The following is a 57671-nucleotide window of genomic DNA, read 5'->3' as shown; positions in this document are numbered from 1 at the left end:
AAGTTGTACCTTTTGCTCTTGAAAAAGCTCACCTTTTAAAAAAATTGACAATTTAAGGTTTATTTTGATGGCCTTTTGGCGCGCATCAATTGACCTTTTTAAAACTACAACATGATCAATATCTTGAACAGCAACTTTGATTTGTTTTGACAAATGAGTTTTTAACAGCGACTCACTTGCTGCGGTTTCGGGAGAGACTTGTAATAAGAGTTCTTGCGGCATTTTTTTAACGTATTGGATTCTTTAAATTCCTAAATAGTATTTTTCAACACGGAATTAGTGTGCAAAAGTACTATTTTGAACCGACATCTAGTAGCGCTCCAATAAAGGCTCTTGAAAATAAGGAAAGACTCCCTTTTTAAAATAGTCTTTGTACCTTTGGCACTCGAATAATATCAAGCACCAAAACGATACAAAATGGCAAGAAAAATAAAATTAATTTGGGATTTCCGCGGACCGGCAGCAGCCAAAACAGCTGAACACCACGAAATCCATTTAAAAGAATACATTCAAATCGAAAAGCTCCCCTTATCCATTACCGGATTCACGGTACAAGGCGAAATGCAAGCCCTTGCCTTTATGGTTGTAACCGATGAGCACATGATTGCCGTTCGTGATGCACTAAAACCTCATCGTGGTGAATTGTACTAGGGATAAAATTATCCTAAACTGTTAATCACGTCAACAAATAATTGGCTTAATTTTTCATCGGCCTTGCCAGCTATTGCAATAATTTCGGCTATATCAACAGGTTTTAAATTATCTGGATCGCACTCGTCAGTAATTACACTCACGGCAGCGCACGGTAATTTTAACTGATTGGCTACAATTACTTCTGGCGTAGTACTCATTCCTACCATGTCAGCACCAATTCGACCCAAAAAACGGTATTCCGCACGGGTTTCAAGTTGCGGTCCGTAAACAGAAGCATACACTCCCTTTTTTAATTCAAAAGCTGATTTTTCAGCTATTTGTTGAAACCTCTTATTCAGAAAGCCATCATAAGGCGCGCTCATATCTGGAAAAATTCCTCCGTATTCAAAACTATTTAAACCAGAAAGCGGGCTACCTCCTTGCAAATTGATGTGATCATCTAGTAAAATTAAATCGCCTTTTTTAAAAGCACTATTTATTCCGCCGGCAGCATTGCTTAATAACAAATGCTTTACTCCCAATTGATGCAATACTCGGATAGGGAAAGTAACTTGCTGCAAAGAATATCCCTCGTAAAGATGGAATCGGCCTTGCATGGCAATTACTTTTTTGTCACCTATTGTTCCTATTACTAATTTGCCTTTGTGAAATTCAACAGTTGAAACTGGAAAGTGAGGAATATCAGCATAATCAATGGTCTGCTCAACTACCAGATGGTCTAAAAATTTTCCTAAACCTGTTCCTAAAACCACTGCAATTGATGGACTTGCTATTCCTTTTGAAACTAAAAATTCTGTTGATTCTAAAATCTGTTGTAAATATGTCATATTATAAAACTATTATTGGTAAATCTCGTAAATAATAATAAATTTACGAAAACAATGCTATGAAAAATATAATATTTATCCTTTGTTTTGTTCAAGTCGCATTGGCGCAGCCGAAAAATTATGTGAAAATTTCGCAAGATTTTATTGAAGCTGCTAAATATGGTGACACTACTACTGTTTCTTTAATCGAGGCTATTGCAAAAGCAGATGAAAAAGAATTACTCGCTCAACTGGGTTCAGATGATCTTAAGAAAGCCTTCTTTATCAACCTTTATAATGGGTTTACTAATTATGCTTTAAAAAAAGATTCTGAAAAATACAAAAGTCGCAACTCCTTTTTTAAATCGAAGCAATTTGTAGTTGCTGGAAACAAATTGAGTTTAGACATGATTGAACACGGTTTTTTAAGAAGATCAAGCATTAAATTGAGTTTAGGAAAACTTTCGAAGTTGTTTCCGACCCAATTAGAGAAAAAATACCGTGTAGAAAAGGTGGATTATAGAATTCATTTTAGCCTGAATTGTGGGGCAAAAAGTTGTCCACCAATTTTCTCTTACGATCCCGCTAAAATAAACGAGCAACTTGACATAGCTACTAAAAGTTATTTGAGCAATGACGCGCGCTATGACAAGGATAAAAATACTTTGCACCTACCTATATTAATGAGTTGGTTTCGAGGAGACTTTGGAAACAAAAAAGGCATTTTAAAAATTTGTGAAGATTTAAAAATCATTCCCAAAGGCACAAAACCAAAACTAAAATATAACGATTACGATTGGAGTTTATTTCTAGAAAATTTTAAATACTAAAAACTGAGATGGATAAAAATTATTACAACGCAGATGACCTCAAAAAATTTGGCAACATCGTTGAATTTCAAAAAGAAATGGGCGAAAAATTCTTTGGTTATTACGGAGAAGTTTTTAAAGAAGGTGCTCTTACAGCACGAGAAAAATCATTAATTGCACTTGCAGTTGCCCATGCTGTGCAATGCCCGTATTGCATTGATGCTTACAGCTCTGATGCCTACGAAAAAGGATACAGCGAAAGCCAAATGATGGAAGCCGTACATGTTGCTGCAGCCATTCGTGGGGGAGCTAGTTTGGTTCATGGTGTTCAAATGATGAATAAAGTCAAGAAAATAAGTTTATGAGCGAATTTGTAAAAATTAAATTAAAATCACTTAAAGCTACAGCTAACTCCTTATCAAAAGCAGAGCATCAACTGGCAGTTTTGGAACAAAATCCTACACGATTTACACCATTTCATACCCAACTAAATACAATTGGTTTGCGTCCTCTTCGTCCTACTGCTCTTGAAGTTTTTCAAATCAATTTGGGCAAAATGTGCAATCAAGTTTGTACGCATTGCCATGTCGACGCAGGTCCTGATCGAAAGGAAATCATGACCAAAGAAACAATGGAAACAATCATTGAAGTTCTCAAAGCCAATCCTACTTTTAAAATTGTAGACATGACTGGTGGCGCTCCTGAAATGAATCCGCACTTTAGATGGTTTGTTGAAGAAGTAAGTAAACTAGGTATTCAAATGTACGTTCGCTGCAATTTGACTATCATTACTGCCAACAAAAAATACAACGACCTACCTGAGTTTTTCAAAAAACACAAAATTGAAGTCATTTCATCTTTGCCGTTTTATTCGAAAAATAGAACTGACAAACAACGCGGTGATGGTGTTTTTGAAAGTTCTATCAAAGCTTTGCAAATGCTAAACGAGGTGGGCTATGGCAAAGAAGACTCCGGATTAAAATTAAATTTAGTTTACAATCCTGCTGGAGCCTTTTTACCGCCAGATCAAAGTGCACTTGAAAAAGAATACAAAACGGCTCTTGCTAATGATTTTGGAATTAGTTTTAACAACTTATTTGCCATTACCAATTTGCCTGTAAGTCGCTATCTTGATTATTTGATCACATCTGAAAATTACGAAGATTATATGACCAAATTAATCGATGCCTTTAACCCAACAGCCGCAGAAAATGTAATGTGTAGAAACACCATTTCAATAGGTTGGGACGGCTATATTTACGACTGTGATTTTAATCAAATGTTAGAACTAAAAGTGAGTAATCCAACAACACAGCACATTAGCACTTTTAATGCAAATGCGTTGCAAGATCGCTCTATCATTGTAAACAACCACTGTTACGGTTGTACAGCAGGTTCTGGAAGTAGTTGTGGAGGAGCTGTTGCATAGCGCAACGTTTCTTAAAAGGATTCTTTGAAACGAAAATTAAAACTTAAAATTAATAATAAGAAGAAATACAATCGAATGGAAAATTATTTAGACGCTACCGTCAACCTTTACCGCGATGCCGCCTTAACTCCTGATGTAGGATTGTGCTGCACGACTACACCAATTTGGAAATTCCCTGGTTTGGAAATTCCAAAAATTATGCAAGAAATGAATTACGGCTGCGGAAGCACCATCTCTGCACAAGATTTGATCAACAATCCAAAGATTTTATATGTTGGCGTGGGTGGCGGAATGGAATTACTGCAATTTGCTTATTTTTCTCGTCAAAAAGGTGGTGTAGTTGGTGTAGATGTAGTCGATGAAATGCTAGAAGCTTCTCGTCAGAATTTTATTGTTGCTGAACAAGAAAACGATTGGTTCAAAAGTGAATTTGTCGAACTAAAAAAAGGAGATGCTTTAAACCTACCAATTGAAAATGAAAGTATCGATATTGCTGCACAAAACTGCTTGTTTAATATTTTCAAAACAGATGATTTGAAAAAAGCGCTACAAGAAATGTATCGTGTGCTAAAGCCAGGTGGCCGATTGGTTATGAGCGATCCTACGTGCGAGCAAGAAATGAACGAAACTCTGCGTAATGATGACCACTTAAGAGCTTTATGCCTTAGCGGAAGTATTCCGATTAAAGAATACATCAAAATGTTAACTGATGTAGGTTTTGGAACCATCGAAATTAGGGGAAGAAGACCGTACCGCATTTTAGATCCTGCAAATTATGCGACAGACGAACTAATCTTTATTGAAAGTATCGAAGTTTGCGCCATAAAAGATCCGATGCCAAGTGATGGACCGTGCGTATTTACTGGAAAAGCGGCGATTTATTACGGTACAGAAGCTTATTTTGACGATAAAAAAGGGCATACTTTATTGAAAAATCAGCCTCTTGCGGTATGCGATAAAACAGCTCAAGCACTAACAGACCTCAACAGAAGTGATATTTACATCAGCGAGTCGACCTTTCATTATAACGGAGGCGGTTGTTGTTAACCCAAACAAGCTGCAGTTCTAATCAACTGCAGCTTTTTAATTTAAAATTATGCAGCAAAAAAATGCAATCATTTTATTTACTAAGAATCCTGAATTAGGCAAAGTAAAAACTCGCTTGGCTAAAACAATTGGGAATGAAAAAGCTTTAGAAATTTATAAAAAACTATTGCACCATACTCAGGCAATTGTCAGCCCAGTTCCTGCTGATAAATTCCTTTTTTATTCTGATGCAATTGTACAAAAGGATCAATGGCCGGAGACCGAATTTCATAAGAAAGTGCAACATGGTTCGGATTTAGGAGAGCGAATGAATGCCGCTTTTCAAGAAGTTTTTATCTTGGGTTATACCTCGGTTTGTATCATTGGTAGCGATTGCTATGAACTGACCTCCACAATTATCGAAGAAGCCTTTACTCAACTTGAAACATACGACACAGTGATTGGTCCTACTTTTGACGGTGGCTATTATTTGTTGGGTATGAAAAAGTTGCATGAATTTGTTTTTTTAAATAAAACTTGGAGCACTGAAACGGTATACTCTGACACGATTGCTGACATTCAAGAAAGCAATCTAACTTTTTTTGACCTTCCAAAATTAACAGATATCGACGAGGAGAAAGACTTACCGCTTATTTGGAAATAACTGTCTATGTATTATTTTTTTAAACTAGCAGCTTCTGTGGCTTTGCAATTGTACACCAAAAAAACGATAGCGCGTTTTCACGAGCCTTTTGTAGCCAACCAACCTACCATTTTAGCGAGTAATCATCCAAATTCTTTTTTTGACGCTATCGTAATCGCTGTGCACTACCCGCAACCCATTTATTTTTTAGCAAGAGGCGATGCGTTCAAAAAACCATTAGTAGCACAATTTTTAAAAGCCTTGCATTTAATTCCAATTTACCGATTAAGTGAAGGAAAAGAGAATTTGAGTAAAAACGATGATACGTTTCAAACTTGTATCAATTTACTCCAACAGAATCAAACGATTTTAATTTTCTCCGAAGGAATTTGTAAAAACGAATGGCAACTACGCCTGTTAAAAAAAGGAACTGCTCGACTGGCGCTTATGGCAGCTGAAGCAGGATTAAAAAACCTACGAATTCAACCCACTGCGATCAATTATTCTTCCTTTCGCAAGAACCCGAAAGAAGTTGAGATACATTTTAATCCAACCTTTTCGATTGATAGAAATGTACAAGAGAACGAAGCTGTTTTTTTCAATGAATTCAACAAACAATTAAAAACAGGTATTACCACTAATTTGTTGGTAAAAAGTGACACCAAGGATATTGAAATATTTCCAAAGCAAGTAATCTTACAAGCAAAATTTATAAAGTACATTGTTGCGACACCAGCCTTCGTAGGTTTTTTGGCTAATTATGGAATTTATTACTCGGTTAAAAAAATAGCCTTGCAAAAAACTAAGAATACTGTTTTTTACGACTCCGTGTTGTTTGGTATACTGTTGCTATTTTATCCTATTTTGGTAGCTTTTCTGGCTATTATTACAGGAGTAATTTTTAATTGGACTATAGCGTTGGTGCTTTTTCTATGCATGCCTTTAAGCGCCTGGTTTTACAAAACTTATAAAAGTTTGTAATTACTTTACCTTACTTAAAGCTAGCATTTTAATCATCCATCTCGGTAAAGGTTTTTCTTGATTTCTTTTGCGAAGGTCTAAATACCAACCAATTTTTTTTAGGATAGGAACTTTATGTGTTTCTACCAATTCAATTAAGGTGCCATCTGGATCCTCGATATAACAAAATCTACCCGAGGCATTATCCATCGCAAAGGTATTGTTGCTATCTACTGTAAACTCTAATCCGTGTGTAGCTGCATGATTTTTAAGAGCATCCATAGCAATAACATCAAAACAAAGATGAATAAAACCACAATCGCCCCAAAACCTATTTTCGTAAATTTTAGGTTGTTTTTGATCTAAATTTTGCAGCAATTCAACAGTTACATTTCCTAGCAAGGTATTGAATGCTCCCTTACCTGTTGCCGCTTTAAAAAGTCCTACTTTTCTAAAATTATGACCATTTTCAGTGTAGAAATCATCGTATGTGATAGTATCAAGTCCTAAAATAGTTTGGTAAAATGCAATTGATTTTTCCATATCGCTTACACCAATAACCGCTCCTACAACGCCACCCAAATCAAAATCATTATTTTGAAACCAATCGGTAGAGGGAATTATTTTAAAATGATTTGAGTCTGTATCGGTTACATAAAAATAAGGTTGACTATCAGGTCCTGATGCAATTGCACTCACAACCAAACCTTGTATTGCAGAAAGACGTTGGTGCGATTGTTTTAAATTTCGAGATTTTAAAATAGCCGCATTAATCCCTAATTGACCTAAGACAACTTGAGCACCTTGAGTTGGAGATCTGTCTTTAAATTGCCAAATTTCTAAACCGCCACCGCCTTGCAAATTCATGGTCAAAATAGCACGTCGGCTGTATACAACTCCACCAGTATATTGCGTCATTAAACTAGCTTTAGCCTCATCATCAAAAATCAAAACATCCATTCCGAAAAGATGTTTGTAGGTATGCATGGCTTTTGTCGCTTGACTAACTCCAATTCCTACTTGTTGAATTCCTGATAAATACTGATGCATAGACTGTTTATATATTAATTTTGTAAACCTTTTTTATGAGCAATTTTATAATACAAAGCGGGACAAAACCACCATAGCCACAGCAAAATACGTTCAGCTTTGACAATTACGATTGCTTTTTTACCTTTTTGAATACCTTTAATAATTTTTTGAGCGCAAATTTTTACGTCCATTCCCACTTCGTTATTCGCATCGGTTGTGCCGTACTGTTGTCCGTTGCCTTGCAGGGCATTTTTCGAGATCGGAGTATCAATCCTTCCTGGATATACGATAGAATGCAGTACTTTGGTTTCAAGTAATTCACATTGTACCGTTTCAACATAACCTTTAATAGCATGTTTTGAGGCGGCATACCCAGATCGCAAAGGAAATCCCATTAATCCAGCTACGCTGCTAATTATAACGCTATGGCCCGAGTTTTTCGCAACAAAATGAGGCAGCAAAGCCTGATTGATTGCAACTGGAGCAAAATAATTAATAGCCATTAATTTTTCATAAACTGCCATATCCGTTTCGGTAGCTTGAGCACGCTGACTAATCCCAGCACTTTGAATCACAAAATCAATACGCCCGTAACAAGACAAAGCCTCGTCAACCAATCCCGGAATTCCTTTTATGTCTAATAAATTGTAAACTAGTATTTTTGATTTTTGTAACTGTAGCTGCAATTCACTCAACAAACTTTGATTAGAAGATGTTAAAATCAAAATTGCTCCTAACGCATCCAACTGCAAAGCAAGTTCCTTTCCTATCCCTGAAGATGCGCCGGTAATCCAGACTACTTTGTCTTTAAAATGCATTTTTACGATAGTTTAAAAGATGTTTGTACGTGGTCACCATATCAATTTGAGAGGCTCCTTTTTTATACATGCGTACAATTTTCAAATTAGCCAACTGCACGGTTAACCATGTATTATCAGTATATTTTCGAGCAGAAACCATGGTCGCTTTAGGAATTAATTTGAATTTTCCTTGTTCCCAAATTCGAGCAATGAAGTCGTAATCCTCCATGATAAACATCTCTTCTTTGTAAGAACCGACACGTTCCCAAAGTGCTTTGGTTAAAAAAATTCCCTGATCACCACCTCTAAAAAATAAATAATTGAAGCGTGTAAAAAAGGCATTAACTTTTAACAGAAAACTATCGGAATCAAATTTCGTGCGGAAACTTCCACAATTATACCCTTGAGCAAAGGCTTTCTGTAGTGATAGATAACAATCTGCAGGAGGTAAACTATCGGCATGCAAGAAAAAATACACTTCTCCTGATGCATTTTGCACGCCAAAATTCATTTGCCCAGCGCGTCCTTTTACAGGCGAAAGGACTGCTACTACACCTAATTTTTCAGCAATTTGTAACGTGTCATCCGTGCTACCGCCATCAGAAATAATGATTTCACAATTCGAAGGCGGTATAATTTTTTGCAAATGCAAGATTGTATTTTCTATTATGAGCGCTTCATTGTAAGTTGGAATAATTATGCTGATGACCATACATTTGGGGTAGAAAAAAATTCTTGAACTCGTTATTAATTGGCAACCTCGCTAATAAATTTGATTCGCATAAGTCGCAACTCATCTAAATCGTAATCACCATCAAATTCTTTCAAAGCTTTTTCGATACTATCTGTTTCTGATTCCATGAAATACTCATGAATTTCTTCTTGCTGATCATCATCGAGCATTTCGTCAATCCAATATTTGATATTAAGTTTGGTTCCGGAGTACACAATTTGTTCCATTTCTTTAATCAAAGCATCCATATTCAAACCTTTTGCCGATGCAATATCGTCAAGAGATAGTTTTCTGTCTATGTTTTGAATAATATATAATTTGTTGGCAGAATTTACTCCAGTAGATTTCACCACTAAATCATCCGGTCGGACAATATCGTTGTCTTGTACGTACCTACTAATTAAGGCTACAAATTCATTACCATATTTCTTTGCTTTACCTTCTCCAACACCATGAATATTGATTAATTCAGCTGCTGAAATTGGATATTTGAGAGCCATATCTTCCAGCGAAGGATCTTGAAAAACAACAAATGGAGGAACGCCAATTTTCTTAGCCACTTTTTTACGCAAATCACGAAGCATTCCCATCAAAACCTCATCAGCAACACCTGTTGATTTGGCTGCAGTAACAATAGCCTCATCTACTGATTCATTGTATTCATGATCTTCTGACATGAGGAACGATTCCGGATTAGCTATAAAATCAGCTCCTTTTGGAGTCAGTTTTACAATTCCATATGTTTCAATGTCTTTTGACAAATAGCCTGCAACTAACACTTGACGCAATAAAGCCATCCAGTATTTTTCATCATGAGTTGCTCCACATCCAAAAAAGGATTGCGAATCAGTACGATGCGCTTTGATTACCGCATTGACACGTCCAATTAGTGTAAAAACAATTTCTTTTGATTTGTATAAGTGTTTGGTGTCACGCACTACTTCTAGCAATTGCACCACTTCTTTTTGTGCTTCTACTTTTACTTTTGGGTTGCGAACGTTATCATCCATATCAGCGCCTTCACCAGTTGCTTCGTCAAACTCTTCACCAAAATAATGCAGGATAAACTTTCGTCGAGACATTGATGTTTCAGCATAAGCCACTACTTCTTGCAATAATGCAAATCCTATTTCTTGTTCGGCTACTGGTTTGCCAGACATGAACTTTTCTAACTTCTCAACGTCTTTATAGGAGTAGTAGGCCAAACAATGTCCCTCGCCGCCATCTCTACCTGCTCTACCCGTTTCTTGGTAATAACTTTCGAGTGATTTAGGAATGTCATGGTGAATTACAAATCGCACATCTGGCTTGTCGATTCCCATACCAAAGGCAATGGTAGCAACAACTACCTCAACATCTTCCATCAAAAACATATCTTGATGTTTAGCTCTAGTTTTGGCATCTAAACCAGCGTGGTACGGCACTGCAGAAATTCCGTTTACTTGTAAAACTTCGGCAATAGCTTCCACTTTTTTGCGACTCAAACAGTAGATGATTCCTGATTTACCTTTATTTTGTTTGATAAATCGAATGATATCCGATTCAATATTTTTTGTTTTCGTGCGTACTTCGTAGTACAAATTAGGTCTGTTAAACGATGCCTTGAATGTGGTAGCATCAGACATATCTAAGTTTTTCAAGATATCTTCCTGCACCTTTGGCGTTGCCGTTGCCGTAAGTCCTATAATTGGCACATCGCCCAACTGTTTGATGATGTGCTTTAAATTACGGTATTCCGGTCTAAAATCATGACCCCATTCTGAAATACAATGCGCCTCATCTATGGCTACAAATGAAATAGGCACGCTTCTTAAAAAAGTAACATACTCTTCTTTGGTTAACGATTCTGGCGCTACATACAACAGTTTAGTCAAACCCGAACTAATATCTGCTTTCACCTGTGTAATTTCAGTTTTGGTCAACGAGGAGTTTAAAACATGAGCAATTCCATTTTCTGAAGATAAGCTACGAATAGCATCTACTTGATTTTTCATCAAGGCAATTAAAGGCGAAACTACAATTGCAGTCCCCTCTTGAATCAAAGCGGGTAATTGATAACAAAGTGACTTTCCTCCACCTGTAGGCATAATCACAAAAGTATTATTTTGACTCAAAATACTTTTAATGACTTGTTCCTGCAATCCCTTAAATTGGCTAAAGCCAAAATACTTCTTTAATTCTTTGTGTATGTCAATTTCGTTTGAATTCATTCTTTATTACGTGGTATTTTGTATAAATTTGCAATACCTAAAGGTACAAATTTCTTTTACACATACAAATTTTAATCATTCTGTTTTGATCACTAAAGAAAATATACTGGCCAGCGCCAAAAAAACCATTCTTTCCGAAAGCCAATCAATTGCTAAACTAACTGACTATCTGGACGAAAACTTCAGCAGAGCCGTTACTGCCATTTTCCAATCTAAAGGACGATTGGTTGTTACCGGTATTGGCAAGAGCGCCATAATAGCCCAAAAAATGGTAGCCTCGTTCAACTCAACAGGTACACCATCGTTGTTTTTGCATGCCTCAGAGGCTATTCATGGTGATTTAGGAATGGTTCAAAACGAAGATATAATTATATGTATTTCCAAAAGCGGCAACAGTCCTGAAATTAAAGTTTTGGTTCCGTTATTGAAGCGATTTGGCAATACCTTAATTGCTATCACCGGAAACATGACTTCATTTTTAGCAAAAGGATCCGACTATGTTTTAAACACAACAGTTGATACCGAAGCATGTCCTAATAATTTGGCTCCAACCAACAGTACTACTGCACAACTGGTCATGGGCGATGCTATAGCGGTTTGCCTCATGGAAATGCGCGGTTTCAAAGCAGAAGATTTTGCCATATACCATCCGGGTGGTGCTTTGGGTAAAAAGTTACTCATGCGTGTACAAGACTTGTTGGAGCATAGTTTAAAACCAATGGTTAGCCCAGACGCTCCAATTAAAAAAGTGATATTTGAAATTTCAGAAAAAAGACTTGGCGTAACAGCTGTAGTTGAAAACGAGCAAGTAATTGGAATTATTACTGATGGTGATATCCGTAGAATGCTAAACGAAACCGATACCTTTGCTACGCTTACCGCAAAAGATATCATGACCAAAAACCCCAAAGTCACTAGCTCAGCAAATCGCCTTGAAGACGCACTTAATCTAATGGAGGATTTTTCGATTACGCAGCTCATTGTAGTCGATGAAGGAAAGTACAAAGGTGTATTGCATTTACATGACATATTAAAAGAAGGAATTGTATAATGGCAAAAAAGAATTTAAACGAGATGTCGTTTTTGGATCATCTTGAAGAATTAAGATGGTTGTTAGTGCGCAGTACCATTGCTATTTTAGTATTGGCTACCATCACTTTTTTTATTAGTGATTACATTTTTGACGATGTTATTTTTGGCCCAACAAAACCTAGTTTTGTAACCTATCGCTTTTTCTGTGATTTGTCCTATCAATTGGGTTTTGCTGAAACTATTTGCGTTACTGAGATGCCATTTATCATCCAAAACACCAATATGGAAGGCCAAATCAATGTTTTGATTTGGACGTGTATCACGGCAGGATTCATTCTTGGTTTCCCTTTTATTTTGTGGGAATTATGGAAATTTATTAGCCCTGCTTTGTATGATTCTGAAAAAAAACACGCCAAACTTTTCATTTTTTCTTCGTCTATGTTGTTTTTCTTAGGCGTATTGTTTGGCTATTTTGTAATCGTTCCTATGTCGGTAAATTTCTTTGCCACTTTCACAATAAGTGATGTGGTGAAAAATCAGTTTAGCATTGACTCCTACATCAGTTTAATCAAAACCAGTGTCATCGCTTGTGGGTTATTCTTTGAATTACCAATAATTATATATTTCCTGACCAAGCTTGGTTTAGTAACACCTGTATTTTTACGAAAATATTGGAAATACGCTGTAATTATAATTTTAATTGTAGCGGCAATTGTAACTCCGCCAGATGTGGTTAGTCAAATTATTGTTACCATTCCGATGCTAATCATCTATGAAGCAAGTATCTTAATATCAAAAATAGTAGTAAAAAATCAACAAAAAATCAATGGCTGATATCATTCAAGAATTCAACGACTACCGTTCAAAAATGAACGAAAAATTATTGGCAGACAATAATAAAATTGTAAAACGTATTTTCAATTTAGACACAAACGCTTATGCTGAAGGGGCTTTAGATGTAAAAACTAAGGAGCTCCTTGGATTAGTAGCATCGGCTGTTTTACGTTGTGATGACTGTGTAAAATACCATTTAGAAACAAGCCACAAAGAAGGTGTAACTAAAGAGGAAATGATGGAAGCAATGGGAATTGCAACCCTAGTTGGCGGTACTATTGTGGTGCCACATTTGCGTCGTGCATACGAATTTTGGGAAGCGCTAGAAGAAAACGCAACCAAATAAATTGTTAAAGGAGGCTTTAGTTTTTAGTTTTAGTTGTTCATTTGAACCCTGAAACTAAAAACTAAAGTTTTCAAAACCACTATATCATTAAAATAAAAACAAGAAGTAATGCAATTAAGAGCTGAGAATTTGATCAAAACCTACAAAGGTCGTAGTGTTGTAAAAGGCATTTCGGTAGAGGTAAACCAAGGCGAAATCGTAGGTTTATTGGGACCAAATGGTGCTGGTAAAACTACCTCTTTTTACATGATTGTTGGTTTGGTTAAACCCAATTCTGGCAACATTTTTTTGGATGATTTGAATATTACTGATTATCCAATGTACAAAAGAGCGCAGCAAGGAATTGGTTACTTAGCGCAAGAGGCTTCTGTTTTTAGAAAATTAAGTATCGAAGATAACATTTTGAGTGTGCTGCAATTGACCAACTTAACAAAAGCAGAACAAGTTGCCAAAATGGAAAGTTTGATTGCCGAATTCAGTTTAGAACACATACGTACCAATCGTGGTGATTTGTTGTCGGGTGGAGAGCGTCGTCGTACCGAGATTGCACGCTGCTTAGCTACCGACCCGAAGTTTATTTTATTAGACGAACCTTTTGCGGGAGTAGACCCTGTTGCCGTGGAAGATATTCAACGTATTGTGGCGCAACTTAAAAATAAAAACATCGGTATTTTGATCACTGACCACAACGTTCAAGAAACTCTTGCTATTACGGATAAAACCTATTTGATGTTTGAAGGTGGTATTTTAAAAGCGGGAATACCCGAAGAATTAGTAGAAGACGAAATGGTTCGAAGAGTATACTTAGGTCAAAACTTTGAATTGCGTAAAAAGAAAATTGAGTTCTAATTGAGAACTCTTTTTTTTTGCGAAAGCATTTCCGTTCTCAAAAACAATAAGGAAAAATTATCAACCAACTATTCAATCGTAATAAAACGCAATTGCTGCACATCGCCATTGTAAATATTTACGTCTACATTTTCATCAATACCTGGCACCGTTGCTTTTTCAGTAAACTGCCAAAACAACCAATCAGAGTCGATCGATTCACGATAAAAATTATAATTGGCAATCCAAAAAAGGTAGTCACTAAATTCGTCTTTCAAAAAATCATCATAATACCGCTCTCCTGAATAGATAATGGGACGCACTCCATAATGCTTTTCAACGGCTTCCAACCAGCGTCGCAAACCTATTTTCAAATTAGCAATTGATTGATTTTTAGGTAATTTTTCAATGTCTAAAACAGGAGGTAAATCGCCTTTTTGCAAACGTACTGTTTCAATAAAAAGCTTGGCTTGTTCTAAAGAATTTTCGTTAGGACGGTAATAATGATAAGCACCTCTAATCATTTTGTTCTTTTTGGCACCAAGCCAGTTTTGTTCGAATTTTCGATCCTTTCGATCTCTCCCAACAGTTGCTCTGATAAAAACAAAGTCAATAGGATATTTTTGTTCTAAAGTGTCTACGTAAGACCAACTAACTTCTCCTTGGTATTCAGAAACATCGATCCCAACGCTTTTACCTTCATGTTTTGCAAGTACTTGTATATTTCTAACGTCTGAAAGTTTTTTGGATAATGCGCTTTCAGTGTTTGATTTATCACTTTTAAAACTAAAATAATAAGCTAAACCATTACGGTAATAATACGCCAGAGCTAGCAGTAAACAAACAACTAAAAAACCGATTAGATATTTTGAAAACAAAAAGCGACGCCAATAGCTGTTCTGTTTGGGTTTTCGAACGGTACGCGTTTTTCTAACTATTTTTTGTCTGGCCATTTCGACAAATTTACTTTTGCAACATTTTATTGTTTACCACAGAAAGTAAAACATAAAAAAGAATCACCAACGGAATTCCTAAATATTGGAAAAATACTAATAACAATACTGAAATCAAAAGAAAAACGATTTGCAAACGGTTGACTGCCCAACTTAACTTTTTAATTTTCAAAGAAAACAACGGGATTTCAGCATTCAACATATAGGCGCTCAATAAAGTAATGAGCAATAAAAAGTAATCTGTTGTAAGCAATTCAATTGCAATTAATGAATCGGTGTATTTTAAAACTAAAGGCAAACTCAAGATAAATAATGCATTGGCAGGAGTTGGCAAACCAATAAATGAATCCGTTTGACGCGTATCAATATTAAAATTAGCCAAACGGTAACACGATCCTAAAGTAATTATAAAACCCAAGTACGGGAGAATTTGCAAATGAGGCGCAGGAGCAGTAGAAGCATAACTTACCAACATGTGGTACATCACCACGCCGGGCACTACGCCACTAGTTACCATATCAGCCAACGAATCTAATTGCAAGCCTAGTGAACTAGAAACCTGAAACATACGTGCGAAAAACCCATCAAAAAAATCCAGAAAAATACCCAAACACACAAAATAAAAAGCCATTTCAAAATCTTGCTGAAATGCAAAAACAAGAGCGATACATCCTGAAAAAAGATTAAGTAAGGTAATAGAATTAGGAAGATGTTTTACAAACGACATAGACTTGTGATTTAAAGTATAAGTGCGCAAATTTAGTACAATATGCCAATGAAAAATACGTTTTTAAGATAGTTTTTAGGAGCAGTAGTGGTTTTTAAGTTTATCTTTCTTAATGCGCGTATTTAAATTGTAGTTGTAACTATTTTAGAAACGTTGTCTAGCAATAGTTTTAGACCCTATCACATCAAAAGAATTCAGCAGGAAATGAAAGTCAGCTGAATAAAAAATTCTATTTTTGATAAAAATTAAACAATCCCCCCTTGTTTGTAAAAATGACACCCTTACACAAAAGCCTTTTCTTTGTCTTCGCATTGCTTTCCATGAGCACCTTTGCACAAACAGTTAGGAAGTATTCTAACGAGTTTATGAACATCGGTGTTGATGCAGCTGCTTTAGGAAGATCCAATACGGCAGTAGCCTCCACAAAAGATGTTAATTCAGGCTATTGGAACCCGGCAGGATTGGTTCAACTAGAGGATCACGAAGTGTCATTCATGCATGCCAATTATTTTGCAAATATTGCGCAGTACGATTATTTGGCCTATGCCAGCCCAATTGACGAGCGCAGTGCTTACGGAATATCACTTATCCGCTTTGGAGTAGATGACATTTTGAATACCACTGAATTAATTGACAGCGAAGGCAATATTGATTACAACAGGATAAGTTTATTCTCAACGGCTGACTATGGTTTTACGTTTTCATACGCTCGAAAGTTACCCGTTCCTGGTTTTCAATATGGATTGAATGCTAAAGTTATCCGAAGAGTTATTGGAAAGTTTGCCGATGCTTGGGGATTTGGTTTTGATGCAGGAATACAGTTTGAACGCAACAGTTGGTCTTTTGGGATAATGGTGCGCGACATTACCACAACTTATAACGTTTGGAATATTGACGAACAAGAGTATCAAAAAATTGCCAATGCCATTCCGGGACAAAATCAAGAATTACCAGAAAGTACGGAAATTACAGCTCCAAAAGCACAATTGGGACTGGCTAAAAAATTTATCATCCGATACGATTACAGCATTGAAGCAGCGGCCAACTTGAACATGCGCTTTACAAAAACCAATGACCTCATTGCTACTGATTTTGTTAGTATTGATCCAGCAGTGGGTTTTGAATTTGGTTATACCGATCTAGTATTTCTTCGTGCAGGAATGGGAAATTTCCAGAACGTACAACAATTAGACGGTACCGACAAAGTAGGATTTCAACCCAACATAGGTCTCGGATTCAAATACAAAGGTATTCAAATTGACTATGCACTGACGGATATTGGCGATCAAAGCACTGCCTTGTACTCAAATATTTTTTCAGTCAAAGTTGATTTAGGTCTTTTTCGAAGGTAACCCAATAACAATTAGTTGTACAGTTTTTTTATTTTCGTAAATGAAAAAGAAACAATATTGCAGCTATTGAGTAACATTAAACAAATAAATTTCATGGAGAAATTTTCAATTTACAAAACCTTTATTGTCATCTTAATCGCAATATGTAGCATTGCTATTGATGCCCAACCGCTATCGTTATCACCACAAAGCAAAGTTAGTGTACTTACATGTGGCACAGGTAACGAGTCGTACTCTTTGTTTGGCCATACAGCGGTTCGAGTTCAAGATGCAACAACTGGCTTTGATGCTGTGTACAATTATGGGGCCTTCGATTTTAAAACGCCCAACTTCGTGATGAAATTTGCCAAAGGCGATTTACAGTATTTTGCCGTTGCCCATTCGTATACAGATTTCATCGGTCAATACCAATACGAACAAAGAGCGGTTTATGAGCAAGAATTAATGCTCCCACTTGATGCCAAACAACGACTTTTTGAACAACTACAGCACGATATTACCTCAGCAGATAGTCATTATACATACAAATTCATTGATAAAAACTGTACTACTATGGTAGTCGATGCCATCAATAAAGCAGTTGACACCAACCTAATTACAAAAAAAGAGGCTACTAACAACAGCTATCGCGATGTATTACTGCCTTATTTTGATGGTCATTTTTACGAAAAACTCGGTACAAGCATCATCTTCGGCTCCAAAGTAGACCAAACTGCCAACCGCATTTTTTTACCAATTGATTTGTTAGAAAGCCTAAAGAAAGTACAGTTTAATAAATCAGCTCTATCAAAAGAGACGATAACGGTATTGCCCTACAACCAACCTACTCCTTTTTCGTGGTGGAATAATCCGTATAGCTACATTTTAATTTTATTTGCTATCGTGGGTTTCAACAAAAAAGGACTTTCATTATTCTTCATGACAGTTTTAGGACTTATTGGAGTATTATTTGCAACAGCTTGGAGCTTTTCTTTACACGCAGAATTAGCTAATAATTATAACCTTCTGGTGTTTAATCCTCTATTGCTATTATTATTGTGGGCTTATGGGATGAAAAACAAAAAAATAATTTGCTACTTGGCTACAATTAATTTAATTGCTTTGGCTATTTATACCGCTTATTGTCTCAACAAACCGCATTTAATTTTAGTGCTACCAATTGTAATTACGAGTGCTGCACTATCAATTAGGATGTTAATTCAAAACAAAAAACCAATTCCTATTATTATTTAGTTTGTGAATGGTGAGTAGTAAATGGTGAGTAGTGAATTGTGAGTAGTGAATTGTGAGTAGTGAATTATGAGTGGTAAATCGTGAGTGGTGAGTATTAAGTATTAAGGACTCAGAACTAAAGGACTAGGGACTACGAACAAAGCACAAATAAAAAAACAAAATCAAATAACCTTATTGCCCTCTATAAAAAAGAACAGTGGTAATGGTTTTAAAAGCGATGTTTAGATCCAAATAAATAGAACGGTGCTTGATGTAATACAAGTCGTATTGCAATTTTATCAAGCTATCTTGAAGTGTTTCTCCGTACGAATAATTGACTTGCGCCCAACCCGTCAACCCCGGTTTGATAATGTGTCGCGTTTCATAAAATGGCATACTTGCTGCTATTTCTTTCACAAAAACAGGACGCTCAGGTCTTGGACCAATTACTGCCATATCTCCTTTAAGAATATTGATAAACTGTGGAAACTCATCTACTCTAGTTTTTCGCATGAACTTACCGAAAGCAGTCACTCGGCAATCGTTAGCCTTTGTAAAAACAGCACCATTTTCCTCCGCATTTTTAACCATCGTTCTGAATTTAAGGATAGAAAAAACAGCCCCATCCTTACCCACACGTTCTTGTGTATAAAATAAAGAACCACGGTTAGCCAAAGCATTTCCTAACAAAATCAAAGGCAATAAAGCCAAACCCACTAATAAACCCGCAACGGCAACTGAAACGTCAAAGCCACGTAGGGTAACTAAATATAATTTATTTTGATTGGAGCGGCTGAAAGGAAAAAACCGATAAAAATCACGAGACATGTGTTGCAGTGGAATACGCTGCGTTTTACTTTCATAAACTTGTGTATATTCTCTAATAATTATTCCCGATTCTAATGCTTTAAGTAATTGCTGATACAAACTAGTAGTCATTCCCGTAGTTATTTGCGAAGCAATCACTAACTCTGAAACTCCATGTTTTTTCACAAACGAGAGCATTGCCTCTCCATCAAGTTCCTTTACATAGGGATAGACTTCTTGTTGCGATTCGAAATCCAAAGGAACAAATCCAATAATTTTGTAGTGCGGATCAATATTTTCTAAACCTTTAATTAATTCTTCTACTTGCACCCGATCACAGAGCAGTACTGCTTTTTGAAAAAATCTATTGGAAGCTAAAAAGCTTACATAAAGCATTCTCCAAGCAAATAAACTCAGAAATACAACTATAAAAAACAAGGCGATTTGAAGTCGATTGTTAGGTAAAGTAGGCGAAAAATAGGGGGTTAACAAATAGATCAGTACCGTGGTAGAGGCTGTAATTAAAGTACTTTTAAGCACCTGAAACTGATTGCTTGCCACTTGTAAATTGTACATTTCGAAGATTGTTCCGAATAAATTAAGATAAACGGCCAATAAAATCGCTCGGTGGTAGGTTCCAGCCTCAACTGCAAAATAATTAAAAGCTTTTACATAAGTCAATAAATACAAAGCAGTTAAAACAAAAAAAACATCAAAAAGCCGAAGTAACATCTTTCGCTCTGAAATTTCAAAATGCATTTTATCAACTGCAAACATGTGTGGTATTTTGATTGGGTTTGCAATTTAGTATATTTTAACTGAATTCAATTTGGTTCAAAGTTGTTTTTTTTAACAAATCTTTAATAAAAGCAACGTAGTTAGTTTTCGTTCTATTTGCCTTTTAACGCTGTATACTTTGCCAAACTAACACTATCAATCAAAGTTTCAATCATTTTCTAATCGCTTTTTTTGGGGTAATCCTAATTGCACATTCAACAAAGAAAGTGAATAGACAAATGCGGGAGCGGCAGTACGCATAGCGGCATGATTAATAGTCAAAAACCAAAAAGCAACAAAACACAACAAGTACATGTTGAATTTGTTCTCTAAATACAAAACTAAGGGAGTAAAAAACAGCAACACCAAGCCTACAACACCTAATGAGCCATGTTCTGCTAACATACGGGTAATTTCGTCGTGCGACAACACAATAGTTCCAGTTTCCTTTTTTCGTATCTCTGCTCCTACTCCTACTCCTACTCCTAAAATAGGGTTTTTTAAAAAGGTATTAATTTCATTTTGAGCTACATCTTCCCTACCTGTGAACTGACTTTCTTTAGTTCGCCCTGCAGCATCTTGATTGGCATATCTTTTTTCTATCAAGCCACCTGTTTGCAAAGAAGTATAGCTCCAAGTGGCTGATCCTGCAAGAGCCAAAATAATTAAAATATAACTCAGCTTAACTTTACCTTTTGTGTTGGATTTAAAATACAAGAACACTAACAACAGGATGATCATTAAAAAACCAGTTATCATTCCCCCTCTCGAAAAAGTCACCATACCTCGATAAGTTATATTTAAGACTAAAATCGTATTAATTATTATATGTAACGTAGTTTTACTCTCTAAAATAATTCTTGATACAAACACGAACATTCCAAATCCTAATATAGTTGCCACTTGATTAGGCCCATAGCCACCTGAGGTTTGAAAATTAGATTCTGTACTTGTGATTACATCTTTAATACTTGGGGTATAAAAGGCTAAATATACCATGCATGAAATAATTGGCAAACCCAACCACAGTAGAATTCGGTTCATTTCGGTGATACTTATTTTTCTGCGAAAGGTATACAAGGATGCAACCCCCAAACAAACCGGTCCCGACATATTAAAAGCAATTGCTTTCCGCATATCCGTATCAAAATTCAAATTAACTGTTGCCAAAATAATTCCGGGTACTAATAATAATAAGAAAATCCAATAGGGTGCCGCTCCTTTTGAGAAACCGCTATAATACATTCCAACTAAAATAAATACCATCACGGCATATTTTGAGATTTCATACAACGGATTTCCATCGGTCATTCGTAAAAAAACCTCACTACCCACAATATAAGCCGCTGCTAAAAGAGCTTCATTATTTCTATTCTGATTTTTAATTACATAATAAATTCCATATAAAAATATCCCATAGCCATATATTTTTGCTGTAAATGGGATTGCATATCCCATAAATCCAATTAGGACATGAAGCAATATAATCATTAAGTAGGATTGATCCTCTTTTCTCATTTTAATATATTTTTCAACCAGTTCAAATAGTTGGTCATCACCGATTTTTCAGCGTATTGATCTTGCACAGTATCATAAAGGGCTTGTCCTAAATAATCTCGCAGCGTACTATTTTCAATCAATTGTACTATCGCGTCATAAAATAATTGCACTTCTTGGGCAGGCATTACTAAACCATTTAAACCATTTTGTACAACAGCTTGCACTTCGCCAACGTTTGTAACTACCACTGCTTTTTTATGTGCACCATACTCTAAAAGAGCTACCGGTAAACCCTCTGATTTAGAAGTTAAAATTGCAATATCTACCTGCTGGATAATTGCAGCCACATCGGTTTTACTGCCGTAAAGAAACACATTTTTTTCTAGTTTTAAGTCGGAATGCATCTTCTTAATTGTTGCAGCATACTCATCTTCAAAATCTTTTCCTACAAGATGAAAAGTCCACTCTGGATGAGAATAACGTAATTTATTTGCTACTTCAAGCAAAAGTTGCTGGTCTTTTTGTGGTCGTAAATTAGCCAAGCACAAGATGCGTTTTCCTGGCAGACCCAGCAGTTTAGTTTTCAGTTCAGTATTTTTTTCTTGTATAGTAAAATTAGGTAAATACAATACATGAGGTACTTTTAAAACACTTTCGCACCAATTTTTAAGTTTCTGATTAACAGTAATGACGCCACTAAAAAACGGCGCAGTATATTTTAAAACAGTTGCTGGTCTTTGTTTCAAAAATTCACTATCGCCATAATGATCGTGCCATATTATTTGAAGAGATGGCAAGCAATATTTAAGCAAAACCGCTGTGAAAAATGAAGTGCTGTGTGCCTGCAGGACTTGAATTCGGTTCTTTTTAACAAAGCCTTTCAAGCGCCAAACTGCCTTAAGATCGATACTCCTTTTTTTTCTTAAAAAGAAATACGGCACTGCTGCATCCAATTGGTCTTGTAAAGGGCCTTCTTTCCGAGTTACCACCAAAGCAGAGTAGTCAGTTAGTTTTGATAAAGCATTCGCATAGCTTACGGCCATTCGCTCTGCTCCACCTGCTTCTAAAGAATCAATTAATTGCATGATTCGAATTGGCACTTTTTCATCGCTATTTAAAGCTTTACTAAAATGATTTTTGCGGTGATCGTTTGGAGTTGAAAGTAGTCCCTGAATGGCTTTTGCAAAAGAATCAGTCGTATAATTTCTAGACCACGCCATAGCCCTCATTTGCAACTCAAAATATTGTTTTTCATTTTTAAGTAGGCTGGCAATTTTTCTACTATCGGCATCGGCATCCAGTTCCAATAATACCCCTCTTTGACCGTGATCTAACATAGTAGGCACGCAGGAAACCGCCGTACCCATTGGCACACAACCCCAAAACATCCCTTCAGCAAGCGCTTTGGGCCAACCTTCGGATTGTGATGGCAAAATTACAAAATGACTATTCTGATAAGCCTGTTGTACAGTCGCTTTGTTTTGATTACCGTATAAAACAACGCTCCCTTTTAAATCATTTTTATCAATATAATGTTCCAAATTAGATCGCTCTGGACCTTCGCCATAGAATTTTAATTGTACCGCAAAGCCTAGACGCGCTACCTCCTGAACCAACTTTATAGCATAAAGCGGATTTTTACCTTTGACTAAGGCTCCAACAAAAATAAAGGAAATACCATCATCGGGTGACTTCGGTTCCACATCAACTGCAGCAGCAGCCGCATAGGAGGCGGTAAAAAAAGACTTGATATTGGTAGAGCTACCGGGCCATTCTCCATAAACCAGCACTTGCATGTGGCGAGTAAGAAAGGTATTGGACAAAATCCATTTTTGTAAACGATAAGACCAAGGTTGTTTTGCGGTTGGATCCCAATTGCCCGCATATTTGGCTGTTTTGGGTTTTGAAGGAAAAGCCATTTGAACAATACTTCCTAACAAGCCCATATTTCCGGGGCAGCGTAGGTGAATGTGATCTGCTTGATTCATCGATTTTGCAATGCGCCAAAGCAACAACGGCAGCATTACCATTACTTTAAAAACTGACAGGATGGATAACAAATTGATTGCAGGAACGGCTGTAAACTTAACATCTGGGTGTTGATACTCTTTATCTATGGCAGTAGGTTCCGCTTTTGAGCAAGGTGCCACAACGGTAATATGGGATACAAATTGACCCCAAATATTCATTTCATCAATGTAGGGTGCGTAAGAATAATAGTGCCCGTTTTTTTGTACATGTGGGACCTGTGTGACAATAAGCAATTTCATAACCCTCGTTTAAATAAGATTCCACCAGCGCCTGCGATAAAATCTATAGTACAGTAATTAGCATACAAATTGTAAATATAATTAATAAAGAGGGATTGGCAACGAATCTATCAAATACCGGCAACGGAATTCCAACGCTTTAGGTCACTAAGAGGCATGTTGTACTTTGGATCGGGACAAAACAGCAACCACTTCTTGATAATCAAAACCATAGTAGGTGCAATATTCTTTAATAGTCACTTTTTGATGTTGTTCTTTTTGTAAAGCCTTCTTCAAATTTTGTATTTCCTTACGCGCGTAGCTCTCACTTTTATCGGTGAGTAAGACAATATCGCTTGGGTATAATACAATTCTATTCATATGGTTTTGAGCTATCTACAGTTATTACATTTACAAACATAAGAAACATTTTTTATAGGTACTCACGAACTTATTGACAGGTTTCCTTACAGGTTAATCTCTTACAGTAAAGTAATTAAGTCTAAATCACATATAATCGACCAAAGGAATTATTTATCAGTTGAAATACTAAAAAAAAATATTTTAACAATATTTATACATTGTTTTATTGTTAATAAAAAAATTTCTAAAATTTTAAATTATTATAAATTATAAGAATTTTACGAACTAATACTGCGTCGTTATTTTATCATATGGATTACTTTACAACCACCACTCACCCGTTAAAGAGTTCTACACGAGATAAAAAAGACAGCTTTTTAAATTTTTCGGCAAGCAAAATATCTATCTAAAAATGACATATTTATTTACGTCATAACAATTCTTTTAAAGTTGCAATCATGTATGCATTATGTATAGGGTATGTACCGAGTATGTATGGAGTATGTCCCTAGTTAAAATTGAATTATTAACTGTATGGAAATAACACTCTTTAACTATTAAAAGTCCTTTTTTAAAATATGTTTTCGGTAAAAAGTGAACAAAACGGTATTTATGCACTTATTTTATCGTTTTTAGTCTACTGTATTCGTTTCTGTTCTTTATGCTATGTCTAAGACAAAACAAGCTTTTTACACTATTGCGCCAACAATTATAACAAACGCCAAACCCAGCACCAAGTTGTTGGCTATCAAACAAAACCGCTGTAGTTTTGATCATTATTAACCCTTAAACAAACAACAATGGGAAAATTATCAGGAATTATTAAATTGGAAGGAACATTAGACGGACTAACGTTCTACAAAAGTAAAGACGGTCATTTAGTTCGAACCAAAGGGGGTGTCAACAAGAAAAGAATAATGACGGATCCTGCCTTTGCGCGTACTCGTGAAAATTTGAGCGAGTTTGGTCAGAATGCAAAAGCGGGTAAGCTCATTCGCGACGCGGTTGGTTTGATACTGAACAACGCCAAAGATTCAAAATTATCGAGCCGTATGTTACAACTCATGAACAGCATCAAAAACTTAGATGCCACCTCCGAGCGAGGCAAGCGCAAAGTGCAAGTAGGCCTGAGCAGTATCGAGGGAAAACAACGACTTAAAGGATTTGACTTTAACATACAAGCACCAATGGCTTCTGTTTTGCATGCTAACTACACGCTCGATCCAGCAACTGGCACGGTAACTATGAGTGATTTTGTTCCCGAAGAACAATTGAGCAAACCAGCAACTGCGACGCATTTTAGTATGCGAACTGCATTTGTAGTAGTTGATTTGGCTACTGGCCAATATACAAAAAGCTATAGTCCACGTAACAGCTACCCCATTCAATCCACCGAGGTAACTTTTGACATGATTCCAGAAGCAGTGCCTACTGGATCTGGTATTCATTTACATCTACTTTTGATTGAATTTTTTCAGGAAGTAAACGGAGTGTCATACTCCTTAAAAAGTGGCTCTTACAATACGTTGAATATCGTTGAAGTGCTTTAAAATTTTCGATTCCAATTTAGAAAAACACCCAATAGCCGGGTGTTTTTTTTGTTTTTAACATTAAATAACTAGCTACTTATCGTATAAAAAAAAGTAAGCAAAGCTGTGCTTCTCGATACATTTTTGCTCCTTTTCTCTGCGCAAAAACACTCGAAGTGACGGGAATAGGGTTACGACAGTTCGACTTCTTTTTAAAATAATGGATAAGCTTTATTTTTAAAAGTGTATCGAGAACTTCTTTCGTTACGCTACACAAAAGCACTCGAAGTGACGTGGCAGTTGTCATCCTTATTACGCTACAATAAATAAAAAGTACTCGTAGTGGGGAATACAGTTGCTAAGTGTCAGCCGTCAGTTCGACTTCTTGATACACTTTTGTTTCGCTGTGCTGCACAAAAGCACTCGAAGTGACGTGGCAGTTGTCATCGTAATTGCACGACAATAAATAAAAAGCACTCGTGGTGGAGAATACACTTGCTAAGGTTCAGCCGTCAGTTCGAGTGTTTTTTAAAATAATGCGATAGCTTTATTTTAAAAAATGTATCGAGAACAGCTCTGCAAACAAAACGACTTCTTGATACACTTTTGTTTCGCTGCGCTGCATAAAAGCACCCGAAGTGACGTGGCAGTTGTCATCGTTATTGCGCTACAATTAATAAAAAGCACTTGTAGTGGAGAATACAGTTGCTAAGTGTCAGCCGTCAGTTCGAGTGTTTTTTAAAATAATGCGATAGCTTTATTTTAAAAAATGTATCGAGAACAGTATTGCAAGCAAGACGACTTCTCCATACATTTTTGCTCCGTTTCTGTGCGCAAAAACACTCGAAGTGACGTGGCAGTTGTCATCGTTATTGCGCTACAATAAATAAAAAGCACACCAAGTGAGGGGAATACAGTTGCTCGGTGGTAGCCGTCAGTTCGAATGCTTTTTAAAATAATACGTAAGCTTTATTTTAAAAGTGTAGCGCGAACTTTATTAATGATCTACCCAAAAAATACGATAGTAGTCTTTTTTTTAAGCTAATGCTAATTGGTCCGCTATGTATTGAATTTGTGCTTTTGGGGTACAATAGGTTTCAAAATACTTTTTACCAGCTTGCGCAATTACTTCATGATATTGCGAATCAATCAAAATAGTATTCAGCACCACTTCAAATGCAGTTATATTTTCAACATAACATAGGAACTCGTCTTTGGTAGTAATTTGAGGCAATTCTATTTTGAATGGAAATGACAACACAAATAAACCTTGATTTAGATACTCTGCCAAACGCCAACTTACTGCGCCACAAACAGCTGGATTATTCAAAGCAATTTTAGATTGCGCACTCCATTTTGAAAATTCTTTAGGGCTATATTTCTTGGTATTCAGTACATCCTCAAAACCTTGATTATTTCCATCAGACCGAGGTATAAAACCACCTTCAAAACGAATTCGTGAATCTGCTTTACAAAAACGAATAAACGCAGCTCTTATCTAATTTGTTTCAGGTTCTTTTTTCCAAATATTAGATGAAAAAAAAACAAAATTGTCTTTTGAAAATTGGGGTACAAACGATTTGTAAAAAGGTCTTTTACTTAAAATATAAAGTTGCCTCAATACTTCTTTTAAAGGTAATTTTTTTAACAACTCTAGACCAAAAACCCGAGTGTACAAGCCTGCTGCATTTATAGGATAATGCGGAAATAAGGGCCTAATTTTAGCTTGACTGTATATAGCACTATCTTTGAGTTTGTTGGTAACAAAGTATAAAGTCGCTTGATTATATAATTCTTGATCAATTCCTGATGGATCATCATTATCAATTACAACAATTTTCCCTCCAATCTGTAAATGAGTAACGGTTTGTTATTATACTTCCGAAACAACTCACTTTGCTCTACCACTAGATCATAATGTTCTTTCAATCCTAATAAGTAATAAGAGGAATAATAATTCGGTATGTTTAGTATTTGTATTTTTTTCATAAAATTGTATCCAAATTAGCTCGAAGAATTATTAAATTTTCATTTCTTTATTTAGGTTTATTGATTAACAAACTCCACCATCCCACTGTTCTTCCTATTGCTTCGGTTAAAGCTTCTTTTCGTTTTGACGTGGTCACTACATTCGTGTATCGAATTAAAGTAAGTAACAAAGTTATAGCATTCCATTTGTACCGGTGTAGAAAAGTAGGATTTGGATTTTTTACACGCCATACGTACCAGCCGTTCCGCACCACCATTTTCCCATAATGGTACTGATTGGGCCTGCCTGCTGCATCGTGATAATGAAACAACTGTGCAGCAGTGTTCAGATACAGATTTCCTAATTTTGAAACGCGCAAACTAAAATCGGCATCTTCATACAAACCATAGCCTTCAAAATAAGTTGAAAATTGCAACTGCTCAAAAACTTCTTTTTTAAAGGAGGCTACACCACCCATGAGCATTTCAACAGGATACGTTTTTCCGCTCAAAGGCAAAAAACCCACACTTCGTCCATGCGAATATAATGAGGAATAACCCGGAGGGCAATCGCTATCCAAACCTATTTTTTTGCGGAGCACGAACCTACTGCCATCCATTTGTTTGTACCCATCAAAATAAAATTCTGACAGCTTTGGTTGATAATCATAGCCTACAAATTCAAATTTGTCTTCGTTACAAATGGCTCCCCCCACACCCAAAGCATCAGGAAATTCATTATATGTCTTAAGTAATTGGTCAAAATAGTCTTTTTTTAAAACAATATCATCGTCTAAAAAGCAAACTACCTCCATCTCTTGACTGACGCGAGCAATACCATAATTGCGCTGTTTGGTCAAGCCGCGATCTTGAGCCGAAACCATAAAGTAACTCAATTGTTTTAGCTCGTTTTGCTGCAATGCTTGCTGTGTTTGGTCATTGAGTGACCCGTCAACAATAATAATTTCAGTAGGTACTACAGTTTGCTCTGCTACTGATTGAAGCAATTGCAAAAGAGCTTTAGGCCGCATGTAGGTACAAATGATAAGTGCAAATTTCATAAATGTATTTTTAATTTATTAGCCCAATAAACACTCTGTTGCCATTGCTTACTAAAAACTAGCAAATATCGAAAAGGATTCCTAATTTTTTGATGTTTATAAAACTTAAAAAACAAAACAGTTTTATATCCCAAGATTTGTTGTTTGGTGTTATGCGTAATTAAATACAGCATCACCGTAGGCGACGGCTTTGGTTGAATGACTTCATGATGCCACTTTAATATTGGTTTTGTTCTAAAGCCTCCAACTGGCGCTTTTAAATGCATTATGGAAGGTTGGGGCAAAAATAAAACATCATACCCTTGATTTCGCAACTGCATTCCAAAATCAATGTCTTCCCCATAACCAAATTCATAGCCAAGATTAAAATGGCAGTTTTTTAAAACATCGCTGGCGACAACACTACAACCAGAACCGAAACTTCCCCATTGAAAAACATTATTAAAAGTGGGCTTTTCATTTTTCTGCAAACAACAAAATGAAACTGCTTTTATTCCAAATTTTTCAATATATTTCAAACTTTTTTCTAAAAAATCCTCACTAATTCTGATATCATCATCGGCAAAGAATACCCATTCACTTTTAGTTTGACTCAGGGCCACATTTCTGGCATTACAAGCTCCCGCTTGATGGGTAAAAATATGTTTAATTTGAAAAGGCCACTTTTCATTTATTAAGTAATCTAGTTCGCTTTTACTAGATGGCTCTGGATTTTGTTCTACGATAATTATCTTCTGAGGTAAAACACTTTGCTTTCCAAAATCTTTTAGCACATCATATAAATAGGCCTTTCTCCCAATTGTTGGAATTATAACATCTAAAGTTCCATTATCTTTGGTTATGCTTGATGACTTAACGACGATTTCATTTAAATTTACACTATTATTGAGCCTTCTTTTAAAGAAAAATGCAGCTACAAAAGGTAACAACACAATTTTACGTTCGTAAATAAGTAAATTCAATGCTAATAAAAATACCCATCGCGTTTTATAATGTTGCTTTACAAAACGGAAAAGCTTAACATTTGATGTCTGAATTAGTGAATCGACATGTACTTCCCGCTTTAATAACTGTGGCTCGGAATAACAAAGTAAACCTAATGGCATGCATAATTTAGCTAGTGAACTCAAATAATAATCCAAATCGATATCGAAAGCTATTTTATCACCAATCGCATTTAAAACAGACGCATGAATAACTCCAACAGAACTACTCATCTGCCAAGTAGGATAGGACACCTTTTTGTTCACGTTAATGAATAAAGATTCTTCTGCATATCCAATAGAATGCTCAAAAAAATTACCTGAATTCGGTCGAAAAGAAAGCATCATTTTATTGTGATGATGAAGCGTATTAATCTTTTCAATAGCAAGATGTTCCCTGTAAGATGAATGACACCATACTATTTTCTCATCAGGAAATACAGCCGCTAACTGAACTAAGCCTCCCGAAATTGTACCTGTACAATCAAATTTAATTTTTTGATTATCCATGCTTACTACATCGGTAATTTTATTATCAAAATGATAGACTACAATCAAAAGTTACTGAATTAAAGATTGATAAAAAACTAAACTCTGTTGTGCCACTTTTTTGATACTGAATTTGTCGCTAACTTTCTTTTTTGCCGCTAATCCAAATTCTTTTTGTAAATCACCATCTTCCATCAAATGAATAATTTTAGCAGCATAGTTTAAATGATCTTTTGGATGTACTAAAAAACCATTGACACCATCATCAATAACTTCCAGTGCCCATCCAATATTCGAGGCTACGATAGATTTTTCCAATGCCATGGCTTCAATCCAGGAAACGGGTAAGGCTTCAGCAAAAGTAGGAAATACACAAACGGTCGCTCTGCTAATTTGATTTTTTATTTCACCATACGGCACAGCCCCTAAATAAGTCACATTCAATAAGGCATCTTGAGAAAATAAACCTTGCATCATCTGCCATGTCGAAGAATGCCCCGAAATAATATCCGGAACATCTTTCCCTACCAAAATTAATTTCGCTTCTGGATTTTCATCAACAACCGCATTAAAAATAAATGGCAGTTCCAATAATCCTTTCTTTCGGATTAAACTTCCAAAATACAGAATGGTGTTTGTTTTATTATGAATATTATCATTGCTATTGCTAAAGGCATCCATATTAATAGAATTAGGAATAATCGAAAAAATTTTATCCAAACCAAACACTGCATTGGTCATATCAGCGGTAAACTGACTTACAGAAAGCAAACCATCAGCATATTTCAATGCTCGTTTTTCATGAAACCGATTGACCCATTTTACACGGCGCTGATCCAAATGACAAAAATAAGTATCAGACCCATTTAATCGAATCACAACCGGACATTTTTCAGGAGATATAAATGACGTAATTCCTGTCCAGTCAGGAGCTTCTACCACATCAATTTCTTTATTATCATGTAAAGTATTAATAATGTTTTCCAGTTTTTTTCGAGTAAGATACCAGGACAAGCCCTTAAATTTCACGTTTTTGATTTGCTGAATGCAAATGCCATTATCAAAAAATATTCCCTCTTCTTTTTGAGCATAAACTAAAACACGAACAGCGCATCCTTCAGCCAACAGTCCCGTTGCCAGATTTTTGATACTGGTACCTATTCCTCCCGAACTTCCGGTTTTTTGATGTGGATATTCTGGCGTTAAAAAAGCTATTCTCATAGTTATCAATTAAAAAAATCTTGAATAATTACTTTGGTAAATTGACGCGCTCCTGCATCATTCAAATGCCCGCAAGAAGAAAAATAACGATCTTCAATAACGGCATTTTCATAATTGTAAATCTCAGGATACAACTTCTTAACTTTATCAAAATAATTTAGGCCTTTTGTATTTTCGCACATCGGCGTCATCAAAACAATTAAATTGATGTCATTTGCTTTACAAAGATGCTTAATTTCTTCGTAGTATTTATTCCGCAAGGGTTTCAGATTGGTAATATTGTTTTTCATATTAGCATTTGGCTTTTTTCCTAATGGATAATAGCCTAGATTGTTTAAAGCATTAGTCGGCATTTTTAATGCGCTTTGATACATCTCTCTAAATCCTATTTGAGAATCTGCGATAATATACCTGTAAAAAGGCAAATAATATTTAGCATTAAAACCTTGCTGCTCTTCAAAATGAGTTGCAATAACAGTAGATTCATGTAAGTAAGGCAAAAAACGGGCCGCTACTGTTTCGGACTCTTTTTCGTTAGACAAATTCAAGTCGGCTTCAAGTATGATATTCGTGATTTTATAGTTTCGCTCCATCATCAGTTTCAGCATCAAAGAGGCTTCAAACAAATGACCACCACTCATACCATAATTAAACGCTTTCAATCCCTGAGCCTCAAACATTGGAGTTACAAAATGATTGTTTGCCCGCGACGATCCCAATACAAGTACATCATACTGCTTGTCTTTTGAATTGACTATATATCCAATTTTTCCTCGATTAGTAGATTGCAAATACACTTTCGTATAAGCTATATCCAAGATAACAAGTAACAAAAATGTTACTAGAACTATTTTTATGATAAAAATTAAAAAATGTTTCATTTACAATTTTACTATTAATTGTGTTTTAAAAATTATTGGCCTTCATTAAATTTAAACCATTAATCTCGACGAGCCTGTCCTTAGCGTAGTCGAAGGACTGGATTTGACAAAAGTTACTCTCACTGTCACGTCGAGCGCAGTCGAGACGCTTTAATACAAAAATAAACAAAACTGTGAATCTCGACTGCGCTCGATTTGACAAAAGTAACCTTCCATTAACTTCCAGGAAGGACTCGATTCAACAATTACAATACTCGCTGTCATGTCGACCGCAATCGAGACGCTTTAAGACAAAAATAAACAAAACTGTCAATCTCGACTGCGCTCGATTTGACAAAAGTAATCTTGCATTAACTTCCAGGAAGGACTCGATTCAACAATTACAATACTCGCTGTCACGTCGAGCGCAGTCGAGACGCTTTAAGACAAAAATAAACAAACCTGTGAATCTCGACTGCGCTCGATTTGACAAAAGTAACCTTCCATTAACTTCCAGGAAGGACTCGATTCAACAATTACAATACTCGCTGTCATATCGAGCGCAGTCGAGACGCTTTAACCTTAGACAAAATAGACATACCAATCTCGATGAGCCTGTCCTTAGCGCAGACGAAGGACTCGATTTGACATAATTAACACTCGCTGTCACGTCGAGCGCAGTCGAGACGCTCAAAGTTACTATTTCTCCGCATCTTCGATATCTGATTTATATTGATGGTGCGTAGCATTTCTGCATTCTGATAAATTTTGTAAATGATCATAATTACCTTCAATCAATGCTTGTTTTTTTGATCGACTCCATTTTTTTAATTTTTTCTCGAATTCAATAGCTTGGTTTGGATCTGTGAATTCTTGATAAAAAACCAAAACAACAGGTCTTCTACTATGTGTATAAGCTTGCGGATATTTTCCAGCATTGTGTTCCATAACTCTCCTTTCAATATCAGATGTTACACCGACATAAAGCGAATTATCATTACAATTAAGAATATACACGTAATAAAATTTCATATCCTTGACTTTTAATTTAACAAATATAGATTAGATTACAATAAGTCAATCTCGACTAGCCTGTCGTGAGCGTAGTCGAAGGGCTTGATGTAACAAAAGGCACTCTCACTGTCACGTCGAGCGCAGTCGAGACGCTTTAATCTTAGACAAAATAGACAAACCGATCTCGACTGCGCTCGATTAGACAAAAATCACACTCAGTGTCACGTCGAGCGCAATCAAGACGCTTTAATCTTCAAATAATAGACTTTTCAATCTCTAGAAGGCTGCTTTGAACCGATCTCGACTGCGCTCGATCTGATAACTCGATGCAGCAAGTACTATCCTTTCTGTCACGTCGAGCGCAGTCGAGACGCTTTGATCTGCAAATAACAGACTTTTCAATCTCTATAAGGCTGCTTTGAACCGATCTCGACTTCGCCCGATCTGACAACTCGATGCAGCAAATACTATCCTTTCTGTCACGTCGAGCGCAGTCGAGACGCTTTAACCTGCAAAAATAAACAAAACTGTCAATCTCGATGAGCTTGTCTTGAGCGCAGACGAAGGACTCGATCTGACAACAAGACCGCACTCAGTTTGACAATTAGAAAACAAAGAGTAAAGCAACTCTTAAAACTGAAAATAGATAAACTCTTTATAATCCGAATACGTTCCTAAAGCGATAATGGCGAGCAAGCAACCCGCTAGTTTGAGCCAAGAATATTTCCCAGAAATAGGCTCTACTTTGGTACGACTGTACCATTCTACGAGTACAAAAACACCTAGCAAAAGCAAAATTTCGTAGTTGTATCGCTCGTTTTCTAAATATTGCGAAGCGAAAGTACCTTCCGTAAAAAGGCGAACGATGTAGCTTACTGCTGCCTCAATACTTGGTGCTCTGAAAAAAATCCAAGCCAAACAACTTAAGGCAAATGTGAGAAGCATTTGAAAAAACACGCTAACCGATTGCCATTTCCACTGTAGAGCGACAGTACCCATATTCGATCTGTTGCGGTTCAAAAGCAATAAGGGTAAAAAATAAACCGCATTGATCGCGCCCCAAGCAATAAATGTCCAATTGGCACCATGCCAAAATCCACTGATTAAAAAAATAACAAATGTATTTCGAACTTTCATGCCCATGCCGCCACTGCTTCCACCAAGCGGAATGTACACATAATCTCGAAACCATGAGGACAACGAAATATGCCACCTGCGCCAAAACTCGGCTATGTCTCTTGAAAAATAGGGATAGTTAAAATTTCGAAGTAAGTCGATTCCAAATAATTTTGACATACCCAAAGCCATATCTGAGTATCCTGAAAAATCACCATAAATTTGGAAAGCAAAATAAACAGCACCTAAAATTAGTGACGCTGAATTCATATTCTCATGATGATCAAAAATAGCATTAGCATAAGTAGCGCAGGTATCTGCAATGACTACTTTTTTTACCAAACCCCAAATAAACTGATACACTCCTTGCTTGGCTTTTTCAAAATCAAAATTGCGCTTTACCTTTACTTGTGGCAGTAAATGTGTGGCGCGCTCAATAGGTCCGGCCACTAGCAAAGGAAAGTAACTCACAAACAACGAATAATCGACAAAATTACGTTCGGCTTTAATTCGTTTTAAATAAATATCAATCACATACGATAGCCCGTGAAAAGTATAAAAGGAAATTCCAACCGGAAGCACCACATCTAACAACAACGGACTACTTTGTATGCCCCAACCATTTAACAAAGTGGCAAAAGAACTGGCAAAAAAATTATAATATTTAAAAACTCCGAGAAAACCCAAATTGACTCCCACACTCAACCAAAACCAAAACTTTCTAGCCGACTCTTTTTTGGCTTTTTCAATTTGAATACCGGTGTAATAATCTAAAAATGTAGAGAAAACCAACAGAAATAAAAATCTCCAATCCCAACAAGAATAAAAATAATAGCTTGCTATAATTAGTAAGGTGTTTTGAGTGGTTTTATTTTTATTGCAAACAAACCAATACAAAACAAAAACTATAGGAAGAAAAATCGCAAAGGACAAGGAATTAAAAAACATACTATTTACAGCTATTATGGATGTAGAAAGAGGACAAATCTTTATTGATTGTGGTAGTTTTACCACTCAATACCGTATGATAATCCGGTACATCTTCTGTAACCACCGCATTTGCACCAATAGTAACATGATTTCCTATTTTTATTGCTCCAAAAATACAAGCACCTGGCCCTACAAAAACGTTATTACCAATCTTTGGAACTCCAATATGAGAACCTGAATTACTAACTCCAAAAGTAATTCCTTGTGAAATATTGCAATTATCACCTATTTTAGTGTCTCCATGAATAACAACATTTCCGAAATGTCCAATATAAAAACCCTCCCCAATTTGCGTTCTATAGGAAATATCAAATCCATACTTCACTTTTAGGTTGCGCAACCAAAGAAAGAAAAAGTAAAAAATAAGTCTATTTCTTTTTCTAAAATACTGAGTCAGCCTAAAAATAGTCAAGAATTTCAGTCCCGGATTAGGCATAAACATGAAGGTCTTGAGCAGCACCCAAAAACTCACCTTATGTATTCCACATCGCTTGTAATCCGATTTTATAGTTTGTCTTACCATTTTTATTTTCTACAAATTTTGGCGATACCTTCCCAAATACGTTGAGAGGCTTGGTCTGCGGGATATTGATTAATTTTTTTAAACCATTCTTGAGCATTTGCAATGATTTTTTGCGCATCATCACTCAACATCAATTCAATTTTAGCTGCAATTTCGTCCGGTGAGTTGAACCAAACTACTGCATCATCGGGCATGGAACGAAAGTGAACATAATTATATATCTTGTCAACAGACCAATTCTTGTTTGATATTTCAGGATTATAATTCATGAAAGCACATGGTTTTGTATGTGCAGCATAATCAAAAACCATAGAGGAACCCAAATTGACAACGAGTTCCGTGTGCACAACAATATTTAATTGTAAAATAGAATCTGCTTTAGTAGGCAAAATTGTATTCCAACCTTCGCCCGCTTTGTCCCATTTAGGCACAATCGCAGTGACTATATCTTTATTTGCCTCTAAAATTGTATCAAATCGATTTGAAAAATCTACCGGACATCTTCGAAAAATAATTCCTAATTGCTTCCCGATTTCGTTTAATTTTCGAACTGCTTTAATTAAATCTAATAAATAATTAGGATCATAAGGTGAAGTAGTTTCGTCATCTCCTGAATAGCAAATGTATTTTTTTTCAATGTCTAACCCATTCTGCTTAAAAAATAGCTCTTTGTCCATTACATTTTCTACTTGAAAATGATTTTCAAATTGTGGCGTTCCAGTTATTATGATTTGATCATCATTAATATACGGATAGTAATATAAAAGTTCTTGTTTCATATGTGAACTCCAAACAAAATAGTAATCCGTTTCTACTACCATAGTTCCTTTAGGAAGATTATCCCATGAAAAAATAAAAGTTGCAGTTGGGATTTCTAAATCTTGCGCAGCTAATAAAGGTGCTATAGCTAAACTGATCCTTTGATTGGTACAAAAAACAAATGCTGGTTTTTCGACCTTTAAAAGTTCAGAACATTCCATGTAGAAATCTGTTTTTCGTTCTGCATTTTTTATTAGAGTTCTTACCTTTTCTAACCCTTTTTCTGAATCAAATAATTGAATCACAAAACGAGTTACAGTACTTTTTACAGCTGATTTCAGAGTCTTATAAGAAAATGGAAATCGATAGGAATCATAAACGACATCTTTCGATTTTTTAATATTACAATTGAGTTCGATTTCTTTTCGAGCATTTTTTAAAATCTCTAATAAAAAGCCCGATTGCTTTTTTTTGAGTTTAATTTCTTCAAAACCAATTTGAGCCAAATCAAATGGAGTTGTATTCCAAATAACTAAATCCATCGCTTTTGCCATTCCTTTATTGTAAAAGTCTGTAAAAGCAAAATTACGCAGTCCTACACCATCGGGTAATAAAATTAAAATTTTTTTATTTGACATTAATTATCTCTAAACTGTTTCTGATGATTTATTTGCCAAATATCGTTGTTTTGAATGGAGTTGAGAAATAAAGCGGTACTATTTCCTTGTCCAAAATCAGTAGCAGTAATTTGCCTTTTATGATTGTCAATATTTTTTAATGCCATATTTATACTTTGAGGTTTATAATCTACATTTATAATATCTGCATCAATAACTCTATTCTGTTGCCGCGTTCCAATATTGATAATTGGAATTCCATAATAGGGAGCCTCTCTAATTCCTGCACTACTATTCCCTATGATGAATTGTGAACTTTTTAACAATGTCAAAAAATATTCAAACCGTAGGGAAGGAAAAACTCTGAAACGCGGGTTATTTTGTAAACGCTGATACTCTTTTATAATACAACTGCTACCTAAATCATTGTTAGGATATATCACCACATAATTATGTGTATCCTGCAAAAGACTATCTACGAAATCCTTAGCATAATGTTGCATTTCAGCAGATTCAGTGGTCACTGGATGAAACATAACTATAGCAAACTCATCAAAATTGATTTCATAATAGTGTTTTACAACTTCTAAACTTGGAAGTGAATCAGAAAACATAATATCAATATCCGGAGAACCTATATTAAAAATTGAGGTTTCCATTTCGCCCATTTGTAACAATCGCTTGGCTGCATCATCATTTGAAACAAAATGAATATGGCTTAATTTACTCACACTATGCCGAATTAATTCATCGACTGTCCCTGATAATTCGCCGCCTTCAATATGAGCCACCAATATATTATTTAAAGAACCTACTATTGCGCCCGCCAGGGTTTCAACACGGTCACCGTGAATCACAATTAAATCCGGATTTACTTTTTTGCAGTATCCGGATAATCCTTCAATGGTTTTAGCCAGAGTCAAATCCATTGTCGTTTCATGGGTATGATTTTCAAACGTATGTATATTTTTAAAATTACAACGTTCAATTTCTAAAAGCGTATAACCGTAATCCCGTAGTAAATGCATTCCTGTTACAAAAACAAAAACTTCAAACTCTAAATCATCATCAAGAATTGAAATCAACGATTTTATTTTGCCAAAGTCTGCTCTAGTTCCGGTCAGAAAAAGTATTTTTTTCATTAACAAAAAGTCAGAATTAAATTTATGGTAGCAAACATATTAATAAGTTTAAAATTTTTCAGGTTTATTATTTATGAACTTTAAAAGAAAAAAGAACCTTCTAAAAGCATAGTAAACACTGCTAATAAAAACTTTAAAAGCATTTATAGTCGACCCTACTAACATTTTCAAAGCGGTTATGATATTATATTCAGTATGCCATAATTGATAACTTCCAATGACCTCATTTTTATATCTAAAAAAAAGTTGCTCTTCATTTCGTTTTATAGTGTAGCAAAAAATAGAGGGCACAAATTCAATATCATATCCTTTATCCAAAACTCTTTTAGTCCATTCCTTATCTTCCATCGTCTGAATATCTTCCTTAAACGGAAGCAATTTCCAAACTTTTTTATTAAATGCAGAACCACAAAAAATAACTCCTGCACCATTCGGATTTTCTTTGGCCGTCACACCGTTACTATAATGAACATAATCATTATGATTATGCAAACATCTTAAACCAGCTAAATTATTGTTTTGTTGAAACTTTAATTGAATCAATTTAAAGAAATCATGACTTATCGGAAATGCGTGTGCGCTAAAAATAACCACAATATCATTGGAGGCACTTTCTGCTGCAATATTTGCACTACCTCCATAAGAGAAAACGTCTATATTGACTTTTTTTACTCCATACTTTTGTATTACAAAGGAACTAGTATCCGTTGACATATTATCTAAAACAATGATTTCATCAATATCCTCAGAATATCTTTTTTTTAGGATACCCAATAAGAAATCCAAAGAATGCTCTTGGTTTTTATTGCGTATGACTACCGATATTTTTTCACTCATAGTCATTTAACTCTAATTGTTCGTCAATAGCTATCGATCGTGTAGCCACCTTTCCAATAATAGATTCATATTGATCTGCCAGAATAGCTCCAGTTCCTGGACGCTTTACCCAGATATTTTCATTTGTAAATAAATCTCCTTTTTTTATCGGAGCAATTGTGCAAACCGTTGCAAAAGCAAAATCAATGGTCACTTGTTCTTCTAACGCAGGCTTTTTGGTTCCACCACGCATCTGCCAAATTTCATTGGAACATGTAATCAAATCGGCACAAGCTTGCTCATCCATACTGCACACAATATCTGGACCGGTTCGCTCCATGGTATCTGTAAAATGACGTTCCAAAATGCTAGCACCAAGAGCAACAGCACCCAAACAGGCATTATTATTTAACGTATGATCAGACAAACCGAAAACTTTGTCCGTAAAAGCTTCATGCATTTCCATCATAGCCCCAAAACGGACTAAATGAATGGGAGTTGGATATAAATTAGTGGTGTGCAACAGCGCTACAGGTACGTTGTGCTTCTCAAAAATAGCCACAGCTTTTTTAATGCTTTCAATAGTATTCATACCGGTACTTAAAATCACAGGCTTGCCAAAAGTTGCAATATGCTCTAGCAAAGGATAATTATTACATTCTCCAGATCCTATTTTATAAGCGGGAATATCAAATTGTTTTAATCGTTCTGCAGCCGCTCTAGAAAAAGGGGTAGAGATAAAAATCATTCCTTTACTTTCTACATAATTTTTCAATTCTAGCTCATCGGCTTCGTTCAGCGAACAACGTTCCATAATTTCATATATCGAAACTGTAGCATTGCCTGGAATTACTTTTTTGGCAGCACCACTCATTTCATCTTCCACGATATGGGTTTGGTGCTTGACAACCTCAACACCGGCTCTGTGGGCAGCATCCACCATTTCCTTAGCGATCTGCAAAGAACCTTCGTGATTAATCCCTATTTCAGCAATCACCAATGGTGGATAATCGGGACCTATTTTTCTTCCTGCAATTTCAATAAATGGGTTTATCATGGTAATGAATGGTTGTGGATAAGTTTTAAAATAAATATTTAAATTAAGCTAGACTGAACTTACTTGGACCGATTTCTGCAACAAAGAATCTCGACTGCGCTCGATTTGACAACAAAATGCTCAGTTCTCAACAACTGTCACTTCGAGCGTAGTCGAGACGATTTTTTAATTAAATACGCTGCATAATTCAAATCATCTTGTGTATCAATATCTACTGTCGCAAAAATATGATTTACTTCAAAAGGGATGCTATTTTCAGAAAATATTTTGCCCTCCCGTATCAAATTTGCTTTAGTAATGTACAACAATCCATTTTCATAATAAAGTGGTTCTAAATCCTGACTGCGTTGCCCTATCGTATAATTAAAAGGTTCAAAACAATTATTTTCTATCTTACCCAGTTTTTGATGATTCCGTGTAACGGTGAATAAACTGTCAGCATCAGTACAGTGATATCTTTCAAAAGCTTCTTGCAGTAGCTTTTCTGGTCGCAACGGATTAGTGGGTTGCAATAACACAACCGATTCTACAGCATCAAGAATACTCTCTAAAACATGTTGGACACAACTTATCGTTGGCTCAAAATCACCCGATAAAGTATCAGGTCTGTCAATCACCCTTGCGCCATAATGCAGTGCAACTTTTTTTATGGCTGCATTATCAGTCGTCACGTAGATATCATCAACAATAGACTGGTTTCTTTGTGCAAATAAAATACTATGAGCCAATAATGGAATTCCTCCTAAAAGCAATAAATTCTTATTTGGCAAACGTTTAGAGTTCCCTCGAGCAGGAATAATAGCAATAGTTTTCATGTGTACAATTATATCCTTGTAAAAATACTTATTTTTTCTAGTTTCAAATACACTCTGAGATTTATTACTGTTTTTAGCATAAATACTTGACGGATAACTCCAAATGTTTTTAATTTATCTGTTACGCTTATAACTTTAACCTACAAATTCATTTAACCCGTCTGATACCAATTTACATATATTTAATAAAAAATAGGAGAGGCTAATTCCTGCTTTTTCTTAATAACTAATTTTGAGACAGGTTTTCTATATTGTAGAACTTTTGGTATTTGTACTATTATAATACCAATAGTTTTAAAATAGCTTTTAAAAAAAGTTCTGTCTTCTAAAGCGTATTTTGTGAAATTATGCCAAAGCATTTTCATTATTTTAAAACTTGGATTTTTATGGTACACTACAAAATAAAAAACGGTGTTTTTCAATTGCTTTTCGAATCTAAAATAATTCATTCCACTATTTAATCTCGCTTGCATATTTACACGATGATTTACTGAAATCCTATTGGTATAGAGTATATCTTTATTATTAGCTATCACTTCAATTGCAACACAGGATTCCTCTCCGTAAATATCTATCCATAACGGAAACCCATTTGTAGCCAAATAAACATTTTTAGTGATGGCAAAACCGCAACCTACAAATTCATTACATAAATATTCAACCTTTTTATTTGGCTTTAGTGACAAAGCTTCTTCGTCATTTTTAAAAACACCTTTAATTTCTTGGAAAGCTATAATTCCCAAATTATTATTTTGTTCAAATATAGATTCAACAATTGTGATAAAATCATCTTGCAGTGGGTGTGCATCATCATCAAATCCAATAAAAATAGTACCTGTAGCTTTTTTGTAAAGGAAATTCCTTGCACTTGATGCTCCAATACTATCCTTTAAAACTGTCCAATCAACCCAATCAAATTGAATGGCTAAGTCCTCAGAACCATCAGTACATCCATCCAGTAAAACCATTATTTCATGTATAGAAATATCCACCATACTTTTTAATCTACTTAAAGTAAAAGCTAGCTCTTCCTTTCTGTTTTTTGATATAATCAGTATAGAAACTTTCATTTGGGAACAATATTATTGAAATTATGCAACATTGATTTTGGCAAATTTTTCCACCGATAGAAAAATTTTGAAATTGAGTCATTAAATAAAAAGGCAGTGAACAGCTTATTCTTAAATAAAACCACTAATGAATTCAGACGTTTATTTTCTTTAAAGCCCGAATCAATAGCACTTCTTTTATTTTCAACATGTGTGGTTGCGAACATCCAATCTTCAATAACATTCCCCATGTGATAGGCATGATTATCATAAGTAGTTACTCTCCAATAATCATATTGCAACGGTAAAGTGTCCAAGTAATTTTCCGAATTCCCGCCTAATTTGTAATTCAGGTGCGATTTCATTTCCTGAAACATTTGCTTTTTATAAGTAGCTACAAAATGTCCGGAACCTACATACATTTTAACCCCATTATGTTCTAACCCTAAACCATATTTGAGATAATCTTTATTATAACTCTTGTCCCAACCAATACTGTCATAAAAACGCATCAACCCTTCAGATGATTGGATAGGAATAAATTTTAATTTTTCACTAAAAAGAGTATCAAAGAGAATATTGCCACACTTATTTTTAAACATATTAAATTGAGGTACGATACCTACTACACCAGCTTTTGGTAGCGTTTTAAATATTTTTGTAGTCTCAAATTGCCAATTATCTAAAAACAATACATCGGCATCTGCAATAGTAACGAGTTCTATGTTGTTTCCGGCAAGACCTTTTAGCACTGCATTGAGTTTCCCTATATTTTCCGTATGAATAAGTTCTTGGATCAGACTCTCATGATACAATTGGTCTAAATAATCCATAACTACTTTACAGCTTCCATTGTTAACAACCGTAATATATGTTTTGCTGTGAACCGTTTTCAACAAGGATTGTAAACATAATTGAAGAATTTCCAAACTGTCTTTGAAATAGCCCTCTTGATGAGGTATATATACAGGAATAACTACCTGATGCAGGTAGTCTGATTGCAATATTGCTTTATCTTTGTGAGGGTTGTAGCCTATTCGCACGAATTATATTTTATTTTTGAATAAATGAATTTATAGCGTGATTACCTTTTAAAAATATATAATCTCCACTACAATCGAAATTAGACACTTCAATTATATTTTTGTCGTTTTCAATTTTAAAAGCTTTATTGAAATTAAAGCTTTTTAAAAGAACAAATATTTCATTACAAGTTTGTATTGAATTAATTTCCGAGATTAATTCAATAATGACAACAATATTTTCAATTTGATTTAATAGCAATTTAGCTCCATCTAATACTTCTTTCTCAAACCCTTCAACATCAATTTTCAAAAGTAAATATTGTGAATCAACATAATTCCTAAAAGAATCAAGTTGTGTTATTGGAATAGAAACTTTTTTATTACTACCTACAAAATTTACTTTCATTGAATGCTTTCCTTTATTCCACCCCTCATTTATATTTAAATAAACAATACTTACTATACTTCCAATACCCATTCTAAAAGGAATTATATTATCAAATTCATTTAAAATAATATTTTTTAAAAAACAATTATAGTTATTAATCTCCGGTTCAAAAGAATATACAGTAATTTTCGAATTAGTTGCTGCAGCGGTTAATGAATGAATACCAATATTTGCCCCAACATCAAAAAAATGATAATTTAAAGATGAATATTTTACTATAAGTTTTAAAACCTCAACTTCATTATAAGTATCAAAAAAGATATTTGCTTCAATTGCCGATTTAATACCACTATTAATTTTAAATTTATTAAAAAGAATGACAATTTTCTTACTGCCCATTAAATATTTAATGCGATTCCTTAAAAAATTACTCTTTACAAAATTCTTGTAAGTAAAAAGTAATTGCCTAATTAATATTTCTCTCATTATGATTATGATTATTTATGAAGTTATTATTAGAATAAAATAATTTAGTAAATCTTTTTAAATCAACACTTCATCTAATTTCTCTTTAAAAAAGTCATTCCCAAAATAATCCCCAAAGCAATTAACATTCTCATTAGAAACCAACCTTTTTTCAATAAGTGCTTTTAATTTTACTTTTACATCTGCTAAATTTCCTCCATTTGCAATCAATTCAGGATCTTCGATAATTTGTTTTAATTCACTACGCTCCGGTGATACACAAAAAACAGGTTTATGCAGCGAAGCTAAAAAAGGCGCTTTACCTACTAAAATATTACAATACATAGGTCCGTTCTCTAAGATGACATTTATATCGGCAATATGTGTTTGTTCGTAAGCTGAATTAGAAAAATTCAACGTAGGCAAAATCGCTATGTTATCACAATCCTTATAGTTATCCCGCAACGCATTTACATCTCCGCCTCCTAACCGTAACACAAGTTCTGTTTTTTCTTTGATGATTACATTTTCAGTAACTAATGCTGAGTACGCATCCAAAAGCGTGTTGATTTTGCGTCCAAACTGTATCGAACCATGGTAGGCAATTGTCAGCTTCTTTTGTTTCGGTCTTACCTTCTGGATATCTGTTAAATCAAAAACTGATGGAGAAAATTGATGTGGTATAGTGGAGAATTTTTTTCGGGAACCATATAAAAATTCTAAATCATTAGACATTAATTGCGCTGTACTAATGCAAGCTTTGGCCTGCTGAACAACTTTATACATCGTTTTGAGTCGAAATAATTCTACACCAGACAGCTCATGATGAGAGCCTTGGTACCAAAAAAAGGGATAGGGATCGTGAAAATTAATAATAGCTTTTTTAAGAATGGGTAAATCTCTGGCGCCTAACAGCGTTTCATGATTCAAGCCTGAACTCCTGATAAAAACATGATCGTACTGCTCATGTTTTATTTTTGAAATATAAGAACCATACAACTTATGTACAAATCGGTCGTATAGCGATATATGAAAAAGTCTCCAAGAAATACGGTTGAGCCACTTAGTTACAAAAGGTGGTTTCAAATTTAAAACATGAGATTGGATGGAATCAATAGGCAGTAGGTCCAATTGGTCTTCACTGGAGTGGTTTTTTAAATACAGTACATCAATGACCGATTCCGGATATGCCATGCGCAACTTTGCCAGAAAAGAGCGGGAAACAATTCCTTCACTTGCCCCTGATACCTTTAAGTTTTGCGCGATTACTAGAAATTTCATTTTAATGACTATAATTTTTTAACTTTTAACCAAATCCCATAAAAAAACAACCTGAATGGCAAATGAATATAAAATAATCTCCACTTCAGTTCTTCTATTTTTGGTAAATCTAAAGTATTTATAATTCTTTCGAACAAGTTGAATTCTTTATATTGCAAAGACACTTGAATAAAATAACGTAGTATCTCGCTAGACAACATTTTTTTTTCTTTTAAATTGGCTATAACTAACTGTATTGCGTCAGTGTAGGATGACAAACTATTTAAATTTCTATTACCAAAATCCCCAGTGATGGACACATCGTGTTTTCTACCATAATAAAGGGTTTTGTTAATTGATATCCCTCTATTTACAGAAGTTATGATTCGTGCATAAACCTCCCATTCTTCTGCGTACTTTAAATGCTCTATGTATCTATGCCTTGTATAACATTCTTTTGTCCACATGACTGCACAAGAATTGAATTGCAGTTCATTCCTCAATATTTTATTGATATCACTACTATCAATATGAAAAGAAGTGTATTCTTTTGAGTAATCAAAATCATAAACAAAATTACCTCTAAAAACATCCCTGATGTATCGACAAAAAGAAAGTTCAGCATTCGATAGTTCTGCTACACACAATTCTAAATTTTGTGGATGAGCAATATCGTCATCATCAAAAAATATAATGTAATCTCCTTTAGCAAGGTCTAAACCATAGTTTCTACTTCCTGGTAATCCCTTTTGATACTTAGGAGTTCGCATAAAATATTGAAACCGGGTATCCTGTTTTAAAATAGGAGCTAAAATTTCCTGTGTATTGTCTGAACCGCCATCATCAATTATTAAACATTCCCAATCTGTGAAGGTTTGTTGTTGAATTGAGTATAAGGATTCTAAAATATATTCCGCCCTATTGTATGTGGCTAATATTATGGAAACAGTAGGTGTTATCATATTTTAAAATTATTTATATTTTAAGAAATCAAGACTTATATGCTCAGCTTGAATAAAAATTTTATTTAATTTTGAATTCACTATCTTCTGTACAATCGAGGAAGGACTTAAATAAAATTTATAATAATCAATCACGTTTGTTCTTAACTGTACTATTTGCCCATTTGTCATCAAAAAACATTGTTCCACTGCATTATCAAAATCATTTATATCTCTGTAAATTATTGCTGTATGATTATGTATTAGCGGAGGTCTAAATAAATTGGCGTAAGTTTGATGAAGAATCGGTATACAACCACAACTCAATGCTTCTATTAAATTGTGAGATTGAGGAATAATGACTCCTGGCAAAGCAATAAAAAAGTTAAATTTCTCTAATTTCTGTAGCAACTCAGAAAGAGAAAGACTAAAATCGTATTTTGTATCAATCAACAATAAAACCTTTTCCTCCTCACTAGCAATAAAATCATCTAATTCTTGCTTATTATTGAGTCTCTTGTAGTAATTTTGAGCATAAATATGCTCCATTATTTCTCTCCGATTTAGGATGTCAAAATATTTATTTTTAGAAATTTCTTCATATTTATTTTTGTCAAAATTACCTGCCATAAATCCCACATTTTTTCGCGTAGATATGAAATCATGTCGTATGTGTAAATTTTCATCTTTATACATCTGTGGATATTTACTCATTGGAACATGGTAATATAAAGCATCATTCTCATATTTTGAATTAAAAAAATCATTGCTAAGTTGCTCTTTATTAATGAAAAAAACATCAGTTTTATGTTGAGGTTTTCCTATTTTAATATTTTCGTTTAAAATCCATGATGCATATTTAAACTCTCCATTATTTAAACTCAATTTGGCTATGAGTTTTCTATTATATGGTATGTATACAGTATAACCCTCAATAGTAAAGAATTTAATAAAATTATATAAATACCTATTTAATTGTATCTCACTAATATCGATGTAAATTTTTTTCGATTTTGATTTTGACAAGGTCGAGATTGATAAAATTTTTAATAAAAAATAATAATTTACAGCCTCATTTTTGAAGAACTTTCTAATAGAATATAAAATCATTTAAAAATAGATTTAAAAAAGTGTTTCACTATTCGTGCTGGATATAAGATTAAATAACCAATTCTATATTCTTTCTCGATTAAGAGCTTTTTCTGTTGCTTTTCTTCAAATGCAATTTTATTTAAAAGATGATGCACAAAACCTTCGAAATTATTCATGTAAAGTGCCTTGTGTTTAGTATAAATGTAAGTCAACAATTCATACTTCTTACTATTTGCAATACTTGTTGTCGAATTATTTCTTCTTCTATAATTGTAAAGAGGCTCTTGGATGACCTGTGTGAACCCACCGTCTTTTAGAATGCGGATAAAGAATTCCCAATCTTCAAATCCATTTCGCATTTCTTCATCGTATCCCTTAAATTGACGCCAATCTTCTTTTTTGAACATCGAAGTCCCTAAAGCATCATTAGCATATATAAAATTAGAAATTGTACCTCCAGCAGGTATAAATATATTCTTATCACCATTCTCATACCAACGAGTAGCTTGACAAGTAACTATTTTCACATCTTTATTATTTAAAAATATGGGTATCGCTTTTTCACAAAAAGTTACCTCAAAATAATCATCACTATCTAAGGTCAAAATATATTCTCCTGTAGCTTCTCTAATACCGTTATTTCTAGCCGTACTTTGTCCTTTGTTTTCTTGCGTAATTAATCGTGCTATTTTAGGTTGTAATTTTTTAAGCACTTTTTTTGTTCTTAAATCAGAACCATCATCTACTACAATAACTTCTATATTTCTATAAGTTTGATTCAAAGCAGAATTTACTGCTTGTTCAATATATTGCCAATCATTATAGCAAGGAACTATGATCGAAACTAATGGCGTGTTTTCCAAATTTATATATTTTTATTCAATTGCTCTTTGACTTTTTTTACAGCCTCCAGCCAACCTAATCCGTATTTTGCATCAGGTTCTAAGTGATTCCCTTCTGCCCATTCATTCCAAGATTTTATAATCACAAATGGTGGATTATTTGGATTTTTTAATAATTCATCAACGGCTATTTGTAAATGTTGTTGCCAATATTTAGGATTGGCATTTTTAAAAATCAATGATTTTTTACCACTCCGGGCTGAATTATCCCAATTAGGAAAAACGCAAGAAATATATTTTGTATTAGGAAATTTTATATTAAAATGAGAAACCCCTTTTTTATAATTAAAAATTAACGGTTTCTTCCTTACACCTATCTTATAAGAAGCACTAAATTTTTCTATCCATTTATTTTCAATTTTGTTTAGCAAACTTTTTTCTTTAAAGAAAGGCTTTCTGCCGTATCGCATTTTAAAAAAAACATCCATTCCTATTTGGCCGTAAACGGAGGAATTATTCAACATAACATCTAAATGTGACACCACAGTAGCTATAAAATAAATACCCGAAAAACCTTGATTTATAGCCAAGTCATTAAATATTTTAATAAATAAATCTAAGTCCGGAATGTCCTCGATTCTGTAAATATGAAACATGGGCTTGTTATCAACTTTTATATAGCGTTCATCTCTAAAAAAAGGTAGCAAATAATTAAAGTAATTTTTATAATCTTGCTCCCCATTATAAGTTTGCTCAATCAAAATGTTAGGATTATCTAATCCATGCCAAATTCCTTTCCAAGTTTCATTTGCCCAGCAAAAACAAAAAGGCAAATTAGTTTGTACATCTTGTAGCATTTTTTCTGCAGGTTTTTCTAATAACATCTTGCCATCACCAAACCAATATTGATAGTAAATAAAACCATCTATCCCATATTCGTTTGCTAAATCAGCTTGTGCTTTTCGAACCTCGGGAACCCGTAAATCGTAAAAGCCTAACTCACCGGGTAATATCGGTTGTTCATGCCTTTTAAACAATGGCTTAGCTTTTGCAGTATTAGTCCACTCCGTAAAACCTTTACCCCACCACGCATCATTTTCAGGAATGGGATGAAACTGTGGTAAGTAATATGCTAAAAATTTTATTTTATCTTCGGGCATCTCAATTGGATTAAAATAATAATTAATTATTCTTTGGTTTTCTATATTTCCCAAAAATAGAAAACCCAAAAAATACGGAGCAAAAAACATCAATAGCAAACTTTTCGCTCGTTAATTTATATTCATATTCATTTGTGATTTGTATCACTTCCTGTTTCATTTTTTTAAAAGACCCATAATGCTTAACAAAAAAATCTGCATGTTTAATACTTAAATAATTGCTTAAATAATTTGCATTTTTATAATTGATAGAATCCAACATTGATTTTGATTTAATTCTATAATAAAAACCTACTTCTTCAATTCTTTTAACATTTCCACCATTCTTTAACATTGCAATCCAAAACTCCCAGTCCTCCCAACCATAAATCATTTTACTATCGTAGCCCCCGATTAATTCCCAATCCTTTTTTTTATAGACAGCCGAACAAAAAATTAAATTATTTTGACTCAGATTATATAAGTTAAAATCAGGAAGTTGCCATAACCCAGACTCCTCGCCAAATTTTTCTGCCAAACAATACACTAATTTCAGAGAAGAATCATTTTCAAACTCTATTATAGCATTCGCTAAATAAGTTGAACTTATTTTATCATCCGCATCGAGGGGCAGAATAAACTCTCCTACTGCATTGCTTATCCCTAAATTTCGGGCACTACACAATCCTTGGTTTTCTTGAAACAAATATCTAAAACGTATATCTTTTTCTAACCATTCTAAGGCAACTTTTTCAGTATGATCTTGACTACCATCATTGACAATAATACATTCCCAATCAGAGTAGGTTTGATTCAAAACCGAAATTAAACATTCGTTCAAATACTTTACTTGGTTATAACATGGAACAATAACGGAAATTTTTTTATGACTCATTGCGTTTTAAAATTGTATTTAAACACCTTTTTAATATTTTTTTAAAATCATGATATTTCAGCCATTTAAAATAGTAAACAAATAAAAAAAACCATTCTAAAACGGTTAGTTTTCTGATTTTAAGAATATCATTCTCATATCTCCTTAAAAAAAGTAAACGCTGATTGTATTCATAATAATGAAGTTTTTCTTTAATAATTTTTTTACCAAATAAGATTTGAGACTTAATTTTTAATAAAAAATTATCTGTTTTCCCAGAAATATTTGAACTTGATAAACGAACATAGACCAGAGAATCATTTATTGTAAAAATTGGCTTGTTATCGGAGAAATCAAGCCATGCTTGATCATCGCTATTCCATGCTAAAGGATAATTATAAAAATGATACTTATCATACGTTTTTCTAGAAAAAATATATTCTGATAAAGAACTACGAGTCAAATGATTGAACTTTCTTAAATAAGCATCCGTTGCTTTTTCCCATATCGGATGTTCAAAACTATTTGAAATTTCATTTTTGTCTTGCATTGCCATTTTACTTGCAAAACGAATCACTTCCGATTTTTTGTCAAACAAATGATAATTTTCATACCAAGAAGCAACTACTTTATCATCTAAGTAATCATCATCACCCAAAATCATTATCCATTCTTCATTTTCACTCAAATTAATACACCTTTCCCATTGCTTTGCAAGTGAAACACCCCCTAAGTTTTCTTTGAATCGATGATAAACAATATCAAATTTATCTTCGAAACTATTAATAAGAGCCAAAGGATTTTCAGGACTGCTATCATCTCCTATATAAACCTTGAATCTCTTATCTGTTTGATTGGAAAGGGATTGCAATGTATCATTAAAAAAAATAAGTTTATAATATGGGATAATTATAGCTAGCATCTAAATAGTTTTAAAAATTAGTTTCCATTAATCTTAAAAAACTCAATACCAATAATTTTCTTAGTTAAACAGTTTATTATAAATTTTTCGCTTTGCAAATTAATATTGTTTTGCTCTTTAACTTGTTCTAATAGAGTAACTTTTTCACAATATTTTTCATAATAGTATGCACTATATTTTTTTACAATGTAATTTCTATTTAATGTTGCCATTTGATTTGTAAAAGAATGAATCATAGATGTACTTGAGACAAAATATTTAAATGTAACTATATTCATGTGATAAAAAGTAACATTCAGCATCCCTAAAGCGATCCAGAACTCCCAATCCTCATGACCTTGAAAAGGCATGTTTTCATCATAACCGCCAACTTTAGTCCACAACTCTTTTCGAAAAATAGCACAAGCATCAATATAATTGTCAATTACAATTTTTTCTAAATTAAATTTACTTATTTCCCAAATCCCTGTTCTTTCACCAAAATATTCAGCATGACCATGTACTACTCCAATACTTGAATCTTGTTCAAAGACACGGATTGCCCGGGAAACGAAATCGTCTTTTATTAGATTATCAGAGTCTAAAGGTAATATATAAAATCCATTAGCTCTTGTTATACCATAATTCCTTGACTTTCCTAAGCCTTCATTTTGTTTTGAAAAGTAGCTAAATCGATTATCTTTTTTAACCCATTTCAAAGCGATTTCTTCCGTCCTATCAATTGAACCATCGTTAATTATTATGGCTTCCCAATTTTGAAAATCTTGACTAATCACAGACTCCAAAGTAGTTTGCAAAGTAGACTCGGAATTGTAACAAGGAATTATTATTGATATAATTGGGTTCATACTTATTTTATTATCTTTGATTTAATACGAAACAAATAACTTATTTAGTTACAAAACCGTATAACCCTGAAAACAATTGACCATTCTTAAAAAAATCTCTTTTGATATCTTTTTTCATCAATTTTTTAAGCACAAAAGACAAAAATGGTTTAATCAATTTTCTTTTGTTAATTGATAAATTATTGTCATACCATAAGGCTAATGATACTGCTAAATGGTAATCAAATCCACCTAAAGGCTTTACTTGCCAATTTGAAAATTCTGTTCTTTTAAAATTCTCTTCCAAAGTAAAAGGAGAAAACCGATGGTAATCATATGGAGCTTCATGTAAAGGCCAAATTGATGGCACAGTAAAAAAAAAGATTCCTCCCGGTTTCAAAACCCTTTTTATCTCTTGCAGAATTGAGGCGGTATCAAAATAATGTTCTAAAAATTCGGTAGCTATAACAAAATCAACAGAATTATCTTCAATTGAAATAGTCTTACCATCCCAAATAATATCTGGTTTTACATGATGATGGTATTCGGTGGGCTCAAGATCCATTCCAATATATTCTGTAATTTTTTGATTTAGTAAATATTCTTTGTAAGGCATTACTCCACAAGCTAAATCTAAAACTTTTCCATGCAAAATAGGCTTCAATTCGTTAACAGCTTCTAACAACGATTTTCTGATTATGTATTCTGAAAAGGATAATTTTTTCGACTTGAGGTTTATGAAGTAATCATTTATGTATTGCTCAACATTATATATCATGGTTCATTTTTTTGATCATCTCATTTAGCAAGATTGTTGTAGGATTACTTAAAACATCTTTATATTTTTTTAAAGCTTGAAAATCCATTTCCCACCACTTTATTTTTAATAAAAGCTCAATTACTTTACTGTCAAATCTTTTTCTTATGAATTTTGCTGGTACGCCAGCTACAATATCATAATCATCTACATCTTTTAAAACAACAGCTCCGGCACCAATTATTGCACCATTTCCTATTTTGACACCATTTTTGATATAAACATTAGCCCCAATCCAAACGTCATTCATGATTTTCACTTTATTAAAGTGCGAAATTAAGATTGATGCAGTTTCATTTTCATCAAATAACAAACTATTTAAATAAATATGCGGTGAAGTTGATATCATATTTGTAGGATGGTCACCATAACCAATAACTACATTGGGACCAATTGAACAATAATCACCTATATCTGCATGATAGACAATAGAGTTATAGGAAACATAACTATTTTTTCCAATACTAATATTACGGACTTTATTATTCCCATGAAAATTATTTACCTTACCCAATTCCACTTTCTCTTCAAAGCTTAACTTAAGCTCTTTTTGCGTTCTATTAAAAATCCTTTGAAGCAAAAATTTTTTAATTTTTTCTATAAAATTTCCCATTGGCATGCGACTCTTAATGGACCTATTTTTTCATTAACCTGATAATACAAATCTGACCCTCTGTCAATTACATCAAATTCACATATACTCTCGACATAACTAAAAACAACCCCACCTTTTTGAAAGATAGCTACATCGAAAGAATATACTCCTTGATTTAATATATCTTTAGGTATTTTGCATCGTAATTTACCAGCTATTTCTCTTGACTGTGAAAAATCAAAGTGATTTGTAAACAACTTATTTTTTTGTAAATCTAAAAGAGCTATACCAACTGTAAAAGTAACTATTGGAATACGATTACTATATTCTATATCAAGTACAATTTCTTCATCATGATAAAACCTAATACAAGGCGAATATAAATCATTAACACTAAGTAATTTAACATTTTTTATAAATGGATTATCTGCTGTAATATTTGATAAATATATTCCACTCCTTATTTTTGACTCTTCATTTAAATTAAAATAATAATCAATTCCGTCGTCAGTATTTCCTTCAAAAACAACAGTACCATGTTCTAAAATAATTGTCTTAGTACACAACTGTTTAACCGCCGCCATATTATGACTCACAAACAAAACTGTTCGGCCACCAGTTTTGGAAATATCCTGCATTTTGCCAATTGCTTTTTTCTGGAACTCAGAATCGCCTACTGCTAAAACTTCGTCAATAATTAAAATTTCAGGTTCTAAAAATGCAGCTACGGCAAAAGCCAAACGCACATACATTCCGCTACTGTATCGTTTTACAGGAGTATCAATGTAGCGCTGGCAGCCTGAAAATTCGATTATTTCATCGAGTTTGGAGGTAATTTCTTTTTTGGTCATACCCAAAATAGCGCCATTCAAATAGATGTTTTCACGTCCTGTCATTTCGCCATTAAAACCAGTACCTACCTCAAGCAACGAGGCAACCCGACCACCAAACTTAATGCTTCCAGTTGTAGGAGCCGTAACACGTGATAAAATTTTCAATAAGGTCGATTTACCAGCTCCATTCTTCCCAATTATCCCAATAACTTCACCGCGACCAATTTCAAAATTGATATCCTGAAGTGCCCAAACATAATCACTATCGCCTTTAGTAGAACGATCGTTGGTTTCGCCAATTTTTAAGTACGGATCTTCTTTCCCCCGTATTTGATGCCACCAACGGTTAAGGTCATGTGCCATAGTACCTGTACCAACTTGACCTAGTCGGTATTGTTTGGAAATATTTTCGGCTTTTAAGATGATATCTTTACCCATTTATTATTTAAATACTAAAACTATTGATTATTAAAACCTGTACACTTACCACTAAATCGTATCAATAAAACTCTTCTCCGTTCTGTTAAATATTAAAACTCCCACTAAAAATACCATAATAGTCACTAAGAAAGTATATCCCAAACCGTAAATGGAGATTTGACCAACATTAAGCAACATGTATCTCGTCGTTTCGATAATATAAGCTAAGGGATTGTATTCCACAATCCAACCGTAAGTAGGTAACTTTTCTTTAATCAAAGCCATTGGATACATCACTGCCGATAAATACATCAATAACTGTACACCAAAACCAACTAAATTACTGAAATCTCTGTATTTAGTAACTAAGGAGGAAATAAACATCCCCAATCCAAGTCCTAAAACACCCATCATAACAATTAGAAATGGAAATAATACAATAGTGATATTCATACTTATTGAAGTATCTTGCAAATAGTAATATCCGTAAAAACAAAGAAATATAAAAAACTGGATTCCAAACTTCAATAAGTTAGAAACAACAATTGAAAGAGGTACAATTATACGTGGAAAATAAACTTTCCCAAATATCCCTGCATTAGCTCCAAACGTATTCGAAGTTCCGGTTAGACAAGCCGTAAAATAATTCCAGACTGTGATTCCAGCCAAATTAAACAAAAAAGGAGGTACTGTACCAGTATTGATACCCGCGACATTATTAAAAATAATTGTAAAAGTTACTGAAGTAAATAATGGCTGAATCAAGTACCAAAGCGGTCCGAGAACAGTTTGTTTGTAAACCGTAACAATATCACGTTTTACAAACAAAAATAACAAGTCACGGTATTGCCATACTTCCTTTAAATTGAGTGAAAAGAATTTATTCTTAGGTGTTATTTGAAACAGCCACGTGGTATTGGTTTGTTCGTTGTGGGTCATAGTTTTTGGATTGAACTTTATAAGCCTAACCTACAAAGATGCTTGGGCAAATAAAGTAAACAAATATAACAATTTTAGGATGGTTTTAACAAATGCAAAAACAACCACTTATTGATTTTCCGACTAAAATATCCGCTCAAATAGCAATGGCAATAAAATAAAGTTGATACTTAGGTTGCCGTTTATCAATTTTCCGAAGCGCCACAACAAAATCACTATGAATAAGTAAAAATGCAGTTAAAAGCGAAGTTTAAAATAATTATCTTAGCATTTTATGCACTAAAAGCCACTACATCAAACAATAAAAACAAAAAGATAATCAACTCAAAAGCAAACCAAAATGTTGACACAAATTCATCCTAAACTTCCAATGCGCAATAAAGCTGTAACCAAAGCTTATTACACACAGCAACTCGGATTTGATGATGTGAGCGCCCACGATTATGAAGGCTATTTGATAGTAAAACGAGACCAAGTAGAAATTCACTTTTTTGAATTTAAAGAATTAGACTCGTTAGAAAACTACTCAGGTACGTACATCAGGACCAACGAAATAGAAAATTTTTACAAAGAATTGATTGACAAAGGAACATCCATACACCCAAATGCACCATTACACATCAAACCATGGGGACAGAAGGAATTTGCGTTACTTGATCCGGATCACAACTTACTCACATTTGGTCAAGCAGTAGAATAAAATGAATTGATTTACTCGACAGTACTTCTCGATACACTTTTGCTACGCTGCGCTACTCAAAAGCACTCGAAGTGACGGTGAAATAAACTTTTGTAACTGCGCTACAAAAACCACTCACAATACCGATAGTTAGACCGTCAGTTCGAGTGCTTTTTACAGTAATGCGATAGCTTTATTGTTAAAAGTTTATCGAGAACAGTATTGCAAACAAGACGACTTCTCGATACACTTTTGTTATGCTTCGCTACACAAAAGCATTCACAATACCGATAGCTCGGCCGTCAGTTCGAGTGCTTCTTACAATAATGCAATAGCTTTATTGTAAAAAGTGTATCGATAACAATGCTGCAAACAAGACGACTTCTCGATACCCTTTTGTTTCGCTACGCTACACAAAAGCACTCGAAGTGACGGTGAAATAAACTTTGATAAGCTGCGTTACACAAAACCACTCACAATACCGATAGCTAGGCCGTCAGTTCGAGTGCTTTTAACAATAATGCCATAGCTTTATTGTTAAAAGTTTATCGAGAACAGTATTGCAAACAAGACGACTTCTCGATACACTTTTGTTATGCTTCGCTACACAAAAGCACTCGAAGTGACGGAAGCATTTTAATTTTGCTACGCTACAAAAAAAGCAATCGTCTTGAGAATAGAACAAATTAAATAAACTCTTGACCTTAGAATAGCATTTATTTAAAAAACTAACAAACCGTTATTATGTGATTTTAAAATCATTCACATGCAACCTTGTCGAATTTAAACTTAACAGAATCAAAATCAATAGGTTCTCCTTTTACGAAATAGGTAGCACCCATAGTAGTCTGCATTTTACCATTCCCTAAAATCAGCTGCTCTCCACGTTTTAAAAAAGCCATAGGATTCTTGAAAGTTATTTTTTCATTACTACCTTCAATAAAGGTATAACTAACAAATAAGGTATCACCACTAAATTTACCTGCAATTGCACCTTTTTTTATCGGCATTTTATCAAATTGCATTTGCATATTGCCTCCAATCTTACCACCATTGAATTTCTCAACTTGTAAATTTATTGTATCACGTTCATATATAGCTTTGTAACATTGCACAGTCAATGGCTTTTCAGCATTTTGTTTCTTTGAAGTTCCTTCAATATCTTGTTTCTTGTCTTGGCAGGATGTGATGGCTAAAATAGAAGCCGTAATAAGAAATAAATTTGTTTTTGTTTTCATTTTGATAAAAGATTGATGGTTAAATAGAATAGAATAACGTAAGATACTAAGAAAATATTTTCTTTTGCGTTCCAAACAAATAAAATAAAATTTAAAAAATCATCAAATAAAACAAAGACAATATGTAAATGCTAATTACCATATACAAGGAGATAAATATCACACTAACCTCGGTAAATAAAAAACCCTCCCACACATTAGTGTTGAAGGGTTTTTATCTGTACTCAGAGCGGGACTTGAACCCGCACGAACATTGCTGTTCACTGGATTTTAAGTCCAGCGTG

General features: G+C 34.3%; 56 protein-coding genes (1 of these 56 running past the window's edge). 15 read left to right on the top strand and 41 right to left on the bottom strand.

The genetic code is table 11. The annotated features are described in order from the left end of the window. Positions 1–222, bottom strand: partial view of an NAD(P)/FAD-dependent oxidoreductase gene (locus G9Q29_RS09795; protein WP_166136419.1) — the beginning only. 1344 nt of this gene lie to the left of the window's left edge; 222 of the gene's 1566 nt are visible here — the first part of the coding sequence; it begins with the start codon at positions 220–222; its stop codon lies off the left edge, out of view. 195 nt (positions 223–417) lie between these two features. Between G9Q29_RS09795 and G9Q29_RS09790 the strand changes: the two genes are divergently transcribed. Continuing rightward, positions 418–651, top strand: coding sequence for a hypothetical protein (locus G9Q29_RS09790; RefSeq protein WP_166136416.1), 234 nt, complete (start codon positions 418–420; stop codon positions 649–651). 8 nt (positions 652–659) lie between these two features. Here the strand turns inward: G9Q29_RS09790 and G9Q29_RS09785 are convergent, their stop codons facing one another. Further along, complete coding sequence (locus tag G9Q29_RS09785) at positions 660–1481, bottom strand: purine-nucleoside phosphorylase (RefSeq protein ID WP_166136413.1); 822 nt, start codon at positions 1479–1481, stop codon at positions 660–662. 59 nt (positions 1482–1540) lie between these two features. Here G9Q29_RS09785 and G9Q29_RS09780 point away from each other — a divergent pair, with 59 nt between their 5' ends. The 6 genes from G9Q29_RS09780 to G9Q29_RS09755 all read left to right on the top strand — a co-directional run bounded on the left by G9Q29_RS09780 (position 1541) and on the right by G9Q29_RS09755 (position 6348). Continuing rightward, positions 1541–2290: a DUF547 domain-containing protein gene (locus G9Q29_RS09780; protein ID WP_166136410.1), complete on the top strand. Its 750-nt coding sequence runs from the start codon at positions 1541–1543 to the stop codon at positions 2288–2290. 8 nt (positions 2291–2298) lie between these two features. Then, on the top strand, positions 2299–2634 hold the full coding sequence (locus G9Q29_RS09775; protein ID WP_114753010.1) for an arsenosugar biosynthesis-associated peroxidase-like protein: 336 nt from the start codon (positions 2299–2301) through the stop codon (positions 2632–2634). Then, complete coding sequence (arsS, locus tag G9Q29_RS09770) at positions 2631–3698, top strand: arsenosugar biosynthesis radical SAM (seleno)protein ArsS (protein WP_166136407.1); 1068 nt, start codon at positions 2631–2633, stop codon at positions 3696–3698. Before G9Q29_RS09775 ends, arsS begins: the two co-directional genes overlap by 4 nt. Positions 3699–3773: 75 nt before the next feature. Then, complete coding sequence (gene arsM, locus G9Q29_RS09765) at positions 3774–4745, top strand: arsenosugar biosynthesis arsenite methyltransferase ArsM (protein WP_166136404.1); 972 nt, start codon at positions 3774–3776, stop codon at positions 4743–4745. A gap of 49 nt (positions 4746–4794) precedes the next feature. Continuing rightward, positions 4795–5388, top strand: coding sequence for a TIGR04282 family arsenosugar biosynthesis glycosyltransferase (locus tag G9Q29_RS09760; protein ID WP_166136401.1), 594 nt, complete (start codon positions 4795–4797; stop codon positions 5386–5388). 6 nt (positions 5389–5394) lie between these two features. Continuing rightward, positions 5395–6348, top strand: a complete 954-nt coding sequence (locus G9Q29_RS09755; protein WP_166136398.1) for a 1-acyl-sn-glycerol-3-phosphate acyltransferase — start codon at positions 5395–5397, stop codon at positions 6346–6348. On the opposite strand, the gene G9Q29_RS09750 is transcribed toward G9Q29_RS09755, so the two are convergent. Genes G9Q29_RS09750 through G9Q29_RS09735 form a run of 4 tightly spaced genes read right to left on the bottom strand, consistent with a single transcriptional unit; the run spans position 6349 to position 11102 of the window. Further along, positions 6349–7377, bottom strand: coding sequence for a VOC family protein (locus tag G9Q29_RS09750; RefSeq protein ID WP_166136395.1), 1029 nt, complete (start codon positions 7375–7377; stop codon positions 6349–6351). A 14-nt stretch (positions 7378–7391) separates the two neighbouring features. Next, entirely contained in the window at positions 7392–8177 is a 786-nt protein-coding gene (locus tag G9Q29_RS09745; protein ID WP_166136392.1) for an SDR family NAD(P)-dependent oxidoreductase, read from the bottom strand. Then, positions 8167–8871 (bottom strand): TIGR04283 family arsenosugar biosynthesis glycosyltransferase, encoded by a 705-nt coding sequence (locus G9Q29_RS09740; protein ID WP_166136389.1) that lies wholly within the window; start codon positions 8869–8871, stop codon positions 8167–8169. The genes G9Q29_RS09745 and G9Q29_RS09740 overlap by 11 nt, the downstream gene beginning before the upstream one ends. A 35-nt stretch (positions 8872–8906) precedes the next feature. Further along, positions 8907–11102, bottom strand: a complete 2196-nt coding sequence (locus G9Q29_RS09735) for an ATP-dependent DNA helicase RecQ (RefSeq protein ID WP_166136386.1) — start codon at positions 11100–11102, stop codon at positions 8907–8909. An 85-nt stretch (positions 11103–11187) separates the two neighbouring features. On the opposite strand from G9Q29_RS09735, the gene G9Q29_RS09730 reads away from it, so the two are divergent. The 4 genes from G9Q29_RS09730 (at position 11188) to lptB (ending at position 14163) form a co-directional block, all read left to right on the top strand. Beyond that, positions 11188–12153 carry a KpsF/GutQ family sugar-phosphate isomerase gene (locus tag G9Q29_RS09730; protein ID WP_166136383.1) on the top strand — a complete coding sequence of 322 codons (966 nt, stop codon included), beginning with the start codon at positions 11188–11190 and terminating at the stop codon, positions 12151–12153. Beyond that, complete coding sequence (gene tatC / locus G9Q29_RS09725) at positions 12153–12968, top strand: twin-arginine translocase subunit TatC (protein WP_166136380.1); 816 nt, start codon at positions 12153–12155, stop codon at positions 12966–12968. Before G9Q29_RS09730 ends, tatC begins: the two co-directional genes overlap by 1 nt. Beyond that, positions 12961–13314, top strand: coding sequence for a carboxymuconolactone decarboxylase family protein (locus G9Q29_RS09720; RefSeq protein ID WP_166136377.1), 354 nt, complete (start codon positions 12961–12963; stop codon positions 13312–13314). The genes tatC and G9Q29_RS09720 overlap by 8 nt, the downstream gene beginning before the upstream one ends. A 108-nt stretch (positions 13315–13422) precedes the next feature. Continuing rightward, positions 13423–14163, top strand: coding sequence for an LPS export ABC transporter ATP-binding protein (lptB, locus tag G9Q29_RS09715; protein WP_166136374.1), 741 nt, complete (start codon positions 13423–13425; stop codon positions 14161–14163). 68 nt (positions 14164–14231) lie between these two features. On the opposite strand, the gene G9Q29_RS09710 is transcribed toward lptB, so the two are convergent. Further along, positions 14232–15095 (bottom strand): glycoside hydrolase family 25 protein, encoded by an 864-nt coding sequence (locus tag G9Q29_RS09710; protein WP_166136372.1) that lies wholly within the window; start codon positions 15093–15095, stop codon positions 14232–14234. 10 nt (positions 15096–15105) lie between these two features. After that, entirely contained in the window at positions 15106–15822 is a 717-nt protein-coding gene (locus G9Q29_RS09705) for a CDP-alcohol phosphatidyltransferase family protein (protein WP_166136367.1), read from the bottom strand. Between the two features lie 320 nt (positions 15823–16142). Between G9Q29_RS09705 and G9Q29_RS09700 the strand changes: the two genes are divergently transcribed. Together G9Q29_RS09700 and G9Q29_RS09695 are read left to right on the top strand one after the other, a co-directional pair. Continuing rightward, positions 16143–17174 (top strand): putative type IX sorting system protein PorV2, encoded by a 1032-nt coding sequence (locus G9Q29_RS09700; RefSeq protein WP_449528479.1) that lies wholly within the window; start codon positions 16143–16145, stop codon positions 17172–17174. Between the two features lie 93 nt (positions 17175–17267). Continuing rightward, entirely contained in the window at positions 17268–18407 is a 1140-nt protein-coding gene (locus G9Q29_RS09695) for an Lnb N-terminal periplasmic domain-containing protein (RefSeq protein ID WP_166136365.1), read from the top strand. 171 nt (positions 18408–18578) lie between these two features. On the opposite strand, the gene G9Q29_RS09690 is transcribed toward G9Q29_RS09695, so the two are convergent. The 4 genes from G9Q29_RS09690 to G9Q29_RS09670 all read right to left on the bottom strand — a co-directional run bounded on the left by G9Q29_RS09690 (position 18579) and on the right by G9Q29_RS09670 (position 24100). Beyond that, positions 18579–19970 (bottom strand): exopolysaccharide biosynthesis polyprenyl glycosylphosphotransferase, encoded by a 1392-nt coding sequence (locus G9Q29_RS09690; protein WP_166136363.1) that lies wholly within the window; start codon positions 19968–19970, stop codon positions 18579–18581. 168 nt (positions 19971–20138) lie between these two features. Next, positions 20139–21488, bottom strand: coding sequence for an O-antigen ligase family protein (locus tag G9Q29_RS09685; RefSeq protein WP_166136361.1), 1350 nt, complete (start codon positions 21486–21488; stop codon positions 20139–20141). After that, the gene (locus G9Q29_RS14885) at positions 21485–23740 is read right to left on the bottom strand and encodes a glycosyltransferase family 4 protein (protein WP_225872923.1); all 2256 of its coding nucleotides are present in this window, start codon (positions 23738–23740) and stop codon (positions 21485–21487) included. Before G9Q29_RS14885 ends, G9Q29_RS09685 begins: the two co-directional genes overlap by 4 nt. A 147-nt stretch (positions 23741–23887) precedes the next feature. Further along, a complete protein-coding gene (locus tag G9Q29_RS09670; RefSeq protein WP_166136359.1) occupies positions 23888–24100 on the bottom strand; it encodes a hypothetical protein in 213 nt (70 codons plus the stop codon). 782 nt (positions 24101–24882) lie between these two features. On the opposite strand from G9Q29_RS09670, the gene G9Q29_RS09665 reads away from it, so the two are divergent. Further along, positions 24883–25632, top strand: coding sequence for a hypothetical protein (locus tag G9Q29_RS09665; protein WP_166136357.1), 750 nt, complete (start codon positions 24883–24885; stop codon positions 25630–25632). 1015 nt (positions 25633–26647) lie between these two features. Here G9Q29_RS09665 and G9Q29_RS09660 read toward each other — a convergent pair. The 28 genes from G9Q29_RS09660 to G9Q29_RS09525 all read right to left on the bottom strand — a co-directional run bounded on the left by G9Q29_RS09660 (position 26648) and on the right by G9Q29_RS09525 (position 55470). Beyond that, positions 26648–26941 (bottom strand): hypothetical protein, encoded by a 294-nt coding sequence (locus G9Q29_RS09660; RefSeq protein WP_166136354.1) that lies wholly within the window; start codon positions 26939–26941, stop codon positions 26648–26650. 706 nt (positions 26942–27647) lie between these two features. Further along, positions 27648–28640, bottom strand: a complete 993-nt coding sequence (locus tag G9Q29_RS09655; RefSeq protein ID WP_166136351.1) for a glycosyltransferase family 2 protein — start codon at positions 28638–28640, stop codon at positions 27648–27650. Then, positions 28637–30181, bottom strand: coding sequence for a glycosyltransferase family 2 protein (locus G9Q29_RS09650; RefSeq protein WP_166136348.1), 1545 nt, complete (start codon positions 30179–30181; stop codon positions 28637–28639). The genes G9Q29_RS09655 and G9Q29_RS09650 overlap by 4 nt, the downstream gene beginning before the upstream one ends. Positions 30182–30184: 3 nt before the next feature. Further along, positions 30185–31333 carry a glycosyltransferase family 4 protein gene (locus tag G9Q29_RS09645; protein ID WP_166136345.1) on the bottom strand — a complete coding sequence of 383 codons (1149 nt, stop codon included), beginning with the start codon at positions 31331–31333 and terminating at the stop codon, positions 30185–30187. A gap of 5 nt (positions 31334–31338) precedes the next feature. Continuing rightward, positions 31339–32214, bottom strand: a complete 876-nt coding sequence (locus G9Q29_RS09640) for a hypothetical protein (protein ID WP_166136342.1) — start codon at positions 32212–32214, stop codon at positions 31339–31341. 678 nt (positions 32215–32892) lie between these two features. After that, positions 32893–33225: a GIY-YIG nuclease family protein gene (locus tag G9Q29_RS09635; RefSeq protein ID WP_166136339.1), complete on the bottom strand. Its 333-nt coding sequence runs from the start codon at positions 33223–33225 to the stop codon at positions 32893–32895. Positions 33226–33837: 612 nt separating this feature from the next. After that, positions 33838–35271, bottom strand: a complete 1434-nt coding sequence (locus tag G9Q29_RS09630; RefSeq protein WP_166136336.1) for an MBOAT family O-acyltransferase — start codon at positions 35269–35271, stop codon at positions 33838–33840. 1 nt (position 35272) lies between these two features. After that, entirely contained in the window at positions 35273–35836 is a 564-nt protein-coding gene (locus tag G9Q29_RS09625; RefSeq protein ID WP_166136333.1) for a serine O-acetyltransferase, read from the bottom strand. 2 nt (positions 35837–35838) lie between these two features. After that, positions 35839–37233, bottom strand: coding sequence for a UDP-glycosyltransferase (locus tag G9Q29_RS09620; protein WP_166136330.1), 1395 nt, complete (start codon positions 37231–37233; stop codon positions 35839–35841). Then, complete coding sequence (neuC, locus tag G9Q29_RS09615) at positions 37233–38354, bottom strand: UDP-N-acetylglucosamine 2-epimerase (protein ID WP_166136327.1); 1122 nt, start codon at positions 38352–38354, stop codon at positions 37233–37235. The genes G9Q29_RS09620 and neuC overlap by 1 nt, the downstream gene beginning before the upstream one ends. A 48-nt stretch (positions 38355–38402) precedes the next feature. Then, a complete protein-coding gene (locus G9Q29_RS09610) occupies positions 38403–39191 on the bottom strand; it encodes a glycosyltransferase (protein ID WP_166136324.1) in 789 nt (262 codons plus the stop codon). Next, positions 39184–40224 carry an N-acetylneuraminate synthase family protein gene (locus G9Q29_RS09605; RefSeq protein ID WP_449528478.1) on the bottom strand — a complete coding sequence of 347 codons (1041 nt, stop codon included), beginning with the start codon at positions 40222–40224 and terminating at the stop codon, positions 39184–39186. Before G9Q29_RS09605 ends, G9Q29_RS09610 begins: the two co-directional genes overlap by 8 nt. Before the next feature lie 140 nt (positions 40225–40364). Next, the gene (locus tag G9Q29_RS09600) at positions 40365–41042 is read right to left on the bottom strand and encodes an acylneuraminate cytidylyltransferase family protein (RefSeq protein WP_166136319.1); all 678 of its coding nucleotides are present in this window, start codon (positions 41040–41042) and stop codon (positions 40365–40367) included. A gap of 182 nt (positions 41043–41224) precedes the next feature. After that, positions 41225–42112: a glycosyltransferase family 2 protein gene (locus G9Q29_RS09595; RefSeq protein WP_166136316.1), complete on the bottom strand. Its 888-nt coding sequence runs from the start codon at positions 42110–42112 to the stop codon at positions 41225–41227. Then, complete coding sequence (locus G9Q29_RS09590) at positions 42109–43134, bottom strand: glycosyltransferase family A protein (protein ID WP_166136313.1); 1026 nt, start codon at positions 43132–43134, stop codon at positions 42109–42111. Before G9Q29_RS09590 ends, G9Q29_RS09595 begins: the two co-directional genes overlap by 4 nt. Positions 43135–43144: 10 nt before the next feature. After that, a complete protein-coding gene (locus G9Q29_RS09585) occupies positions 43145–43990 on the bottom strand; it encodes an FkbM family methyltransferase (RefSeq protein ID WP_166136310.1) in 846 nt (281 codons plus the stop codon). 57 nt (positions 43991–44047) lie between these two features. Next, positions 44048–45250 carry a glycosyltransferase family 4 protein gene (locus tag G9Q29_RS09580; protein WP_166136307.1) on the bottom strand — a complete coding sequence of 401 codons (1203 nt, stop codon included), beginning with the start codon at positions 45248–45250 and terminating at the stop codon, positions 44048–44050. A gap of 8 nt (positions 45251–45258) precedes the next feature. Beyond that, entirely contained in the window at positions 45259–46191 is a 933-nt protein-coding gene (locus G9Q29_RS09575) for a glycosyltransferase family 2 protein (RefSeq protein ID WP_166136304.1), read from the bottom strand. Between the two features lie 9 nt (positions 46192–46200). Then, positions 46201–47280, bottom strand: coding sequence for a hypothetical protein (locus G9Q29_RS09570; RefSeq protein WP_166136301.1), 1080 nt, complete (start codon positions 47278–47280; stop codon positions 46201–46203). Further along, entirely contained in the window at positions 47277–48125 is an 849-nt protein-coding gene (locus G9Q29_RS09565) for a glycosyltransferase (RefSeq protein ID WP_166136298.1), read from the bottom strand. Before G9Q29_RS09565 ends, G9Q29_RS09570 begins: the two co-directional genes overlap by 4 nt. A gap of 2 nt (positions 48126–48127) precedes the next feature. Further along, positions 48128–49264 carry a glycosyltransferase WbsX family protein gene (locus G9Q29_RS09560; protein ID WP_166136295.1) on the bottom strand — a complete coding sequence of 379 codons (1137 nt, stop codon included), beginning with the start codon at positions 49262–49264 and terminating at the stop codon, positions 48128–48130. 22 nt (positions 49265–49286) lie between these two features. Next, positions 49287–50138, bottom strand: a complete 852-nt coding sequence (locus tag G9Q29_RS09555; protein WP_166136292.1) for a glycosyltransferase family A protein — start codon at positions 50136–50138, stop codon at positions 49287–49289. Beyond that, positions 50128–51039 carry a glycosyltransferase family 2 protein gene (locus G9Q29_RS09550; RefSeq protein WP_166136289.1) on the bottom strand — a complete coding sequence of 304 codons (912 nt, stop codon included), beginning with the start codon at positions 51037–51039 and terminating at the stop codon, positions 50128–50130. The genes G9Q29_RS09555 and G9Q29_RS09550 overlap by 11 nt, the downstream gene beginning before the upstream one ends. A 17-nt stretch (positions 51040–51056) precedes the next feature. After that, positions 51057–51887: a glycosyltransferase family 2 protein gene (locus tag G9Q29_RS09545; RefSeq protein ID WP_166136286.1), complete on the bottom strand. Its 831-nt coding sequence runs from the start codon at positions 51885–51887 to the stop codon at positions 51057–51059. A gap of 40 nt (positions 51888–51927) precedes the next feature. Then, complete coding sequence (locus G9Q29_RS09540; RefSeq protein ID WP_166136283.1) at positions 51928–52644, bottom strand: class I SAM-dependent methyltransferase; 717 nt, start codon at positions 52642–52644, stop codon at positions 51928–51930. Next, on the bottom strand, positions 52634–53296 hold the full coding sequence (locus G9Q29_RS09535; RefSeq protein ID WP_166136280.1) for a CatB-related O-acetyltransferase: 663 nt from the start codon (positions 53294–53296) through the stop codon (positions 52634–52636). The genes G9Q29_RS09540 and G9Q29_RS09535 overlap by 11 nt, the downstream gene beginning before the upstream one ends. Continuing rightward, positions 53281–54549, bottom strand: coding sequence for an ABC transporter ATP-binding protein (locus G9Q29_RS09530; RefSeq protein WP_166136277.1), 1269 nt, complete (start codon positions 54547–54549; stop codon positions 53281–53283). Before G9Q29_RS09530 ends, G9Q29_RS09535 begins: the two co-directional genes overlap by 16 nt. A gap of 51 nt (positions 54550–54600) precedes the next feature. Further along, positions 54601–55470, bottom strand: a complete 870-nt coding sequence (locus tag G9Q29_RS09525; RefSeq protein ID WP_166136274.1) for an ABC transporter permease — start codon at positions 55468–55470, stop codon at positions 54601–54603. Between the two features lie 340 nt (positions 55471–55810). Here G9Q29_RS09525 and G9Q29_RS09520 point away from each other — a divergent pair, with 340 nt between their 5' ends. Further along, a complete protein-coding gene (locus tag G9Q29_RS09520; RefSeq protein ID WP_166136271.1) occupies positions 55811–56170 on the top strand; it encodes a bleomycin resistance protein in 360 nt (119 codons plus the stop codon). Positions 56171–56907: 737 nt separating this feature from the next. Here the strand turns inward: G9Q29_RS09520 and G9Q29_RS09515 are convergent. After that, positions 56908–57387 (bottom strand): hypothetical protein, encoded by a 480-nt coding sequence (locus G9Q29_RS09515; protein ID WP_166136268.1) that lies wholly within the window; start codon positions 57385–57387, stop codon positions 56908–56910. Between the last annotated feature and the right edge of the window lie 284 nt (positions 57388–57671).

Source organism: Flavobacterium turcicum (assembly GCF_011365745.1).
Taxonomy (GTDB): domain Bacteria; phylum Bacteroidota; class Bacteroidia; order Flavobacteriales; family Flavobacteriaceae; genus Flavobacterium; species Flavobacterium turcicum.
This window is presented reverse-complemented; position numbering and strand designations above follow the sequence as displayed.

What these genes read in the sequence shown, in the direction of transcription:
- G9Q29_RS09760 (WP_166136401.1), top strand. Translation starts at nt 4,795, where the DNA reads ATGCAGCAAAAAAATGCAATCATTTTATTTACTAAGAATCCTGAATTA.
- G9Q29_RS09670 (WP_166136359.1), bottom strand. Translation starts at nt 24,100, where the DNA reads ATGAATAGAATTGTATTATACCCAAGCGATATTGTCTTACTCACCGAT.
- G9Q29_RS09575 (WP_166136304.1), bottom strand. Translation starts at nt 46,191, where the DNA reads ATGATAACACCTACTGTTTCCATAATATTAGCCACATACAATAGGGCG.
- G9Q29_RS09585 (WP_166136310.1), bottom strand. Translation starts at nt 43,990, where the DNA reads ATGAGAGAAATATTAATTAGGCAATTACTTTTTACTTACAAGAATTTT.
- G9Q29_RS09620 (WP_166136330.1), bottom strand. Translation starts at nt 37,233, where the DNA reads ATGTCAAATAAAAAAATTTTAATTTTATTACCCGATGGTGTAGGACTG.
- G9Q29_RS09560 (WP_166136295.1), bottom strand. Translation starts at nt 49,264, where the DNA reads ATGCCCGAAGATAAAATAAAATTTTTAGCATATTACTTACCACAGTTT.
- G9Q29_RS09535 (WP_166136280.1), bottom strand. Translation starts at nt 53,296, where the DNA reads ATGGGAAATTTTATAGAAAAAATTAAAAAATTTTTGCTTCAAAGGATT.
- G9Q29_RS09685 (WP_166136361.1), bottom strand. Translation starts at nt 21,488, where the DNA reads ATGAGAAAAGAGGATCAATCCTACTTAATGATTATATTGCTTCATGTC.
- lptB (WP_166136374.1), top strand. Translation starts at nt 13,423, where the DNA reads ATGCAATTAAGAGCTGAGAATTTGATCAAAACCTACAAAGGTCGTAGT.
- G9Q29_RS09755 (WP_166136398.1), top strand. Translation starts at nt 5,395, where the DNA reads ATGTATTATTTTTTTAAACTAGCAGCTTCTGTGGCTTTGCAATTGTAC.
- G9Q29_RS09635 (WP_166136339.1), bottom strand. Translation starts at nt 33,225, where the DNA reads ATGAAATTTTATTACGTGTATATTCTTAATTGTAATGATAATTCGCTT.
- G9Q29_RS09625 (WP_166136333.1), bottom strand. Translation starts at nt 35,836, where the DNA reads ATGGTAAGACAAACTATAAAATCGGATTACAAGCGATGTGGAATACAT.
- G9Q29_RS09515 (WP_166136268.1), bottom strand. Translation starts at nt 57,387, where the DNA reads ATGAAAACAAAAACAAATTTATTTCTTATTACGGCTTCTATTTTAGCC.
- G9Q29_RS09595 (WP_166136316.1), bottom strand. Translation starts at nt 42,112, where the DNA reads ATGAAAGTTTCTATACTGATTATATCAAAAAACAGAAAGGAAGAGCTA.
- G9Q29_RS14885 (WP_225872923.1), bottom strand. Translation starts at nt 23,740, where the DNA reads ATGAAATTGCTTATTGTCACACAGGTCCCACATGTACAAAAAAACGGG.
- G9Q29_RS09780 (WP_166136410.1), top strand. Translation starts at nt 1,541, where the DNA reads ATGAAAAATATAATATTTATCCTTTGTTTTGTTCAAGTCGCATTGGCG.
- G9Q29_RS09570 (WP_166136301.1), bottom strand. Translation starts at nt 47,280, where the DNA reads ATGATTTTATATTCTATTAGAAAGTTCTTCAAAAATGAGGCTGTAAAT.
- G9Q29_RS09745 (WP_166136392.1), bottom strand. Translation starts at nt 8,177, where the DNA reads ATGCATTTTAAAGACAAAGTAGTCTGGATTACCGGCGCATCTTCAGGG.
- G9Q29_RS09655 (WP_166136351.1), bottom strand. Translation starts at nt 28,640, where the DNA reads ATGAAATTTGCACTTATCATTTGTACCTACATGCGGCCTAAAGCTCTT.
- G9Q29_RS09710 (WP_166136372.1), bottom strand. Translation starts at nt 15,095, where the DNA reads ATGGCCAGACAAAAAATAGTTAGAAAAACGCGTACCGTTCGAAAACCC.
- G9Q29_RS09790 (WP_166136416.1), top strand. Translation starts at nt 418, where the DNA reads ATGGCAAGAAAAATAAAATTAATTTGGGATTTCCGCGGACCGGCAGCA.
- G9Q29_RS09545 (WP_166136286.1), bottom strand. Translation starts at nt 51,887, where the DNA reads ATGAACCCAATTATATCAATAATAATTCCTTGTTACAATTCCGAGTCT.
- G9Q29_RS09665 (WP_166136357.1), top strand. Translation starts at nt 24,883, where the DNA reads ATGGGAAAATTATCAGGAATTATTAAATTGGAAGGAACATTAGACGGA.
- G9Q29_RS09690 (WP_166136363.1), bottom strand. Translation starts at nt 19,970, where the DNA reads ATGTTTGCAGTTGATAAAATGCATTTTGAAATTTCAGAGCGAAAGATG.
- G9Q29_RS09555 (WP_166136292.1), bottom strand. Translation starts at nt 50,138, where the DNA reads ATGAGTCATAAAAAAATTTCCGTTATTGTTCCATGTTATAACCAAGTA.
- G9Q29_RS09630 (WP_166136336.1), bottom strand. Translation starts at nt 35,271, where the DNA reads ATGTTTTTTAATTCCTTGTCCTTTGCGATTTTTCTTCCTATAGTTTTT.
- neuC (WP_166136327.1), bottom strand. Translation starts at nt 38,354, where the DNA reads ATGAAAAAAATACTTTTTCTGACCGGAACTAGAGCAGACTTTGGCAAA.
- G9Q29_RS09695 (WP_166136365.1), top strand. Translation starts at nt 17,268, where the DNA reads ATGGAGAAATTTTCAATTTACAAAACCTTTATTGTCATCTTAATCGCA.
- G9Q29_RS09705 (WP_166136367.1), bottom strand. Translation starts at nt 15,822, where the DNA reads ATGTCGTTTGTAAAACATCTTCCTAATTCTATTACCTTACTTAATCTT.
- G9Q29_RS09700 (WP_449528479.1), top strand. Translation starts at nt 16,143, where the DNA reads ATGAGCACCTTTGCACAAACAGTTAGGAAGTATTCTAACGAGTTTATG.
- G9Q29_RS09540 (WP_166136283.1), bottom strand. Translation starts at nt 52,644, where the DNA reads ATGATATATAATGTTGAGCAATACATAAATGATTACTTCATAAACCTC.
- G9Q29_RS09525 (WP_166136274.1), bottom strand. Translation starts at nt 55,470, where the DNA reads ATGACCCACAACGAACAAACCAATACCACGTGGCTGTTTCAAATAACA.
- G9Q29_RS09735 (WP_166136386.1), bottom strand. Translation starts at nt 11,102, where the DNA reads ATGAATTCAAACGAAATTGACATACACAAAGAATTAAAGAAGTATTTT.
- G9Q29_RS09750 (WP_166136395.1), bottom strand. Translation starts at nt 7,377, where the DNA reads ATGCATCAGTATTTATCAGGAATTCAACAAGTAGGAATTGGAGTTAGT.
- G9Q29_RS09530 (WP_166136277.1), bottom strand. Translation starts at nt 54,549, where the DNA reads ATGGGTAAAGATATCATCTTAAAAGCCGAAAATATTTCCAAACAATAC.
- G9Q29_RS09610 (WP_166136324.1), bottom strand. Translation starts at nt 39,191, where the DNA reads ATGAGTGAAAAAATATCGGTAGTCATACGCAATAAAAACCAAGAGCAT.
- tatC (WP_166136380.1), top strand. Translation starts at nt 12,153, where the DNA reads ATGGCAAAAAAGAATTTAAACGAGATGTCGTTTTTGGATCATCTTGAA.
- G9Q29_RS09520 (WP_166136271.1), top strand. Translation starts at nt 55,811, where the DNA reads ATGTTGACACAAATTCATCCTAAACTTCCAATGCGCAATAAAGCTGTA.
- G9Q29_RS09720 (WP_166136377.1), top strand. Translation starts at nt 12,961, where the DNA reads ATGGCTGATATCATTCAAGAATTCAACGACTACCGTTCAAAAATGAAC.
- G9Q29_RS09580 (WP_166136307.1), bottom strand. Translation starts at nt 45,250, where the DNA reads ATGAAATTTCTAGTAATCGCGCAAAACTTAAAGGTATCAGGGGCAAGT.
- arsS (WP_166136407.1), top strand. Translation starts at nt 2,631, where the DNA reads ATGAGCGAATTTGTAAAAATTAAATTAAAATCACTTAAAGCTACAGCT.
- G9Q29_RS09550 (WP_166136289.1), bottom strand. Translation starts at nt 51,039, where the DNA reads ATGCTAGCTATAATTATCCCATATTATAAACTTATTTTTTTTAATGAT.
- G9Q29_RS09645 (WP_166136345.1), bottom strand. Translation starts at nt 31,333, where the DNA reads ATGAGAATAGCTTTTTTAACGCCAGAATATCCACATCAAAAAACCGGA.
- G9Q29_RS09600 (WP_166136319.1), bottom strand. Translation starts at nt 41,042, where the DNA reads ATGAAAACTATTGCTATTATTCCTGCTCGAGGGAACTCTAAACGTTTG.
- G9Q29_RS09775 (WP_114753010.1), top strand. Translation starts at nt 2,299, where the DNA reads ATGGATAAAAATTATTACAACGCAGATGACCTCAAAAAATTTGGCAAC.
- G9Q29_RS09785 (WP_166136413.1), bottom strand. Translation starts at nt 1,481, where the DNA reads ATGACATATTTACAACAGATTTTAGAATCAACAGAATTTTTAGTTTCA.
- G9Q29_RS09740 (WP_166136389.1), bottom strand. Translation starts at nt 8,871, where the DNA reads ATGGTCATCAGCATAATTATTCCAACTTACAATGAAGCGCTCATAATA.
- arsM (WP_166136404.1), top strand. Translation starts at nt 3,774, where the DNA reads ATGGAAAATTATTTAGACGCTACCGTCAACCTTTACCGCGATGCCGCC.
- G9Q29_RS09640 (WP_166136342.1), bottom strand. Translation starts at nt 32,214, where the DNA reads ATGAAACATTTTTTAATTTTTATCATAAAAATAGTTCTAGTAACATTT.